General features: G+C 62.7%; 53 protein-coding genes (1 of these 53 cut by a window edge). 30 read left to right on the top strand and 23 right to left on the bottom strand.

The window, feature by feature from the left end; all coding sequences use genetic code 11:
* The 4 genes from gmd to B0G75_RS22010 form a co-directional block, all read left to right on the top strand.
* Positions 1 to 1,099, top strand: partial view of a GDP-mannose 4,6-dehydratase gene (gene gmd / locus B0G75_RS22025; protein ID WP_012431878.1) — the 3' portion only. 20 nt of this gene lie to the left of the window's left edge; the window shows 1,099 of its 1,119 coding nt (coding positions 21–1,119); the start codon falls outside the window, past its left edge; its stop codon occupies positions 1,097 to 1,099.
* A 5-nt stretch (positions 1,100 to 1,104) separates the two neighbouring features.
* Positions 1,105 to 2,064, top strand: a complete 960-nt coding sequence (locus B0G75_RS22020) for a GDP-L-fucose synthase (RefSeq protein WP_106310265.1) — start codon at positions 1,105 to 1,107, stop codon at positions 2,062 to 2,064.
* Positions 2,065 to 2,177: 113 nt separating this feature from the next.
* The gene (locus B0G75_RS22015; protein ID WP_106310262.1) at positions 2,178 to 3,320 is read left to right on the top strand and encodes a glycosyltransferase family 4 protein; all 1,143 of its coding nucleotides are present in this window, start codon (positions 2,178 to 2,180) and stop codon (positions 3,318 to 3,320) included.
* Positions 3,321 to 3,375: 55 nt separating this feature from the next.
* Complete coding sequence (locus tag B0G75_RS22010) at positions 3,376 to 4,710, top strand: glycosyltransferase WbuB (protein WP_106310259.1); 1,335 nt, start codon at positions 3,376 to 3,378, stop codon at positions 4,708 to 4,710.
* Positions 4,711 to 4,739: 29 nt separating this feature from the next.
* Here the strand turns inward: B0G75_RS22010 and B0G75_RS22005 are convergent, their stop codons facing one another.
* Positions 4,740 to 5,246 carry a hypothetical protein gene (locus B0G75_RS22005; RefSeq protein WP_106310256.1) on the bottom strand — a complete coding sequence of 169 codons (507 nt, stop codon included), beginning with the start codon at positions 5,244 to 5,246 and terminating at the stop codon, positions 4,740 to 4,742.
* Between the two features lie 185 nt (positions 5,247 to 5,431).
* Here B0G75_RS22005 and B0G75_RS22000 point away from each other — a divergent pair, with 185 nt between their 5' ends.
* Entirely contained in the window at positions 5,432 to 6,052 is a 621-nt protein-coding gene (locus B0G75_RS22000; protein ID WP_106310253.1) for a putative colanic acid biosynthesis acetyltransferase, read from the top strand.
* Between the two features lie 222 nt (positions 6,053 to 6,274).
* Positions 6,275 to 8,014, top strand: coding sequence for an FAD-dependent oxidoreductase (locus tag B0G75_RS21995; RefSeq protein ID WP_106310251.1), 1,740 nt, complete (start codon positions 6,275 to 6,277; stop codon positions 8,012 to 8,014).
* 97 nt (positions 8,015 to 8,111) lie between these two features.
* Here B0G75_RS21995 and B0G75_RS21990 read toward each other — a convergent pair whose 3' ends face one another.
* Together B0G75_RS21990 and B0G75_RS21985 are read right to left on the bottom strand one after the other, a co-directional pair.
* The gene (locus tag B0G75_RS21990; RefSeq protein WP_106310248.1) at positions 8,112 to 9,332 is read right to left on the bottom strand and encodes a glycosyltransferase; all 1,221 of its coding nucleotides are present in this window, start codon (positions 9,330 to 9,332) and stop codon (positions 8,112 to 8,114) included.
* Between the two features lie 14 nt (positions 9,333 to 9,346).
* A complete protein-coding gene (locus tag B0G75_RS21985; protein WP_106310245.1) occupies positions 9,347 to 10,822 on the bottom strand; it encodes a hypothetical protein in 1,476 nt (491 codons plus the stop codon).
* 385 nt (positions 10,823 to 11,207) lie between these two features.
* Between B0G75_RS21985 and B0G75_RS21980 the strand changes: the two genes are divergently transcribed.
* Positions 11,208 to 12,362, top strand: a complete 1,155-nt coding sequence (locus B0G75_RS21980; protein ID WP_106310242.1) for an acyltransferase — start codon at positions 11,208 to 11,210, stop codon at positions 12,360 to 12,362.
* A 119-nt stretch (positions 12,363 to 12,481) separates the two neighbouring features.
* Here B0G75_RS21980 and B0G75_RS21975 read toward each other — a convergent pair whose 3' ends face one another.
* Positions 12,482 to 13,672, bottom strand: coding sequence for a glycosyltransferase (locus tag B0G75_RS21975; protein WP_374956911.1), 1,191 nt, complete (start codon positions 13,670 to 13,672; stop codon positions 12,482 to 12,484).
* A gap of 345 nt (positions 13,673 to 14,017) precedes the next feature.
* On the opposite strand from B0G75_RS21975, the gene B0G75_RS21970 reads away from it, so the two are divergent.
* Together B0G75_RS21970 and B0G75_RS21965 are read left to right on the top strand one after the other, a co-directional pair.
* Complete coding sequence (locus tag B0G75_RS21970; protein ID WP_041758268.1) at positions 14,018 to 15,271, top strand: oligosaccharide flippase family protein; 1,254 nt, start codon at positions 14,018 to 14,020, stop codon at positions 15,269 to 15,271.
* On the top strand, positions 15,271 to 16,344 hold the full coding sequence (locus tag B0G75_RS21965) for a glycosyltransferase (RefSeq protein ID WP_106310798.1): 1,074 nt from the start codon (positions 15,271 to 15,273) through the stop codon (positions 16,342 to 16,344). The genes B0G75_RS21970 and B0G75_RS21965 overlap by 1 nt, the downstream gene beginning before the upstream one ends.
* A 59-nt stretch (positions 16,345 to 16,403) precedes the next feature.
* On the opposite strand, the gene B0G75_RS21960 is transcribed toward B0G75_RS21965, so the two are convergent.
* Positions 16,404 to 17,618, bottom strand: a complete 1,215-nt coding sequence (locus B0G75_RS21960; RefSeq protein ID WP_106310236.1) for a hypothetical protein — start codon at positions 17,616 to 17,618, stop codon at positions 16,404 to 16,406.
* A gap of 80 nt (positions 17,619 to 17,698) precedes the next feature.
* Positions 17,699 to 18,256 (bottom strand): hypothetical protein, encoded by a 558-nt coding sequence (locus B0G75_RS41400; protein ID WP_106310233.1) that lies wholly within the window; start codon positions 18,254 to 18,256, stop codon positions 17,699 to 17,701.
* Between the two features lie 300 nt (positions 18,257 to 18,556).
* Between B0G75_RS41400 and B0G75_RS21950 the strand changes: the two genes are divergently transcribed.
* Positions 18,557 to 18,952 (top strand): hypothetical protein, encoded by a 396-nt coding sequence (locus tag B0G75_RS21950; RefSeq protein ID WP_106310230.1) that lies wholly within the window; start codon positions 18,557 to 18,559, stop codon positions 18,950 to 18,952.
* 173 nt (positions 18,953 to 19,125) lie between these two features.
* Here B0G75_RS21950 and B0G75_RS21945 read toward each other — a convergent pair whose 3' ends face one another.
* The 7 genes from B0G75_RS21945 to B0G75_RS21915 form a co-directional block, all read right to left on the bottom strand.
* Positions 19,126 to 20,916: a chloride channel protein gene (locus B0G75_RS21945; protein ID WP_106310227.1), complete on the bottom strand. Its 1,791-nt coding sequence runs from the start codon at positions 20,914 to 20,916 to the stop codon at positions 19,126 to 19,128.
* A gap of 6 nt (positions 20,917 to 20,922) precedes the next feature.
* Positions 20,923 to 21,336, bottom strand: coding sequence for a MarR family winged helix-turn-helix transcriptional regulator (locus tag B0G75_RS21940; protein WP_106310224.1), 414 nt, complete (start codon positions 21,334 to 21,336; stop codon positions 20,923 to 20,925).
* Positions 21,337 to 21,425: 89 nt separating this feature from the next.
* Complete coding sequence (locus B0G75_RS21935; protein ID WP_181309326.1) at positions 21,426 to 22,592, bottom strand: HPP family protein; 1,167 nt, start codon at positions 22,590 to 22,592, stop codon at positions 21,426 to 21,428.
* Positions 22,593 to 22,786: 194 nt separating this feature from the next.
* Positions 22,787 to 24,247 carry an efflux transporter outer membrane subunit gene (locus B0G75_RS21930; protein ID WP_106310216.1) on the bottom strand — a complete coding sequence of 487 codons (1,461 nt, stop codon included), beginning with the start codon at positions 24,245 to 24,247 and terminating at the stop codon, positions 22,787 to 22,789.
* A gap of 12 nt (positions 24,248 to 24,259) precedes the next feature.
* The gene (locus B0G75_RS21925) at positions 24,260 to 25,402 is read right to left on the bottom strand and encodes an ABC transporter permease (protein WP_106310213.1); all 1,143 of its coding nucleotides are present in this window, start codon (positions 25,400 to 25,402) and stop codon (positions 24,260 to 24,262) included.
* Complete coding sequence (locus B0G75_RS21920; RefSeq protein ID WP_106310210.1) at positions 25,399 to 26,343, bottom strand: ABC transporter ATP-binding protein; 945 nt, start codon at positions 26,341 to 26,343, stop codon at positions 25,399 to 25,401. The genes B0G75_RS21925 and B0G75_RS21920 overlap by 4 nt, the downstream gene beginning before the upstream one ends.
* Positions 26,340 to 27,314 carry an HlyD family secretion protein gene (locus B0G75_RS21915; protein WP_258194620.1) on the bottom strand — a complete coding sequence of 325 codons (975 nt, stop codon included), beginning with the start codon at positions 27,312 to 27,314 and terminating at the stop codon, positions 26,340 to 26,342. Before B0G75_RS21915 ends, B0G75_RS21920 begins: the two co-directional genes overlap by 4 nt.
* Before the next feature lie 271 nt (positions 27,315 to 27,585).
* On the opposite strand from B0G75_RS21915, the gene B0G75_RS21910 reads away from it, so the two are divergent.
* The 5 genes from B0G75_RS21910 to B0G75_RS21890 all read left to right on the top strand — a co-directional run bounded on the left by B0G75_RS21910 (position 27,586) and on the right by B0G75_RS21890 (position 33,692).
* Positions 27,586 to 28,272 carry a TetR/AcrR family transcriptional regulator gene (locus tag B0G75_RS21910; RefSeq protein ID WP_106310203.1) on the top strand — a complete coding sequence of 229 codons (687 nt, stop codon included), beginning with the start codon at positions 27,586 to 27,588 and terminating at the stop codon, positions 28,270 to 28,272.
* A gap of 457 nt (positions 28,273 to 28,729) precedes the next feature.
* The gene (locus B0G75_RS21905) at positions 28,730 to 29,014 is read left to right on the top strand and encodes a YtcA family lipoprotein (RefSeq protein ID WP_106310199.1); all 285 of its coding nucleotides are present in this window, start codon (positions 28,730 to 28,732) and stop codon (positions 29,012 to 29,014) included.
* Positions 29,015 to 29,033: 19 nt separating this feature from the next.
* The gene (mdtN, locus tag B0G75_RS21900; RefSeq protein WP_106310196.1) at positions 29,034 to 30,092 is read left to right on the top strand and encodes a multidrug transporter subunit MdtN; all 1,059 of its coding nucleotides are present in this window, start codon (positions 29,034 to 29,036) and stop codon (positions 30,090 to 30,092) included.
* A 7-nt stretch (positions 30,093 to 30,099) separates the two neighbouring features.
* Positions 30,100 to 32,208 (top strand): FUSC family protein, encoded by a 2,109-nt coding sequence (locus B0G75_RS21895; RefSeq protein ID WP_106310193.1) that lies wholly within the window; start codon positions 30,100 to 30,102, stop codon positions 32,206 to 32,208.
* 68 nt (positions 32,209 to 32,276) lie between these two features.
* Positions 32,277 to 33,692 (top strand): MdtP family multidrug efflux transporter outer membrane subunit, encoded by a 1,416-nt coding sequence (locus B0G75_RS21890; protein ID WP_258194618.1) that lies wholly within the window; start codon positions 32,277 to 32,279, stop codon positions 33,690 to 33,692.
* Between the two features lie 18 nt (positions 33,693 to 33,710).
* On the opposite strand, the gene B0G75_RS21885 is transcribed toward B0G75_RS21890, so the two are convergent.
* Together B0G75_RS21885 and B0G75_RS21880 are read right to left on the bottom strand one after the other, a co-directional pair.
* Positions 33,711 to 34,160, bottom strand: a complete 450-nt coding sequence (locus tag B0G75_RS21885; protein WP_106310186.1) for a hypothetical protein — start codon at positions 34,158 to 34,160, stop codon at positions 33,711 to 33,713.
* Between the two features lie 143 nt (positions 34,161 to 34,303).
* A complete protein-coding gene (locus tag B0G75_RS21880; RefSeq protein WP_106310183.1) occupies positions 34,304 to 35,122 on the bottom strand; it encodes a class I SAM-dependent methyltransferase in 819 nt (272 codons plus the stop codon).
* A 278-nt stretch (positions 35,123 to 35,400) separates the two neighbouring features.
* On the opposite strand from B0G75_RS21880, the gene B0G75_RS21875 reads away from it, so the two are divergent.
* Together B0G75_RS21875 and B0G75_RS21870 are read left to right on the top strand one after the other, a co-directional pair.
* Positions 35,401 to 35,931, top strand: a complete 531-nt coding sequence (locus B0G75_RS21875; protein ID WP_106310794.1) for a helix-turn-helix domain-containing protein — start codon at positions 35,401 to 35,403, stop codon at positions 35,929 to 35,931.
* Positions 35,928 to 36,344 (top strand): VOC family protein, encoded by a 417-nt coding sequence (locus tag B0G75_RS21870; protein WP_106310180.1) that lies wholly within the window; start codon positions 35,928 to 35,930, stop codon positions 36,342 to 36,344. The genes B0G75_RS21875 and B0G75_RS21870 overlap by 4 nt, the downstream gene beginning before the upstream one ends.
* A 293-nt stretch (positions 36,345 to 36,637) precedes the next feature.
* Here B0G75_RS21870 and B0G75_RS21865 read toward each other — a convergent pair whose 3' ends face one another.
* From B0G75_RS21865 to B0G75_RS21845, 6 genes are all read right to left on the bottom strand, one after another.
* On the bottom strand, positions 36,638 to 37,042 hold the full coding sequence (locus B0G75_RS21865; protein WP_106310177.1) for a DUF2471 domain-containing protein: 405 nt from the start codon (positions 37,040 to 37,042) through the stop codon (positions 36,638 to 36,640).
* A 38-nt stretch (positions 37,043 to 37,080) separates the two neighbouring features.
* Positions 37,081 to 37,362, bottom strand: a complete 282-nt coding sequence (locus B0G75_RS21860; RefSeq protein ID WP_106310174.1) for a hypothetical protein — start codon at positions 37,360 to 37,362, stop codon at positions 37,081 to 37,083.
* 310 nt (positions 37,363 to 37,672) lie between these two features.
* Positions 37,673 to 38,389, bottom strand: a complete 717-nt coding sequence (locus B0G75_RS21855) for a transposase (RefSeq protein WP_106310171.1) — start codon at positions 38,387 to 38,389, stop codon at positions 37,673 to 37,675.
* Positions 38,390 to 38,504: 115 nt separating this feature from the next.
* Positions 38,505 to 38,747: a hypothetical protein gene (locus B0G75_RS40245; protein WP_146142531.1), complete on the bottom strand. Its 243-nt coding sequence runs from the start codon at positions 38,745 to 38,747 to the stop codon at positions 38,505 to 38,507.
* Positions 38,748 to 38,821: 74 nt separating this feature from the next.
* Positions 38,822 to 40,069 (bottom strand): ABC transporter substrate-binding protein, encoded by a 1,248-nt coding sequence (locus B0G75_RS21850; protein ID WP_106310168.1) that lies wholly within the window; start codon positions 40,067 to 40,069, stop codon positions 38,822 to 38,824.
* Between the two features lie 72 nt (positions 40,070 to 40,141).
* Positions 40,142 to 41,386, bottom strand: a complete 1,245-nt coding sequence (locus B0G75_RS21845; protein WP_106310165.1) for a DUF1479 domain-containing protein — start codon at positions 41,384 to 41,386, stop codon at positions 40,142 to 40,144.
* Positions 41,387 to 41,481: 95 nt separating this feature from the next.
* Between B0G75_RS21845 and B0G75_RS21840 the strand changes: the two genes are divergently transcribed.
* The 3 genes from B0G75_RS21840 (at position 41,482) to groL (ending at position 44,841) form a co-directional block, all read left to right on the top strand.
* On the top strand, positions 41,482 to 42,438 hold the full coding sequence (locus B0G75_RS21840; protein WP_106310162.1) for an AraC family transcriptional regulator: 957 nt from the start codon (positions 41,482 to 41,484) through the stop codon (positions 42,436 to 42,438).
* A 416-nt stretch (positions 42,439 to 42,854) separates the two neighbouring features.
* Positions 42,855 to 43,145 carry a co-chaperone GroES gene (groES, locus tag B0G75_RS21835; RefSeq protein WP_007178996.1) on the top strand — a complete coding sequence of 97 codons (291 nt, stop codon included), beginning with the start codon at positions 42,855 to 42,857 and terminating at the stop codon, positions 43,143 to 43,145.
* Between the two features lie 55 nt (positions 43,146 to 43,200).
* Positions 43,201 to 44,841: a chaperonin GroEL gene (gene groL / locus B0G75_RS21830; protein ID WP_106310160.1), complete on the top strand. Its 1,641-nt coding sequence runs from the start codon at positions 43,201 to 43,203 to the stop codon at positions 44,839 to 44,841.
* A gap of 167 nt (positions 44,842 to 45,008) precedes the next feature.
* Here the strand turns inward: groL and B0G75_RS21825 are convergent, their stop codons facing one another.
* Entirely contained in the window at positions 45,009 to 45,869 is an 861-nt protein-coding gene (locus B0G75_RS21825) for a hydroxymethylpyrimidine/phosphomethylpyrimidine kinase (RefSeq protein WP_106310157.1), read from the bottom strand.
* Positions 45,870 to 46,158: 289 nt separating this feature from the next.
* Here B0G75_RS21825 and B0G75_RS21820 point away from each other — a divergent pair, with 289 nt between their 5' ends.
* The 8 genes from B0G75_RS21820 (at position 46,159) to B0G75_RS21785 (ending at position 53,333) form a co-directional block, all read left to right on the top strand.
* Complete coding sequence (locus B0G75_RS21820) at positions 46,159 to 46,329, top strand: rubredoxin (RefSeq protein WP_006047743.1); 171 nt, start codon at positions 46,159 to 46,161, stop codon at positions 46,327 to 46,329.
* A 270-nt stretch (positions 46,330 to 46,599) separates the two neighbouring features.
* Complete coding sequence (locus tag B0G75_RS21815; RefSeq protein ID WP_106310154.1) at positions 46,600 to 48,012, top strand: hypothetical protein; 1,413 nt, start codon at positions 46,600 to 46,602, stop codon at positions 48,010 to 48,012.
* Positions 48,013 to 48,262: 250 nt separating this feature from the next.
* Positions 48,263 to 48,841 carry a YqgE/AlgH family protein gene (locus B0G75_RS21810; protein ID WP_007178990.1) on the top strand — a complete coding sequence of 193 codons (579 nt, stop codon included), beginning with the start codon at positions 48,263 to 48,265 and terminating at the stop codon, positions 48,839 to 48,841.
* Positions 48,838 to 49,278 (top strand): Holliday junction resolvase RuvX, encoded by a 441-nt coding sequence (gene ruvX / locus B0G75_RS21805; RefSeq protein ID WP_106286115.1) that lies wholly within the window; start codon positions 48,838 to 48,840, stop codon positions 49,276 to 49,278. Before B0G75_RS21810 ends, ruvX begins: the two co-directional genes overlap by 4 nt.
* Complete coding sequence (pyrR, locus tag B0G75_RS21800) at positions 49,265 to 49,804, top strand: bifunctional pyr operon transcriptional regulator/uracil phosphoribosyltransferase PyrR (protein ID WP_106310151.1); 540 nt, start codon at positions 49,265 to 49,267, stop codon at positions 49,802 to 49,804. Before ruvX ends, pyrR begins: the two co-directional genes overlap by 14 nt.
* A 196-nt stretch (positions 49,805 to 50,000) precedes the next feature.
* Entirely contained in the window at positions 50,001 to 51,026 is a 1,026-nt protein-coding gene (locus B0G75_RS21795) for an aspartate carbamoyltransferase catalytic subunit (RefSeq protein ID WP_106310148.1), read from the top strand.
* A gap of 106 nt (positions 51,027 to 51,132) precedes the next feature.
* Entirely contained in the window at positions 51,133 to 52,413 is a 1,281-nt protein-coding gene (locus B0G75_RS21790; RefSeq protein ID WP_106310145.1) for a dihydroorotase, read from the top strand.
* A gap of 74 nt (positions 52,414 to 52,487) precedes the next feature.
* Positions 52,488 to 53,333 (top strand): 1-acyl-sn-glycerol-3-phosphate acyltransferase, encoded by an 846-nt coding sequence (locus B0G75_RS21785; RefSeq protein ID WP_106310142.1) that lies wholly within the window; start codon positions 52,488 to 52,490, stop codon positions 53,331 to 53,333.
* 49 nt (positions 53,334 to 53,382) lie between these two features.
* Here the strand turns inward: B0G75_RS21785 and B0G75_RS21780 are convergent, their stop codons facing one another.
* Positions 53,383 to 54,261, bottom strand: a complete 879-nt coding sequence (locus B0G75_RS21780) for a symmetrical bis(5'-nucleosyl)-tetraphosphatase (RefSeq protein ID WP_106310139.1) — start codon at positions 54,259 to 54,261, stop codon at positions 53,383 to 53,385.
* Positions 54,262 to 54,454: 193 nt separating this feature from the next.
* Between B0G75_RS21780 and B0G75_RS21775 the strand changes: the two genes are divergently transcribed.
* Together B0G75_RS21775 and rfbB are read left to right on the top strand one after the other, a co-directional pair.
* Complete coding sequence (locus B0G75_RS21775) at positions 54,455 to 55,366, top strand: GDP-mannose 4,6-dehydratase (RefSeq protein WP_106310791.1); 912 nt, start codon at positions 54,455 to 54,457, stop codon at positions 55,364 to 55,366.
* A gap of 466 nt (positions 55,367 to 55,832) precedes the next feature.
* Positions 55,833 to 56,602, top strand: a 770-nt coding sequence (rfbB, locus tag B0G75_RS21770; RefSeq protein WP_106310136.1) for a dTDP-glucose 4,6-dehydratase, incomplete at its 3' end; no start/stop codon positions are given.

Here is a 56,602-nt window from a genome sequence, read left to right as displayed (position 1 = left end):
GATCACCGGCATCACTGGACAGGACGGGTCGTATCTGGCGGAACTGCTGCTTTCCAAGGATTACGACGTACACGGCATCAAACGCAGGTCATCCCTGTTCAACACAGACCGGATCGATCACCTCTACCGCGATCCCCACGATCCGGACCAGCGCCTCTTTCTGCACCACGCGGATCTGACCGACTCGACCAGCATTCTGCGCGTGATCCAGCGCGTCGAGCCGGACGAGATCTATAACCTCGCCGCGCAGAGCCATGTGGCGGTGTCGTTCGAAGAACCGGAATACACCGCCAACGCGGACGGCCTCGGCGCCTTGCGCATTCTCGAAGCGATCCGCATTCTCGGCTTGCAGGAGAAAACGCGCTTCTATCAGGCCTCGACCTCGGAACTGTACGGCCTCGTGCAACAGGTGCCGCAGTCGGAGACTACGCCGTTCTATCCGCGCAGCCCATATGCCGTCGCCAAGCTATTCGCGTACTGGACCACCGTCAATTATCGCGAGGCTTACGGTCTCTACGCCTGCAACGGGATTCTGTTCAATCACGAATCGCCGGTGCGCGGCGAGACATTCGTGACGCGCAAGATCACGCGCGCCGTCGCGCGCATCGCGGTGGGCATGCAGAAGACCTTGTATCTCGGCAATCTGTCTGCGCTGCGCGACTGGGGTCACGCGCGCGATTACGTGGAGATGCAGTGGCGCATGCTCCAACAGGAGCAGCCCGAGGATTACGTCATCGCCACCGGCGTGCAGTACAGCGTGCGCCAGTTCGTGCAGCACGCCGCCGCTGAACTGGGCGTCACCGTGCGTTTCGAAGGCACCGGCGTGGACGAAATCGGCATTGTCGAAAAGGTGGAAGGGCGCGAGATCAGGATGTCGCCGGGCGACGTGATCGTGCGCGTCGATCCGCGCTACTTCCGGCCCGCCGAGGTCGAAACGCTGCTCGGCGATCCGTCGAAGGCGCATGCGAAGCTCGGCTGGCAGCCGACCACCTCGTTCGCCTCGCTCGTCAAGGAAATGGTGCGCTCTGACTATCAGATCGCGCGACGTGACGCGCTCGTCACGCTGGCCGGATTCACGGCGCTGGAACATCACGAGTAACGGCGATGAACAAACAAGCACGCATCTTCGTCGCGGGCCACCGTGGCATGGTCGGCTCCGCGCTGGTCAGGCGTCTCGCCGCCGACGGGTATCAGAACGTGATCACCCGCTCGCGCAAGGAGCTCGATCTCACGGATCAGGCCGCCGTGAATCGCTTCTTTGAAAGCGAAAAGATCGACGTGGTGCTGCTCGCGGCCGCGCGCGTGGGCGGCATTCTCGCGAACGCGACGCAGCCGGGTGAGTTCATCTATGAAAACCTGGTGATCGAAACCAACGTGATCCATGCCGCGTATCGCGCCAAGGTCGAGCGGCTGGTGTTCTTCGGTTCGTCGTGCATCTATCCGAAGCAATGTCCGCAGCCGATCCGCGAGGAGTATCTGCTGACCTCGCCGCTGGAGCCGACCAACGACGCCTATGCGATCGCGAAAATCGCCGGCTTGAAGTTGTGCGAAGCGTACAACCGCGAGTACAACACGCAGTACGTCGCGTTGATGCCGACCAATCTGTACGGCCCGAACGACAACTACGATCTGAAGAGCAGCCACGTGTTGCCGGCGCTGCTGCGCAAGGCGCATGAAGCGAAGCTGAACGGCGATGCCACCTTGACGGTGTGGGGATCGGGCACGCCGCTCCGTGAGTTCCTGCATGTCGATGACCTTGCCGCGGCCACGCTGTTCGTGCTTGAGCACAACGTGACCGAAGGCCTTTTCAACGTCGGCGTGGGTGACGACCTGTCGATTCGCGAGCTGGCCGAATGCATCTGCAAGGTGGTCGGCTTCGAAGGCGAACTCGTGTTCGACGCCTCGAAACCCGACGGCACGCCGCGCAAGCTGCTCGACGTTTCGCGACTCGCGCAAATGGGCTGGCGGGCCACGATTGGGCTGACCGACGGCATTGCCTCAACCTATCGTGACTTCGTCGAATCACACGCTGGTTCGACGCCCGCCGCCGCCATCGAAGCGTAGGCGCATGGACTGCCGCTTCGGCGCGGCTTTTGGATTGACGGACCAAAGGGGACGCTGTGCATGCGCAGGACGCGCAATGTACGCAGGACGATATTTCTAGGAGTGGCATAAAAATGACAGCGTCAGTCACGATCTTCCACAACGTCGTGTGGTCGCGCCACAAGGGTGTCGTGTTTTCCGCCTTGCATAACATTTCGGCTTCCGGAGCGATTCGCTATTCGATGGTGCAGATCGCCGATACCGAGCACGACCGCGTCGGCTTTTCAGACGTCGATTATTCGTTTCACCGCTATCCGATGCAAAAGCTGTTCGATGGCTGCTACGAAGACGTGCCGACCATGAAGCTGATTGCACGGCTGACGTGGGAAGTATTGCGCACCAAGTCGGATCTGATCGTGCTGCCGGGCTACCACCGGCCGGAATACTGGGCGATGCTCGCGGCGTGCATCGTGACCGGCAAGCGGCGCGCGGTGTTTTGCGATTCGACCGCCCGCGACCGGCCCAAAAAGTTGCTGACGTCGATTCCGAAGCGCGTGTTTTTCTCGCTGTGCGACGGCTATTTCGGTTTCGGCGAGCGCAGCCGCGAGTATCTGCTGTCGCTCGGCGCGAAGCGCGACAAGATTTTCGTGCCGTGTCAGGCCGCGGCGATGCCCGGTTCGTTTTCGCCGGAACGTGCGCTGGTCGAGCGGGTCGCCGCACGCGCGGGTAATCCGCCGGTGTTTCTGTTCGTGGGACGTCTGTCCGAAGAGAAAGGCATCGGCACGCTGATCGACGCGTTCGCCGGATTGCGGCGGCGTATTCCGGCGGCGAAGCTGCGCATTGTCGGCACCGGCCCGATGAGCGACGCGTTGCATGCGAAGGTGGCCGAGCTCGAACTCGGCGACGCGGTGACGTTCGTCGGCAGTCTGCAGGACGAGCCGCTGACGCGGGAATATTACGGCGCCACCTGCATGGTGCTGCCGAGTTACAGCGAACCTTGGGGACTCGTGGTCAACGAGGCGCTCGCGCATGGCTGCCCGGCCGTGGTCAGCGAAAGTTGCGGCTGTGTGCCGGAACTGGTGATCGACGGGGTGAGCGGCTATGCGTTTACAGCGGGCGATGTCGCCGGCCTGCAGCGCACCATGCTCAAGGCCATGGAGGCGTTCGCCGATGCGGGCGGCGCCGCGCGCCGTTGCATGGATGTGATTCGCCGTTTCGATCCGCCTTCCGCGGCGGCCAATATCGCCCGCGGCTGTGCATTGATGTTGAGCGACTGAGCCGCTTCGCCCGGCCAGGTCGCGCACAACGCCCTCACTCGCTCCGGCAGCTACGATGAAGATACTGATCTACGGCATCAACTATGCGCCCGAGCTGACGGGAGTAGGCAAGTACACGGCGGAAATGGCCGTGCTGCTGGCGAGCCGCGGACATGACGTGCGCGTGGTGTGCGCTCCGCCGTATTACCCGGAGTGGCGTGTCGGCGAGGGCTACGCGTCGCGGCGCTATCAGCACGAAACGCGCGACGGCGTGGCGATCTGGCGCGCGCCGCTGTGGGTGCCCGCGCATCCGAGCGGCCTGAAGCGCATGCTGCATCTGGCGACCTTCGCGGCGACCTCGCTGCCGCTGCTTGTGCGACACGTGCTCTGGCGCCCGCACGCGGTCATGCTGATCGCACCGACCTTGATGTGCGCGCCCGGGTCGCTGATGCTTGCACGCGTCACGCGAGCGCGAGCGTGGCTGCATATTCAGGACTATGAGGTCGATGCGGCATTCGATCTGGGGCTGCTGAAAAGCTCGCTCGCGGCCCGCGTGGCACGCTGGGTGGAAAGCGCTTTGCTACGGCGCTTCGATGCGGTGTCCTCGATCACGCGGCAGATGAGCGAGCGCGCGACGGCCAAGGGCGTCGACGCGTCGAAGGTTGTCTGTCTGCCCAATTGGGTCGACGTGGCGACGATCTTTCCGCTCACGCGGCTGAGCGAATTCCGTCGCCTGCTGGGGATTCCTGACGACCAGAAAGTGGTTCTGTACTCCGGCAACATGGGCGCGAAGCAGGGCATTGAGACGCTCGCCGATGCGGCGGTCGCGCTCGCCGCGCGCACGGACCTCACTTTCGTGTTCTGCGGCAGCGGCGCCGCGAAAGAGGATCTGCGCGAACGCTGCTCGGGATTGAGGAATTGCGTGTTCCTGCCGCTGCAACCGTTGGACCGCCTGAACGAACTGCTCAACCTCGCCGATATCCACGTACTGCCGCAACGTGGCGACGCGGCCGATCTCGTCATGCCGTCCAAGCTCACCGGCATGTTCGCGAGCGGCCGCGCGACCGTGGCGATGGCGCGTCGCGGCACGGCGCTCTACGAAGCCGTGGCGCCGCGCGGCGTGGTCGTGCCGCCGGACAACCTGAAAGCGCTGACGGCGGCGATCACGGCGCTGGCGAACGACGCGGAACGACGCGCAGCACTTGGCAAAGCGGCGCGGGCTTATGCGGAGCGCACGCTATCGCCCGAGTCGACGATTCGCACCTTCGAGGAATGGCTCGCGATGTTGCTGCGTGAGGCGGGTGGCAAACGTAGCAAAGGCGGCACGCCGTCTTTCGGCGCGCGGCCTTCAGGTGCTGCGGCGCGGCGCCGGCGAAAACCGGCTACAGCGGAGGAAGCCGCGCCGGATTGATCCGGCACGCGGCTGTCATGAAGTCGATATCACCACGGAGAACGGTACACGCCCTGCTTGCTGGCGTAGGGATCGGTATAGGTGTTTCTTACGGCGCCTGCGGGCGCCGGACCGGCACCTGCATTCGGACGTCCCGGCTGGGCGGCCACACGCAGCTGGCCGTTGGCCGCAGCGGGTGCTTTGCCCTTGCCCTTGCCTTTGCCCACAGCGGGCTGCGCGGCCTGGTCGCCGCCCAGCACCGTCATGCGTTGCGTGTCGAGCAGCGCCGCGCGCTGGGCATCGTTCGTATCGCCTTGCGCGCCGTCGGTGCTGTAGGGGTTCGGGGAGCCGAGCAACGCCTTCTCGCTACTGCGATGCGCGGCGCGCCGGTTGGCGGGAAGCTGTGCATTGAGACCGTAGCCGTTGGCCGCCGTCGCGGCGGGCGGGAGGGCGGGAGCCGCGTTATTGGGCGCGGCGTTCTGCGCGAACGCCGGCACCGCGCAAGATGCGATCGCGAGAAGCGTCCAGCTAGCAGTGTGTCGAAGCGAGGTCATCATCTGATTCCCCAAGGAGATGCTGTCGGGATAAAGCTATCGTGCGCCAACCAGTACGCGTGTAGCCGCCAAAACGCTTGCCTGCACAGCCACCGTGTGAAGCCGGGCCGGGCGCCGCAACATAATGTGAGAGGTTTGCCTGGCATGCCTGCATATGTTTACCACTGTTCGTGGTTCGGAGAAAGCCGATGGGTAACGTAGCCGACGATCCTCACGTCGGGCGCATGCCGCAGGCCGAGGGCGCGCGCGCGAACGGCCGCGTGATCGATCTGTCGCAGGCCGGAAAAGGAAACTATCAGGCGAGGCGCGGCGCGCTGATCGAACTCATCTGGTTCGTGCTGGAAGCCTGTGTGATCAACAACAAATTGCTGCCGTTCTCAGGTGTGCGCGTTGCGTTGCTGCGTCTGTTCGGCGCGAAGATCGGTACAGGTTGCCGATTTGTGCATCCGCTGCGCGTGAAAGCGCCATGGAATCTCGAGGTGGGCGACAACTCCTGGTTCGGTGTGGACGTGTGGATCTACAACCAGACGCTGATTCGCATCGGCTCGAACGTGTGCATTTCTCAGGGCACGTTCCTCACCGCGGGATCGCACGACATGAGCACCACGATGGATCTGCACGTCGCGCCGATCATCATCGAGGACGGCGTCTGGATCACTTCGAAGTGCGTGGTGCAAATGGGCGTGACGATCGGCCGTTCGGCGGTCGTAACACCTTTGTCGGTCGTGCATCGTTCGCTGGAAGCGGAAGGCGTGTACGGCGGCAATCCTTGCCGTTTTATCAGGAAACGGTTCGACTCCGTGACCTGAACCACAGACTTAAAACCGCAGCGTTTGTACGCTGGGGTGGCCAAGGTCGTTTTGCCGGAATGCCGGCCGTCGCAAGGCAATTGCCGCGCTGCATGATGCGCGGCATTCGCCGGCGTCATCCATGCAAGTTCCGGCTGCGACGTCTGCGTAGCCCGGTTGCCAGCTCTGCCCGGCGAACCGCGCCGTGCTCAGGAAATGCGTGAAGCAGATGGGGAGTAGCGGATGTTCATCGATACACGTACTGTTGAACAGAACACCGTCGTCGAGACGACGGTCTGCATCATCGGCGGAGGCGTCGCGGGCATTACGCTCGCGCTCGAAATGTCGAGGGCGGGTATCGACGCCTGCATGCTCGAAAGCGGTGGTTTTGGACCTGACGACGCAACTCGCGACCTCTATCGCGGCGAGAACATCGGGCTTCCCTATACGTTCGCGGACGGCTCGCGCAGCCGCTATTTCGGCGGCAGCAGCAACTGCTGGGGCGGCTGGTGCCGCCCGCTCGATCCCTGGGACTTCGAAAAGCGCGACTGGATTCCGCACAGCGGCTGGCCGTTCGGCCTCGATGAACTGGCGCCTTACTATGCGCGCACGCATGAACTGTTGAAGCTAGGCCCGCAGAATTTCGACCCCGCTTACTGGGAGCGCGAGATCGGACGTCAGGACGTGCGCCGTCTGCCGCTCGCCACCGGCGACATGCGCGATACCGTTGCGCAGTTCAGTCCGCCGGTTCGCTTCGGCAAGGCGTATCGCGAAGAACTGTCGCATTCGACGCGGGTCCGCGTGTTCCTTCATGCGAACGTGCTCAGTATCGACGCCGACGCGCAGGGCACGACGATTTCGAAACTGAAGGTGGGCACCATCAGCGGCCGCGCGATAACGGTGACCGCGAGAATTTTCGTGTTGGCCACGGGCGGTATCGAAAACGCGCGCCTGCTGCTGGCATCGAACAACGTGCAGGCCGCCGGACTCGGCAATGCCAATGATCTGGTCGGCCGCTATTTCATGGATCATCCGCGCATGATGTCGGGCAAGGTGCGCTTCCGTCCGGGCATCGCGCGCAACAAGCTATACGACATCAAGTACCACTACCAGAATGTGGCTGTCTCGGCGCACGGCACGAAGATCTCGTCCCAGTTCGCGCCGAAGCAGGAGTGGATGGAACGTGAGAAGCTGCTCAATTCACGCGTGTGGCTCTACTCGAAATGGTATGGCGAGGGCAGCGCGGGTTCCGAGGCGTTGATCCGTTTCAAGGAAGCGCTGATGGGCAAGGATCAGCCCGGCCGCAGCGTGAAGCGCGACATCGAGACCATGATCGCGCACCCGCTGGACACCGTCGGTTTCGGTTTGACTCGGCTGTTGCAATGGCCCGCGTTGATCACCGACGTGACGCTGCAGGCCATCGTCGAAGCGGAGCCCAATCCGGATAGCCGGGTGACCCTGTCGGCCGACAAGCGCGACCATTTCGGCATGCCGCGCGTGCGGGTGGAGTGGCGCCTCGGCGACCAGGTGCAGCGCACTTTCGACAAGACGTTCCAGTTGCTTGCGCAAGAATTGCAGATGGCGAACGTCGCGGACGTCACGCTCGATGAGCCGCTCGAAGGCCGGACGTGGCCGGCGAAGCTCGAAGGCACCTGGCACCACATGGGCACCACGCGCATGCACGATTCGCCGCGCGAGGGCGTGGTCGATCGCGACTGCAAGGTGCACGGGATCAGCAATCTGTACATTGGCGGAAGCTCGGTGTTTCCGACCGTCGGCGCCAATTTCCCGACCATCACGATTGCCGCGCTGTCGTTGCGTCTCGCTGGCCATCTGATGCGGCAACTCAATGTGCCGGACGCCGTCGGCAGTACGCGAGGCGAAGCGGCCAACAGCGCCAACATGTCGCTTCAGACGCCGCCGCAGGTCGACACGTTGCCGATCGCGGCTTCGACCTTGACGCCGTTGATGAAAGAGCAGTGAGCGTGTGATCAGGACAAGCGAAGATGGCGCGCACAAGGCGCGCCATCTTCGCTTAGGTTGCTGGTTCGAGAGCTTTCCTGGTGACAGGCGGTGCGTGTCAGTGGGTTGGCTGGGTCGTTTCGCGCAGCGCGGTGAGCGTATTGTCGTTGTTACGCGCGTCGTCGTGGCCGCCCTTGGTTTCGAGCAGAGCGGTCAGCGCGTTGACCATGGTCTCGACACGGAAGCGCGTGTTGAACGTCTCGGCCGCCCGCGCGCGCATCGCCGCGCGAGCCGCGTCATTCATTTCGAGCCAGCGCAGCAGATTCTTTTCCGTACCGTCGACGGTATCCGCGGCCACTATACCCGCGCCGTCCGCTTCGATTTCGCGCCACACGTTGACCTTATCGGAGATCAGCGCCGGCAATCCGCAGCCGAGCGCCTCGGCCACCGCCACGCCGAAATTCTCCTGATGCGACGGCAGAACGAACACGTCGCTCGCATGAAAAGCGCCCCACTTGAGTTCGCCCTGGAGCATGCCCGGCAGACTCACGCGATGCGCGATGCCGGCGGCCTGCGCCTGGGTGCGCAGTGTCGAGGCCCAGCCGGTTTCATCCGGACCCGCGATCACGAGATGCAGCGCCGGATCGCGGCTGGCAACGCGCGCGAAAGCGTCGATCAGCAGATCGCAGCCTTTCTTCGCGTGGACGCGGCCGAGAAACAGCACGATGCGTTTGCCGCGCAGGCTCGGTATGGCTTGCAGGAACGCTTCGCGCAGCGGCGCCGATTTCAATTGCGGCACCGTCGTGCCGAACGGCACGATCCGTTCATGCGCGCGATACAGCCAGAACGACTGGCGTGCGCGCGTGCGTTCTTCCTCGGTTGTGAAGATGACGGCGCGCGCGTCGCGCAGCACGCGATATTCGGCCCACGGCCAATACAGCCATTTCTTCAGATGCTTGAGCGGGTAAGCCTCCTTGAACCACGGGTCGAGCATGCCGTGCACATACACGTAGTACGGCACTTCGCTCTTGTGCAGCGCTTTCCATGCCGCGAAGCCGTGGTATTGCCACAGGCCGTGCACGATCACCGCGTCGAAGCGCTTCGCGTTGGCGGCGAGCCACGGCGCGAGGCGTTCGCTGAAGCTGTAGCGGCTTTTGGTCGGGCCGAAGACGTGGATCGGAAAGGGGAAGGACGCAAGGTAGGCGTCGCGGGGCGCATCGCAGGTCGCTACTTCGATCTCGTGGCCGGCTTCGCGCATCGCCAGCCCGCTGCGGCGAACGCCTTCAACGGGACCGCCGGCGCGTGGGTCGACGCTTGCTAGCAGGTGGAGAATTTTCATCGGGCGGTATTCGGTCAGTTGGAGCGATGCCTGGGCGGCGAGCGCGGGACGAGGGCGCCGAACTGGCCGGCTTCGGATGCGGAACTGGTGGTGTGCGACATGCCGAGCGTGGACGAGAGGTCGGCGCGGCCCATGCCCGGCCGGATCCGTCCGGGCAATTCCGGCATCGCTTCCGGGCGCACGGACGGCGGGCTACGGAAGCGCCGTACGCGTGCCGGCAGCGCGCGTTGCAAACGCGCGTGCGTGGCGATCATCAAGCCGAGCGCGACGCCGAAAATCAGCCCGGAAAAACGTGGCCCGAGTGGATTGCCGCCGATCGACGTGGCCGGCAACGCGGCAAACAGCATGATGGCGCGCCCGAGTACCGGCAGCATGGGCGCGTCGGGCACCACGGAGCGCCAGTAGCGATACGAGAAGAAGCAGATCGCCAGCGCGGCGAGCGTGGCCAACGGCATGCCGATGCCGAACAGCAGGCCGCCCGCGAAGAGCTGGTAGACCCAGAAGTTGTGACCCGCGGCCCATTCGCTGATCGCGTAGAAGTCCTTCTCGCTGATCTGGCCGGCGAGGTCCGGCAGGTAGACCGGCGAGTAGCGGTAGTAGTGGCCGTAGCCTTCGCCGAACAACAAGGTCGTCGGCTCCGCGGTCACCTGATCGTACTGGTCGCGCATTTCCGCGAGACGCGTGATCGTGGTCGGATCCTTGCCGGAGCGGGTTTCCTCGGAGACGAAAATGCGCTGCGCCCAATGCTCGGCGACGGTCGGGAAAGTCAGGGCAGCAATGCCGGCCGCGCCGGCGAGCACGGCGCCGATGATCACGGTGCGGCTCATCGCGCGCCAGATATGCCGGATCGACGGCGCGCTCAGCCCCATTGCGATCAGGAACAGCAGCACCGTGCCGACCATCGCGCTGCGGGTCACGCTCAGCAACTCGATGATCACGCTCAGGGCGAAAATCGATACGGTGAAAAGCGAGTAACGCTTTGCCACGATGAATTCGTGCAGCAAGACGCCTTGCAAACCCAGCAACGTCACGGAGAGGATACGGAAGCGCACGTCGTCGAGACCGCCGCCCGTCGCCATGCCGTAGACCAGGGTGAACAGAAGGCTGATGACGTTGGCGACAAACAGGGCTTTTTCGAACTGGGCGATGCGAAACTCGCTCCACGGGCGGCACGCCACGAGATAGCCCAGCATGAAGAGAATGAACGGCAGCAGCACGCGCAGATAGTTGCCGGTGTCGTTATCCTGAACGAGTTGCGCGACGATGCTGCCGAACACGCACAGGATCATGCTCCACGTGACGATCGAGCGCAGCCGCGAGCGCTCGTGAAAGCGCGGCGCGATGAGAAGGAGGGCAATCCCTGCGGCGATCGCCGGCAGCACGAAAATGAATTGCGCGAAGTGACCCGTATTCGCGTCGGTCGCCTTGTAGTCGAACGCGAGCGGCAGCAGAAAAAACCATATCCAGGGCGTTGCATACTGATGGCGCATTAACGATTCCTCCCCGTCGCCGTAGATTCGCCGCGGTCTATAGCGGACGGCCTCGTATCGGGTTATTTTGAAGGAATCGCTACGCCTGTTAGTGGGCTGGGCCGCATTCGTCGAACATTGCCTGGGTTTAGGCGTCAGCGGAAAGCGTAAGCTCTGCAAAAGGCGCGCACACTTGCGCAGGTTGTCGGTCAATGCCTTGAAGTTGGCGCGCACGCACGCTTGGCGACACCGAATATGCAAAAAGGGCAGCGTGCTTTGCAAGAGAGACAACCGCGATATTGCATGGGATCGGAGTGTGCGCTAAAGCGCCAACTTGGGTCGACAGCTTTGCATGGGACCCAAGTAAGCGCTAAAGCGCTAACTTGGGTCGACAGAGGGGAACAGCATGAAGTTATTCGGCGGGGCGGGACCCGCAAAAGCCGGACGAGCGATCGAGCTCGACTTCGTCCGCGGCATCGCGATCATCATGGTGATGGGCTTTCACTTTCATGCTGTTCATACCGGCAATTACCTCATCCAGATTATTGAGTACCCGCTGAAGAGTTTCGGCCGCGAAGGCGTGAACCTGTTCTTCACATTGAGCGGCTTCCTGGTGGGCGGCCTGCTGCTTCGACAGTATGCCGAAACCGGTCATGTCGATGCCCGGCGCTTCATCATCCGGCGGATTTTCCGCATCTGGCCCGCGTATTACGTGCTGATCGCTTTCCATGTGCTGGCCGGACGCCACCCGTGGAATACCTTCCTCGTCCAGAACCTGACACACTTGCAGAACTACCTGGGCACGTCGATTACGCAGACGTGGAGCCTGGCGGTCGAAGAACACTTTTATCTGGTGCTGCCGGCGCTTCTGTTGATGTTCTCGCGCTGGCGTCTCGGCGCGTGGACGATCGTCAGCGTGCTCACCGGCATCTGCGCGGTGGTGCTCACGGCGCGCTGCTTCGCGGTGGCAGGCGGCAATCTCGACGGCGCCTTTGCTTACACGCAGTACCGCATCGACAGCCTGCTGGTGGGCGTGATTCTTTCCGCGATCTACTGGATGAAACCCGGCGTCTATCATCAACTCGCAAAGCGCAAGTGGCTGCTGATCTTCAGCGTCGTCCTGCTCTGTGCATGGCTCGCATTCGCCACCAGGAACCTCGCGCTGGACGAAAGCATCGGCTACACGATCCAGGCGCTTGGGTTCGCCGCGCTGATTGTGCTGGTGCTCGAATATTCGGGATCGTTGCGTACGTCGTGGATCTATCGCGGCGTAGCCTGGATCGGACTTTATTCGTACGGTATTTACTTGTGGCATTCGCTCGCGCTCGCACCCGGCGACATGCTGATCCGGAAAGCGACCGCGCTGGGTCTTGCGCCGAGCCTTATCTGGTTCGTTGCGCTCGCGGCGCAGTTCGCGATCGCGATTGCAATCGGCTATGTGACCACGCGCGCCATCGAGTATCCGTTCCTGCTGATGCGCAATGCGCTGTTCCCCGAAAAGCGCAGCAGTTCGGTGCGCGAGGAAGTACCCGCCGCTGCCGCCGGTGGGCAGTTATCCTGAGCATGCAAGAGCATGCGGCCGCTTACTTGCGTATGCGGCCATAAACCGATGCCCCATGCGACGTGGCGTCCATCGCACTGATGGACGCCTCGTTTCTTTTTGAAGAACCTGCTGCGGAATCAGGCCATCTGTTGCAGCAAGGTTTGCTTGAATTGGCCGAGCGTATGCCGTGACAGCAGGTCTTCACGCGCGGACGGCATGGCCTCAGGCGCATGCGGCCATGAGGTCATGGTCTCGGTGATCGCACGGCCGATCGACGCGGAACTCAGGTCGCTCAAAATCGGCCCCAGCTCGCAACGCCGGCTGAACCAGCCGATCAAACCGTCTTCAGTGGCAATCACAGGCTTGCCAAAACGGTACGCCTGCACCAGCACGCCACTCATGCCGTAGTGCCCCTTATAGCCGAGCCACACCGCGTCGCACGCGGAGAACAGATCGCGCTCCATATCGTTGGAAATGAAGGCGTCGAGCACCAGCGGCGCGGGAGTGAGACTGCGCACATGGTTGCGCATGAAATGGCGCGTGCCCGCATCCTGCTCGCCGGCGACGATCAGCGTGGGCGCATGTTCGAGACGCGTCAGCGCATGCACCAGTTCGTAGATGCCCTTGCGTTCCGTGATCGCGCCGTACACCAGCAGATAGCGCTGCTCGGGATCGAGCCCCAGACGCTCGCGGGCCAGCACGGGATTTTCCGCGTGTTCATCGGGAAACGGGTCGGCCACGTAGGCGATCGCCGCGCTGTGCTTCGACGCGCTGCGGGCCGACCATTCCGGCAAGGTCGGATCGATGGTCAGTAGCGTGCGCAGGCCGGTGGTGCGGATCGCGCGCTTGAAGAGCAGCGCCTTGATTGCATTGACGACCGGACGATCGGGGGCCTTGATGCCAACCTTGTGGTGATGGAAGGTCGAGCGCATCGTGATGCCGATCCATGGCGTCTTGCCGAAAGGCGAGCCGAGAAACGGCAGCGAATAGAAAAAGTAATCGACGTAGGGCACGACCACGAGTCGGATCGACTGCATGCGGGTGATGATCGAGTGCACGCGCTTGAAGTAGCGGTGGAAGCGCCAGTATTCGTTGGGGTCGGGCAGGCGGTTGCGGGTTTGCTCCTCCGGATCGACGAAAGCGATCTGCTGGTCCGGGCGGTTGGCGGCGGTGATCTGTCTTGCCAGCCGGTGGTCTTCGTTGGCGCACTCGGTCACGAGCATGCACGGATAGCCGGCTTCCGCGCAGGCCTGCATGATCCACTCGGCGTATCGCCAGCGGTGGCCGGTGAGATTCGGTTCCACGATCAGGACGTAGTTTTGTTCCATTGCCTCGGTAACCATTTGCGTTGCGTAAATAAGTACCCGAGCGCCGCTTCCCGCATGGCGCTGGCTGAACAACGTTAGCATCGCCGGAATCCGTGTAACTACTAATTTGTCCGGCTTTGTGGTTCAGCGTACTAGGGGGCGTCGCCTTAGGCCGAACCGGCCTAGCTGATGGCGGTTGTAGGCGATTCTCTCGCGGTATGTTCGTGCATGAAGTTCGATGAAAAAACTCGCCGGCTTGCTGGCGCGACCTAACAAACTATGCGCTGGCGGCGTTCGCAGGGCGATCCACGAAATCGCTCTGCGCGCGGCCGATTCAACGGCGCTCCGATTCGACGGAGAAACAGCTTGCGGGCGATCAGGCTTCCGGCGTTCTCGGTGGCGGGCAGCTTCGGCGCGAGTGCGGCGACGTGGGTCCTGCTACAGCAGTTCGCCGTGCGTGGACTTGTAGCGATCAAATTTCTTGCGATTGGCCGGATGCTCGGGCCGGCGGCAATCGGTAGCGTGAGCGTGGCCCTGCTCGCGGTGGCGATTGCCGAAGCGCTGTCCGATACCGGCCTCGCGCAAGCGGTCATTCAAGGCGAACATCCGCCTTCGCGCTCGCAACTCGGCGCGGTGTGGACCACATTGACGGCGCGAGGCGTGCTCATCTCGCTGCTGCTGGTCGCGCTCGCCCCATTGCTGAGCAGCCAGTTCCATCTCGACGGCTCGCTGATCCTGATCCAGCTCGCCGCGCTGCTGCCGTTGCTGCGCGGTCTGGCGTCGCCGGCTTATTACGTGGTGCAGCGCGAGCGGCGCTTCCAGCACATCGCGGGCGTGGAAGTGGCGGCGTCGTTCGTCGATTGCGCGGTCGGACTCGCACTTGCGTATTTCGGCGCCGGTGCATCCTCGGTGCTGATCGGCCTCGTGGCCGGCGAAAGCCTGAAAAGCACGCTGACCTGGGCGACCATGAAACCGCGTCCGCCGATCCGCGCCGTGTGGTCGGGCATCGGCCACTATGTCGGGTTCAGCCGCTGGATCTGGGCCAGCAGCGTGATCAATCTGCTGCTCAATCAGTTCGACAAGGTCGTGGTCGGCAAGCTGCTCGGACCGGCGCAGCTTGGCAGCTATCAGATGTCGTCGCGGCTCGCGCAGATGCTGCTCGCCGACGCCGCGATCGCCATGTCGCAATACCTCTTTCCGACCTTCGCGGCGCATCATCGCCGCAGTCCGCAGTCGGCGGCGCGCATCATCAAGATCTATCTGCTGGCGATCGCACTCGGGCTCGCGGCTTTCGTCGCGCTGCTGAGGCTGATTGCCGAGCCGCTCTTCTCGCTGATTCTCGGCGCCGCATGGCTGCCGGCGGTGCCGCTCTTCAGGATCCTCGTGATCAACATGGCGATCGGCGCGTTGATCGCCGTGCTCGTGGCCTATCTGCGCGCGGTGGGCGACGCGAAGGCGACCGTGCATGCGTCGGCCATTCAGGTCGTGGTGCTGCTGTTGAGCGCGCCGCCCGCCGTGCACTATTGGGGCGTGACAGGCATTGCGTGGTCCATGACGCTCGGCCTTGGCTGCGCGGCGGCATGGATGCTATTCCGGACGTTGACGGCAAGGACGCCGTGATGCGCGTCTTTCACCTGGTTCTTGCGCCGCGTCTGTCGGGAGCCGAGGTTCTGGCCAAGGACCTTGCACTCGATCAGTGTGCCGAGGGCATGGCGGTGTGCGTGGCATCGCTGTTGCCGGCGCACGCCGATTTCGCGCCTTTGCGGAACGAGTTGGAAAGCCACGGCGTGCAGTGCTTCTTTCCCGAGCGGCGTCATCGTTCGTTCATCAAGCTGTGCCATCTGTTCGGCGCGGTGCGGCGTTTTCGTCCGGATGTGATCTTTGCGCACGCGACCATTCCGTCGTTTTACGCGCGCGCGTTGCCGCTGCGCGTGCCGGTGGTTTACGTCATGCATTCGGCGACCAACGACTTCGAGCGTCCGCTGTTCAGGCGCATCGAACATGTGCTGTCGGGACGCGCCCGAATGGTGATCGGCGTGTCGGAGCAAGGCGTGACGGACTACGTGCAGGCCATCGGGGCGCATCCTTCGATGACCGTGGTGCCTAACGGCGTGGATCTCGCACGCTTCGCGTTCACCGACGGCGTGGAGCGCGACGGCCGCGCGCCGCAGGTGGTGCAGATCGGCCGGTACGCGGCAGTGAAAAATCAACTGCTGACCGTGCGCGCGTTCAGTGAAGTACTCAAGCACGAGAAAGACGCGCGGCTCGTGTTGTACGGCGTGATCGAAGCCCCCGACTACTGGCGCGACGTCATCGCGCTGGCGAAGACGCTGGGCATCGCGGAGCGTGTCGCGGTGGCGGGCCCGCGCACCGATGTCGCCACCGTGCTGTCGGAATCGAACGTGTTCGTCATGCCGTCGCAATCGGAGGCGCACAGCGTGGCGTTTCTCGAGGCGCTGGCTTCCGGCGTGCCGATCGTCGCGAGCAACATCCCGGCTTTCGCTTTCGCGAGCGGATTTCCGGGCGTTCAATTGGTCGATACCGGCAATGTGCAGTGCTATGCCGAGGCGGTGATCGTTGCGCTAGGGCAGGCGCGGGCGCAACGCTCGCTGGCCGGCTTGACGCTCAGGGATACCGCTGACCGCTATCGCGCGATCGCGCGTCAGGTGAGTCTGGCCGTGTCGGCCCGCTAGGGCGTGCGTGGCGCGCCTCGTCCTGTTCTTGTTCAAGCGCGGTCCGCTGGGCGGTGGGATCAGTGATGGCTGCTCACGTCACGCATATCCGGCGCCGGTTCGGGCGCGGGCTCCGCGGGCGGCGGAATCTGCAGTTCCGTTTCGCGTTGCGCGAGTGTTACGAGACGCTGCGCCTCCTTGCTGCTCGAATCGATCTGCAGCGCGGTGCCGGCGTTGTGCGAGACGCAGGTCCATCGCGCGATATATCCGCAGCCTCGCGCGAGGCTCAGTAGCGCGTCGCGCTGCTGTTCGCGTGTGCTCAGCGTGGAGCGCATGTTCAACGCGTCGCGATTGTTCGGTTGCGCGGCGATGATCGCCGCTAGGCGCGCTCTGGTCGCCGACAGATTGTTCTGCTGCAGATTGGCCCGTGCGGCTTTGAGATGCCGCGACATATCGGCGCGTGGTTGCTCCGGCGGGTTGCCTGACTGTCCGCCCGGATTGCGCTTCGCCTCGGGTCCAACGGGTGCGACACGGCGCGAAAGCGGCGGTGCAGCGTCCGGTGGCGGAATTGGCGGCGCATGCAGGGGTGCGGGCCGCACGGCGGCGATGGGCGTGGCGGTCGTGGCGCGCTGCGTGGCGGCGGTGACCGCGGGCTTTTGTGCGGCCGCAGACGGCGCAGTAGCGGGCTTCTGGGCGACGACGGTGGCCGGTTTCTGGGCGACGGCAGGGGCGGGTTTCTGGACGGCGGCGGCGCCAGGCTTCTGGACGGCGACAATCGCGGGCTTTTGCGGGGTGGCAGGCGCGGGCCGCTGCGCGACGGTGGCCGCCTGCTTCTGCGGAATGACGACGAGCGGCGCGACATTTTGCGTCTGCACCTTGCCGGACACAGCGATTGGCGTGCCGACATTCGAGTCGTTGCTATGGATGAAACCCAGGTACACCGCCGAGGTCACCACCAGCGCCGACGCGCCCAGCACGAGGGGCTGGCGCAGTCGGTGATAGGCGGACACGGCGACCTCGGGCTCCTCGACGAACTCGTAGGGATTGACGAGCGCGCGCGAGGACGGATTCCAGATCTTGCGTGCCGGCAGACGGCTGTCGACGAGCGGCTGCGAGTCGTCCAATGGACTCTTCAGCGGGACTTTGAGCGAGGCAGGCGGCGCCGGACGCGCGCCGAACGAATCGGCCGGACGCCGATGGCACGAAGGACAGGGCGTGAAGCGATTGGCTAGCGGGACACCGCAGTGCCCGCATCGGAAGGGATCGTGCTGATCGGAAGTAAAGTCGCTAAGCATCGCCGTGTCGCAAAGGGGCGTCGAATGCCGGCGCCACAATCAGAAAAAACAAGGCACCGTAACGAGGCTTGCAAGCAGGGTTACTGTGCGACTACGTAACCCCGCGCTTGCATGCACGCGCCATACGCGGCCCAGTACTGTGTCATTGGCGGCTCGGGCGCCGGCAGGGGCGGCAGCTTCACGCTGGATGCCGCAGCCGTCTGCGCCGCGCTCGCAGCCGCCGTTTCCGAGGCGCTGCGGTCCGCAGTCGTCGCCGAAGCCGCGCTCGCCGTCATGGGCGCCGAAGCACCCTTCGCCGTGGCCGCCGTGGTCGCTACGGGCGCACTCGCGCCCGGCTCGGCGGCGGCCGGCATGCTCGCGCCGAACGGCGCGGACGCGAAGGTGCTGGGCGGCAACGGCGGCCGCGACGGCGCGCCGGTCGACGAACTCTTGGTGGCAGCCGGCTTGCGCGGTGGGATCTGCGACTCGCGAACGATGTTGACCTTGGTCTGTTTGTTCGCAGCCGCGTAGCACAGCGCGGTATCGACGCTGCGCTGATAGGGGCTTTGACTTCGGATTGGATAAGTGAGCGGCTGCCATGCGAAAGCAGCACTGCTAAACACCAATAGCGTCAGTACGGTATATGTTTTGATTTGCATCGCAGTCTCTCCCGCAGCGATGTTTCGCCTTTCGTAGGCAATGGCGCTTCGCGATGTGTTCTATGCCTGCTGATTTTGCCGCTGGACGGCGGCCCACTACCGCGAAGGCTGCTTTACTGAGCGTAACACCGTGGATTGTCAACGCAATACACTGGCATAGCGCGCGAAACCGCCATCCTGCAGTCGAAACAAGACAGATCGGCGTGAAATGGCGGAAAACGTAGGGAGTATCCCCAGGCATTGCGGCCGTGCCGGGAGCGATTGGACAGCCGCGCCGCCGTCGATGATGAGGAGTCGGACATGAGGCAACGGCAGTACTGCTATCGAATGCTGTTGGCGGTGACATCCGTATTGTTGTTATCGGTGGCGTGGCCGCCATCCGGCGTGGCGGACGAGGAGACCGCGAACGACAATGCGCAAACCGCGGGTCAGCGGGCTTATTTCGCGCAGACATACTGCGGGATCTCGCCCGCGCGCGTCGGCGCGTATAAGGAGCGCTTGCGCAAGGTGCTGCACGACGCAAGCAACTTCGACCTGCAATGGCAGACCGGCTGGCGCCGCGGCGAAAAGGACGGCATTCAGATGGACGCCCTGCGGTTGAACGATCCGCAGGAGTTCGCGTCGCGAGTCAAGGCTGACTGCGAGAGGCTCAAATGGATGGCGCAGAACGCCGTGCGGGTTCGTCCGCAGAAGTGAAACGGTTAACCGTCGCGTCCGGAATGCCGAGACATTGCGCGGCATCGTGACCTGGAGAGTGCACGGATAAGGATAGCGGACGGTCTGCCGTGCCACATGAATCCGCCATCGGTTGGGGAAAACAGATGTGCCCTTGGGAAGGCGCATGGAGAATCGCTTGCGGATCGGACGGCTTACGGAACCGGCGGGAAGTGCCGCTTGCCGGTGTGCATCCGCAAGCGCCGGAAGCGCTCTTTCTTGTGCTCTTCGTCGAAGTGCGCAAGAGACGGTTTGATCAGATCGCTGCGCGACACGATGCCGATCAGTTGCAACGTGGTGGAATTCGCAACCACGGGCAAACGTTCGAGACCGTGCACCGCAAGCCGCGTGGCGACGAGGCGGCAGGTTTCACCGGGCAACGCGAAAGTGGGCGAACGGTGCTGCAATATATCGGCGAGTCGCGAGTCGAGCGCATTGTGCGTCTCGTCATCGCGGATTGTCTCCAGTACCGCGCGATCGACGACGCCCACCAGCGCGCCTCGACGCACAACCGGATAGGCGCGATGTGTCTGCGTCGCGCCGAAGCACGTTGCCAGCGCTTCTGCCACGGACATGTCGCCATCGATCGTCTTGACCGCGCGCGACATCACCTCTTCGACATGGTGCCGCTCGAGTGGATCGACACCGTATTCCCGATAAATGTGATAGCCGCGCCGGGCAATTTTCTCGGTCATGATCGAACGCTTCATGACGACCGTTGCGAACCCGTGCGCGATCAGTGTCGCGGCCAGCAGCGGCAGCAGTGCGTTACTGTCGTGCGTCAGACCGAAGGCGAACACGATGGCGGTCAACGGCGCGCCCAACGTGGCGCCGAGCGTGGCCGCCATGCAGACGAGCGGCCACAGCGCAGGTTCGCCGCCCGGCAGCACGTGCCCGAGCAGGACGCCGAGTCCCGCGCCCAACATGAGCAACGGAGCCAGCACGCCACCCGAGGTGCCCGAGCCGAGCGCGACGACCCAGATGACAGCCTTCACCATGAGGATCGCCAGCGCGATCTGGATGGCAATGTGCTGATGCAACAGATCGCCGATTACGTCGTAACCGACGCCCAGCGCACGCGGTTCAAGAAAGCCGCCAATGCCGACGACAACTCCGCCGAGCGCGGGCCACCACATCCAGTGAATAGGCAGCTTGCCGAACAGGTCCTCGACTTTATAAAGTGCGGCCGACAAGCCCGAGGCGAGCGCGCCGGACAGCAAGCCGGCGATGACGCAGGACAGCAGCGACAGCGCGCCGGGCGGCGCGGTTTCGAGCGGAAACAGCGGGCCCGTGCCGAAGAACGCCGCGCGCGCAAAACCCGCGACCGCGCACGCCAGCGCGACCGGCAGAAAACTGCGCGGGCGCCATTCGAACAGCAGCAGTTCGACCGCCAGCAGCACGGCCGCCACGGGCGTGCCGAAGACGGCCGTCATGCCCGCCGCCGCGCCGGCCACCAGCAGCGTCTTGCGTTCCGCGGCGGTGACCTTCACGCACTGCGCGATCAGCGAGCCCAGCGCGCCGCCTGTCATGATGATCGGGCCTTCCGCGCCGAACGGGCCGCCGCTGCCGATCACGATGCCGGACGACAACGGTTTGAGAATCGCCACCTTCGGCGACATGCGGCTCTTGCCGAACAGGATGGCTTCAATCGCTTCGGGAATGCCGTGGCCGCGAATCTTCTCCGAACCGTAGCGCGCCATCAGACCGACGACCAGGCCGCCGATCACAGGGATGACCACCACCCAGATACCCAACGTATTGACGGCGGGTGAGCGGTCCGCAAACGAAAACTGCTGGAAGAAAAACAGATTGGTGAAAAGATGAATCAGGCTCAGCAGCACGAACGCCGCGAGCGTGCTGAGCGCGCCGATTCCGGCGGCGAGTGCGGAAATGCCGGGAAGCCGCGCGTTGATGGAAAAATCGCGCTTATGGGTATCGAGACTCATGGGGACTCAAATATCGATCTGGGGGACGGTAAACGCGCCTTTGAGCGACTTCAACTCAGCACGATGCATCTCGGCGAGACGGGCGAGCACCTGCTCGCCGGCTTTCAGCAAATGAACCTCGACCTGGCGGCGATCCGTCTCGCTGACTTTCCTGCGGACCAGATCGAGCGCCTCGCAGCGGGACACCAGCGCAACCACGCCGTGATGCTGCGCCTGCAGCCGTTCCGCAAGCTCGCCGACAGTCGCCCAGTCGCGCTCCGGATAACCCTTGATATGCAGAAGCAGTAGATACTGCAACGGCGTGATGCCTTCGCCCTGAGCGGCCTGCTCGGAAAAACGCTCGAAGCGCCGCATCTGATAGCGAAACTCGGACAGTTGCTCGAAGTTCGCCTTGGTCAAGCCGCGCGCGAGTGTTTTCATCGGAGTGCCGTGGAGGAAGAGGTAAAGCGCGAATTATATCATGACGTGATATGTATGTCCGTGCTCGATCCCGGTGTGAATGACGATGGCTATGCCGCGGTTCGCTGCCTGGCGTAAGCCTGGCGATACAGTCCCGCGATGAGATCGGCCTGCGTGATCATGCCGGCAAGCCGCTGTTGCGAGTCCAGAACCGGGATATGGTGGTGCCCGTAGTTCGCAAACACCGGCACCAGTTCAACGATCGGAGTCGTTCCTTCGACTGTCTGAACGTCCACGTTCATGAGTGCGCCAACGAGCGGCGCCGGAGTGACACTACGCCTGAACCAGCGTTGCATGAGAGACGATTGGCCGGGCGCTTTGGCGAACGCCCGTTTGTCCACAAGGTCGGCGCGGGTCACGATGCCGATCACGTGCTGCTTCTCGTCGGTGACCGGCAGTGCCTTGATATGGCGCTGTTTCAGCAGACTCCATGCGGCGGAAGCACGCGTGGTTGCCGACACGGCGACGAGCGAGCGCGACATGATATCCGCGCAGGTCAGTTCATTGAACGTGCGGGCATAGGCCTGCAACTGCACGTCGCGCAGCAGGGATTCCAGATCGTCCGTGTCGATATCGAGCAATTCGCCGCGCCGGCTCAGCACCGCTTCGAGGTCCGCGCGCGTGAAACCTTCGCTCGACGCCGAGGCCGATGCTCCCGCGCCTTTGAGTGAACTCGCCTGGGCGACGTGGGGATATCGATGCCCGGTAGCGGCGTGGTAGACGATGGCGGCGCATAGCAGCGTGACCGACTGGATAGCAATCGGCTCGGCCACGAAGCGATAGCCCAGCGCGTGCACCGCCGGACCGCCAAGGACCGCGGTCAACGCAACCGCGCCCGACGGCGGGTGGACACAACGCAGCGCAAACATCGCGCAGATCGCCAGCGCGACGGCCAAAGCGGCGGCGCCCACCGGATCGCCGATCCAGCTTGCACAGGCCACGCCGACCGTAGCGGAGACGATGTTGCCGCCGATAATCGACCACGGTTGCGCGAGCGGACTGGCCGGAACCGCGAACAGCAGCACGGCCGAAGCGCCCATTGGTGCGACGAGCAAAGGAATATTTGCCGCCGGTCCGAGAAGGACGTGCATGGTCCCGCCGGTGAACGCAATCCCAAGCAATGCGCCCAGACATGACCTCAGGCGCTCTGGCCACCGGACAGCCATGGGATGGGGGGCGAAGCTGGCGAGCCAGCGGATGAGAGCGTAGCGGGACAAGGTTCGAATAGAAGAATGAAAGGCACTACTACATTAGAAGAGGCCACACATTAAGGCAAAATCCTCGGGAAACGAAAGAACGCATTCGTCATGATTATATTTCATTGTGATATAAAACTGCGTTCCGGGTTGCCGCAGCGCAGCAGAAGCGGGGGCGGCCAAGGGTCCGGCCTGGTCCGCGGGATCTTCCGCGGTTACGGCGCGCTTCCTAGCGTCAAGTCGGCTTCGCTGCTGCCCAGCGACTGGAATAGCGCGGCGGTATCGCTCAATCGGGCTGCCTGCGCGTGCGTCTGATCGAGAGCGGTCTGCAGCGCCTGACGTTGCGTGTCGAGCAGGCTGAACTGGCTGACGCCACCCGCCGAATACTGAGCACGCGCGATGTCGAGGTTCGCTTGAGCCTGCCGGGCGGCGTCGTCGCGAGCATGCAGTTCGTGCGCGTCGTTATGCAACGCCGTCAGCGCGTCCGCAACCTGTTGCAACGCCTGAAGCACCGTTTGCCGATAGCTCGCGAACGCAGCGTCATAGGCCGCCTGGGCAGCGCGCTTCTTCGCGTGTAGCTCCCCGCCGTGAAAAATGGGCTGGGTCAGATTCAGGCCGATATTCCAGATGTTCAGGCCATTCACAATGTCCTGAATACTCGTGCGTTCAGAGCCGATTCCCGCCGATAGCGAAAACTGTGGATACAGGTTCGCTGTCGCGACGCCCACGTTTGCGCTGGCCTGGTGCAGCAGCGCTTCGGCGGCGCGAATGTCAGGGCGTTGCCGTGCAAGTGACGATGGCAGCGTGACGGGTATCTCGGTCGGCAGATGAAGCGAGTCCAGCGTGAGTCGATCGAACTCCGCTTTGGACGGCACATCGCCCACCAGGATCGCAAGCTGGTGATCCGCCTGCGCAAGCTGCGTGGCGAGCGGCGGCAGCGACGCGCGCGTCTGTGCGAGCAGCGTGCGCTGGCTGTTCACGTCGAGTTGCGATACGCCTCCGGCAGCGAGTCGCGCCTCCATGATGCTGAGCTGTTGCGCCTGCGCGTCGGCGAGACGTTGCGTCAGCAAGACCTGCTGCTGCAACGAAGCGCGTTGCACCGCCGTCGATACGACATTGCCTGCAATGGACAGGCGCGCTGCGTCCAGTTGGAACGCCGCGTAGTCGACCTGCGCCAACGTGGCTTCGAGCGCCCGGCGATTACCGCCGAAAACGTCGAATGTATACGCCACTGTCACCGATGCATTGAATAGCGAAAAGGGACCTGGGTTCTCGACATGCGGGATGCCGAAAGCCGCGAGATCGACCTGTTGACGCGTTCCGGAAATCTTCGCGTCGACGCCTGGGAACCGTGTCGCGCCCGACTGCGCATTGTAGTTTTCGCGTGCCTCGATCAGCTTTGCGCGGGCTTGCGCCAGCGAGGGGCTTCGGCTCAACGCCTGATCGACTAGACCGTCTAGATCCGCCGAGTGAAATTGGCGCCACCACATAGGCAGTGGCGCATCAGCGGTCGTGAAGGTTTGAGCGGAACTCTCGGTGCCGTCGGCCAGTACTGTGCGAGCCGGCTCGGCCTTGTGCGTGTAGGTTTGCGTGTCCGGTGCCGCAGGCGCGTGAAAGTCAGGTCCCACTGCGCAGCCGCACAGCACGAGTGAACACAGGAAAGCGAGTTGCTTCATGATCGTGTCTTCCTAGTCGAGCGTGCGCCGGTAGAAGCGCAATGCAATAGCCATGACGATCGCAGTGAACAGCGCCATCGGCCAAACCGAGGGCCACAGGTCGGCCCAGCCATTGCCCTTGAGCAGGATGCCGCGAATCAGCCGGTTGAAATAGGTCAGCGGCAAGAGGTTGCCGATAAACCGCGCCCATGCCGGCATGCCCGCGAATGGGAACATGAAGCCCGAGAGCAGAATATTGGGCAAGAAATAGAAGACGGTAAGCTGCATCGCCTGCAACTGGTTTTGCGCGAGCGAGGAAAGCGTGATGCCCACCGTCAGATTCGCCGCAATGAAAAGCAACGCCGAGAGATAGATGGCCAGCGCGCTGCCGACAAACGGAACATGGAAAACGTAGCGTGTCGCGGCAAGAATGATCGACGCCTGAATGAGCCCGATGACGACATAGGGCACGATCTTGCCGGTCATCACTTCGATTGGCAGAACGGGAGTGGCGAGCAGATTTTCCATCGTGCCGCGCTCGCGTTCGCGGGTCACGGCGAGGCCGGTCATCATGACGAGCGTCATGGTGAGGATCACGCCCATCAACCCGGGCACCACGTTGTATTGCGTCACGCCTTCCGGGTTGTAGAGGTTGTGAACCTGCACGTCGAAGGCGTTTTGCGTGCCGTTCAGGTGTGCGAGCGGACCCGTGAGATCTTTATTCGCGACCGGTTGAACGAGTTTCGGCAGCGCGCCGACGGCGGTGTTCGTTGCGGTGGGATCGGTCGCGTCGGCTTCGACCAGCAGCGACGGACGCTCGCCACGCAGCAGTTTGCGCGAGAAGTCCACGGGCACATTGAGGACGAACTGCACCTTACCCTGGGCAAGCGCGCGGCGCCCGGCCTCTTCGTCAGGCAAGATTTCGACGATGTCGAAATAGGCCGAGTTCGTCATCGCCGCAACGAAGCTGCGGGAAAACTCACTCTGATCGTGGATGATGACGGCCGTCGGCAAATGCTTGGGATCGGTATTGATCGCGAAGCCGAACAGTGCAAGCTGGATGATCGGCAGCCCGACGATCATGCCGAACGTGACGCGGTCACGCCTTAACTGAAGAAACTCCTTGAGGACGATGCTCCACCAGCGTGTCAAAGAAAATACGGTGCGATTCTTCATGACGGCGCTCCGAAGTTATCCTTCGAATGGCTCATCAGATAGATGAACACGTCCTCGAGTCCCGTGCCGATCGGTTCGATGCGCAGCGAGGTTCCGGCAACCGCTTGCCGCACCGCGTTTTCGAGTGCTTGATGATCGCGCCCGCTGACGTGCAGCGCGGAACCGAACACGACGGTCTGGTCGACGCCGGGCGTGGTACGAAGCTGCTCGGACAGCTTGCTCAGCTGTTCGCCGTGGATAGCCCACGTCGACAGACCTTGTGATTCGATTACCTCGCTCGCGGTGCCGCGCGCGAGCATCTTCCCGTAAGCGATGTAGGCGAGCTTGTGACAGCGTTCCGCTTCATCCATGTAGTGGGTACTGACGAGCACGGAAATGCCGGTGGCCGCGAGGCGATGCAGTTCTTCCCAAAAGTCGCGCCGCGCAGTGGGGTCCACGCCGGCGGTGGGCTCATCAAGCAGCAGCAGTCTTGGCTCGTGCAACATGCAGGCGGCCAGCGCGAGCCGCTGCTTCCATCCGCCCGATAGCGAACCGGTCAACTGGTTCGCGCGCGTTTGCAGGCCGAGCGATTCCAGCGAGCGATCCACCGCTTCTCGCCGGTTGCGCATCTGGTAGATGCGTGCGACAAAGTCGAGATTCTCGCGGATGGTCAAGTCTTCCCAGTAAGAGAAGCGCTGGGTCATGTACCCGACATTGCGTTTGATCTGCTCGCTCTCACGCAGGATGTCGTAGCCAAGGCAGGTGCCGCTGCCCGAATCCGGCGTGAGCAATCCGCACATGAGGCGGATGGAGGTCGTCTTGCCGCTGCCGTTCGGTCCGAGAAAGCCGAAGATTTCGCCACGGCCGACCTGCAGCGAGACATTCTTGACAACGTGTTTGTTGCCGAAGCGCTTGTTCAGGTCATGCACGTTGATCACATACTGTTGGGTGTCGTCGTTCATTGCAGCACCACCGATACAGGTTGGCCCGGATGAAGCTTCGGTGCATCCGCAGCCGAGGGGTGGGCTTCAACCATGAACACGAGCTTGGCGCGGCTCTCGTTGCTATAGATGACCGGCGGCGTGTATTCGGCCTGACTCGACACATAAGTGATCTTCGCGGGCACGTCGGCCGCGCAGCCGTCGCAATGCAGCGTCACGCCGCGATTGAGCGCCAGTTGCCCGACAATCGTCTCCGGAACGAAGAAACGCACCTTGACGTTCTGCGGCGGCAGCATCTGGACGACCGGACTGCCGGCGGCCACCCATTCACCCTGGCGATAGAGCGTGTCATAGACCAGGCCTTCTGATGGGGCGGCGACGCGTTTCTGATCGAGTTTCCATTGGGCCTGCGCGACTACGGCATTGGCGGCGGCTACTTGCGCTTCCTGTCCGACGATCTGTTGTGAACGGGCCGGCAGGCGAGCCACGTCGACCTGATGCGTGAGCTTCCGAACCTGCGCGGCGGTCGAGTCGGCATTGGCGCGCGAATCGTCCAGTTGAGCTTTCGCGATGCCGCCTGCGCGGTATTGGGCTTCGTCGCGCGTCAGTTGCAGCGCCGCCTTGCGAGCGTTGGCGACGGCCTCGGCCAGTTGCGCACGGTTGACGTCGACCTCGGGCGCGCGCTTGCCGGTCCGGATGTCCGCGAGTTGAGCGCGGGCCGCCGCGAGTTGCTGCTGTGCCGCTTCGAGGGCGTGGGCTTCGTCGTCGGATTCGAGGGAAAATAGCGAGGCGTTCGCCTTGACCGTTTGGCCGCGAGAGACTGATAGCGCCGTGAGCTTGCCGGCCTGCGAAGAGCCGAGGTAGACGAACTCGCCTTCGACGTAGCCCTGATAGGTTGCGGCTTCGTGCCGCGAACAGGCCGATAACAGCGCGACAAGCAGCAGGGAAAGTACGGCCCATGCAATTCGTTGCGCTCGCTTGGAGTTAGACAAAACTTCCACTAAGAGGCGTTTATTTAGTAAGTAATACATAATTAACATCCTGTGGAACCACGATCGGCACACCAGGCGGATCGGCTCAGCACGAGGGGAAGCACGCGGCGAGCGCAATCCGCAGTCTCCGCGAGGGCAATCCGGCCGCCTTGGTGACTCGGCCTTCCATGCCGGCGCGTCCGTTCGCGGACCGGACGCAGACGAAGTAGAATGAATGCTATGAGAATTTGAATTCAAATTCAAACTATTTCTGGAATGAAAGCCTCCGACCATGCCGACGAGTCCGAAAAAAACAACCGCGACGCAGCCTAAGCGGGCCTCGCGCCCAGACGGCGCGGCGACTCGCCAGCATTTGCTCGAGACTGCGGGCCGGGTGTTCGCCGAACGTGGTTTTGCGGATGCCACCAGCAAGGAAATTTGCGAGCGTGCCGGCACACCGATGGCGTCGGTGAACTATCACTTTGGCAGCAGGGAGGCGCTCTACGAAGCGGCGCTGGTCGAGGCGCACCGGCAAGTCGTGGGTCTTGACGAGCTAGCGGCGCTTGCCGCGAGCCTCGACGATCCCAAGGATCGGTTGCGTGCCATCCTTTCGCGTTTCCTCGGTCTTTCAACGAGCACAGGCACGCCTTGGGGCTTCATGCTGATGTTGCGTGAAGTGCTGTCGCCGTCGAAAGCTATCCCGGCGCTCATCGAGAAGGCGGTGCGTCCGAAAGCCGCATTGCTGCTCAAGGTGATCGGTGAAGTGCTGGGGCTGGACCCGACCACGCCCGTGGTTCAACGGGCTCTGATGTTTACGGTGTTGCCCTGCATCGCCATGATGATCGCGCCGAAGCAGGTGCAGTCAGCGCTATTGCCCGCTGTCGCAAAGGACAAGGATGCGCTTGCGGAGGATTTCGTGCGATTCGTGCTGGCAGGGCTCGATGCGATCGCAGTCGCTCATCGTTCAGAAGCAAGGTGAATCCGGCATTTTAGAAAGCTTCCTCCACGGGAGTGACGTGCCGGATTCTCGAGCCAACGTTCGACCCTCGCTAGATGATAGTCAGTGGATTTGCCTGCCGCTACTATATGAATGTGGAGCGCATCCGGGTTTGCCCAGGAAGACGAACGATTGCGGACACTACATATTCATGTAATGTGGGATGCTTTTTTCAGCGTTATTGTGTCGACTTGGTGGACCTGCCATCTGTCGAGCGACCCAAAGGCTACAACCTTGAAAACGCGCTATCGGGTTCTTCAGAAGGTCTTTGAATGAGGGCACATTATTGAATATGTAAGGCTGGCGTCAGCTCTCTAATGCGCCCGAAGCTGTTTCCCTTGCTGCCCAAAACTTAAACCCGCGTCCGAGGCGAGACACATCGGCGTATCTGCAAGGTGTGACATTGAATTCAACTACAGAGTCGACTCTGCAACGACACATGCCAGTAGCCAGAGGCAGACATTCAAAGCGTGGAATCGGCGCGGCCGCGATTTCCGCGATTCCGATCTCGGGGTGTACAAATTCACCGTCCATCGGCGTGCTCGGTGCGTACTTTCCCGACTGGCTATTCTGCATCGTCGCGGGCGTCGTGCTCACGATCGTCATTTATCTGATCCTCAAGCGCTTACAGGCCGACCATCTGATGGGACCATCCGCCGTCGTGTATCCAGCGCTTGTTGCTTTGCTGGCGCTCGCTGTCTGGTTGGTCTTCTTCCAACATTGAATCTTTGTCGGGTGGATGAATGGCGACCCCAGCCAGCAAGACATCGAAGAGAAAATGGCCAGCCATCGTGATCGTCGTGCTGACGCTGTTGCTGCTCGTCTACGTGATCCGTGTGTGGGACCGCACGCCTCGCACCGACGACGCCTATGTCTACGCGGAGACGATCGACGTCGTGCCCGAGGTCAACGGCCGCATCGTCGAACTGGCCGTGCGCGACAATCAGGCCGTGAAGCAGGGCGATCTGCTGTTCCGTATCGATCCGCGCCCATACGAGGATGCGCTCGCGCGCGGCAAGGCGTCGCTCGTCGCGCTCGACCGCCAGATCGAGTTGACGCAGCGCACGGTCAACGCGCAGCAGTACAACGCGCAGTCGGTGCGTGCGGCCGTCGAGCGCGCGCGAGCCGCAGCCGGGCAGGCGTCCGATACGCTGCACCGCATGGAACCGCTGTTGTCACACGGTTATGTGTCGGCGGAAGATGTCGACCGTGCGCGCACCGCGCAACGTACCACCCAGGCCGAACTCAGCGCCGCGCAACTGCAGGCGCAGCAGGCGGCAGCGGCTGTAAGCGGTGTCGATGCGCTGGTTGCGCAACGTGCCGTCGTCATGGCGGAGATCGCGACTGCCGAACTGAACCTGGAATATGCGACCGTGCGTGCACCGTTCGACGGACGCATCGTGTCATTGAAGACATCGACCGGCCAGTTTGCCACGGCGCTCAAACCTGTCTTCACCTTGATCGACACGCGCCACTGGTACGTGGTCGCGAACTTTCGCGAAACCGAACTCAAGGGCGTCAGGGCGGGCACACCCGCCGCTGTCTATCTGATGAGCGATACGGGCCAGCGTTTCAAGGGCAGCGTCGATTCGATCAGCTATGGCATCGCGCCCGATGAAGCCGGCCTTGCCTTGCCTGGCGGATTGCCACGCATTCAACGCACGCTCAACTGGGTGCATGTATCGCAGCGCTTCCCGGTGAAGATCCTCATCGACAAACCGAACCCGGAACTGTTTCGCGTCGGTACGTCGGCGGTGGCCGTGCTGGAACCCGGACGCAACAACGACGGCGAGCGCCATTGAGGAGCCCATGACCGCCGCCGACTATCTGCCCGTCTCGCTGCGTGATGCAGGTGCTTTCCTGAAGCGCGAGCTTGCGCCTTTCCCCGGGCGTTTGAACGTGATGCTGCGCTGCGTGTTGACGAGCGCCATCGTGATCGTCGTGTCGAATACGCTCGAGGTGCCGGAGCTCGCTCTATCGCTGCTGGTGGTGTTTTACGTCACGCAGTCGAACGTGGTGGTCACACGGCTGGTCGGCGTGATGTTCATGGTCGGATCGACGCTCGCCATCGGCCTGTCGATCCTGCTGCTGAAATTTACGTTCGACTATCCGTTGCTGCGCATCGTCATCGCGAGTTTGATGTTCCTGGGCAGCGTGTACCTGCTGCGGGTGCTCAAGATTGGCATCATGTTCTTCATCGTCGCGATCGTCGTGATCTACGTGCAGAGTTTCGTGGACCGGACCGATCAGGCCGACCTGCTGATCCGAGCGGCGTTATGGGTGTGGGTCGCCGTCAACTATCCGATCGCGCTGACGCTCGTGGTCAACACGCTGCTGCTGCCTGCCGAACCGCAATTGCAACTCAAGGCGGAAATCCATCGGCAGCTCGCGGCGCTGGACGCGCGCCTGACGCAGTTGATCGACGGCAGCACGAGCGAAGCGCCCATCACGCTGGCGGCCGTTCAGCAAGGGGCGCTCACGTTGCAGAAGTTGCTGCGCTTCACGACAATGCGTGATGCGCACTATCGCGAACACCAGGCCTCGCAGCTTGCATGCATTGCGACCGTGTCGCGGCTTTATCACGGAGCGAGTGAACTGCCGCTCAGTTGGCCGCGCGCGTCGGCAGCGCAACTGGCGATGTTGCGTGAGTTGCGTGCGAACTGCCACGCGCTCGACCAGGCGGTCATGGCCGGCGAACCCTATCGCTACGTGAGCACGGCGACACCTGACGAGCGCAACGCCGCTGACACGATCCCTGCCGCTGCCGAATCGCAGCGGGCGTTGCGCGCATTCGCCGACCTGGCCGCGAGCGACTCGGCATCCGGCAAGCCGCCCGCGAGCGAGCCGATGATCGCGCCGGACGCATGGACCAATCCCGCGTACATGCGCTTTTCCCTGAAAACCTTGCTCGCCGTTCTGGTCTGCTACGTGTTCTACAACGCCGTGGACTGGCAGGGCATCCACACGATCATGCTGACCTGCCTGATCGTCGCGCTGCCGAGCCTTGGCGCATCGACGCAGCGGGCGTTGTTGCGGCTCTGCGGGGCTGCCGTCGGTAGTGCGCTGGCGCTGTTCATGGTCGTGTTCGTGGTTCCGCATCTCGACGACATTGTCGGCCTGCTGTTGATGGCGTTGCCTGTCGTCGCGTTAGGGGCGTGGGTATCGGCGGGCTCGGAAAGAATCGGCTATGCCGGTATTCAGATGGCGTTCACCTTCTCGCTGGCACTACTCGATCAGTTCGGCCCAAGCACCAATCTGACTGAGATCCGCGACCGGATGGTCGGCATTTTCCTGGGTGTGTGCGTGGCGACCTTCGTGCAGATGTCGTTCTGGCGCGAGGGCGAGGGCGACGTGCTGCGGCAGAAGCTCGCCACCCTGCTGCGCGCGATTGCCGCACAGGTGCGCCCGTCGCGGGTCGGCGAAGAGAAAGTGGATGAGTTGCCCTATGCACAGCGGCAGTTGCAGGCGTGGGCCGTGCTGGCCGATTGCGAGACGACGCTCTCGCGTGTCGCGCTCGAACCCGGCTGGCAGGAAAGCGAGCAGTCGGAATTGACAAGGCGCGCGCAAACAGTCCTTGCGCAGGGGCGCGAGATCATGCTGGCGGGCGGCGCGTTGCGCAACACGTTGGTGGCGCAAGCGAACTTGGCGAGCCCACACACGATCGACGTAGTGCGCGCAGTCCAGGAACAGGCCAGCGCCGAACTGAACCGCTACGCGGATGAGCTCGCGGTCGACCCACCCGATGCGCGCGCACCGCGACGCATCGAGATCGCTGCGCAAGCGGGCGAACCGGCTCAGCCGGCCGATCAGTCGCTCATCGCCGCGGCGGACGAACTGTCGCGGCAGATCGCAGGCTTGCCGGACTGGCGCGTCGAGGCACCGGTCGCGGCGCCCGCATCACCGGCGGTACGAGCATGAACGCGCGATCGGTCTTGAGCGATTGGCGATGGCGTCGAGGCTTTGTATGCCTCGCGTGGATATCGTCCATGTTGTCGGGTTGCGCGCTGATCCACCACAATGGCACGCCGCGTTCCGAGATCGCGCCCGAGCAGATCAATCTCGCGGACGACATCCATCTCGCACGCGACGGCTGGCCCGCCGCGCGCTGGTGGACGCGCTATCACGACGCGCAGCTCGACGCCCTGATCGATCAGGCGCTCGCGGATGCGCCGACAATGGTGATCGCGCGCACGCGCGTCGCGCAGGCGAAGTCGGATGTGGAACTGACCAAAGCAGGATCCAACCTTCAGGTGGCCGCGCTGGCGTCGCTGGATCGCGAGCATATTTCCGCGAACGGTTTCCTCGGCCCGTTCGCGAAGAACGAGCCGGCTGCGGGGCTGACGGGGCCGTGGTACACCGAGGGCGTCGTCGGGCTTGGTGCAAGTCTCGACATCGACATCTGGGGCAAGCAGCGCGCGGAGGTCGCCGCGTCGCTCGGCGTGAGCAATGCGCGGCTCGCGGAGACATCGGCTGTCGAACTCGAAATCTCGGCGGATGTCGCGCAGCTTTACTACGGTATTCAAACCACTTATCAGCTGATTGATCTGCTGAACGAATCGGATGAGATCGCGGCGTTCGCGGTGCAGGCACACGAAGCGCGTGCGGGGCGCGGCCTCGAAGCTCGCACCCAGCTCGAAGAAGCACGCGCGCAGCAGTTGGCCATCGAACAGCAGATCGTGTCGGCGCAAGGGCAGATCAAGCAGCTTCGCGAATCGATGCGGGCGCTGGTCGGCGCCGGACCCGCCGGCCTGCCCGCGATCGAACCGGTCGCGCTGCCACGCTCGCAGGCGGCCTTGCCGGCGACGCTCTCGTACGAACTGCTGGCCCGACGCCCCGATCTGCAGGCAATGCGATGGTATGTCGAGGCGTCGTTCGACAAGATCGATGCGGCGAAGGCAGCGTTCTACCCGAGCTTCGACATCAAGGCATTTTTCGGCTTCAACGCTTTGCACCTCGCCGATCTCTTCACGCATGCGAGCCAGCAGATCAACCTGATTCCGGGCCTGTATCTGCCGATCTTCGACGGCGGCCGGCTCAATGCGAACCTGAGCGGCGCGCGCGAGGGGAGCAACCTGTTGATCGAGCAGTACAACCAGGCCGTTCTCAATGCCGTACGCGATGTCGCGCAGACGGGCAGCCGTCTGCAGTCTCTCGATGCGCAGACTGCGTTACAGAAGCAACGGATCGAGTCGGTCGCATTCACGAGGGACAGTGTGGAAGCCTCCTATCAACGCGGACTGACGAGCAGGCTCGCGGCGCTCCAGGCGCGCCAGCCGGTGATCTCGGAACAGGTTGCTCTGCTCACGCTCAAGGGACAAGTGCTCACCCAGGAAATTGCATTGGCGAAGGCGCTCGGCGGCGGATATCTCGCCGATCCGCCTGTCGAATTGAAGCCGCGTTGAACGGCGCAGGTAGTCTGGTTAGAGCTGCTGTGAGCGGAGCGATTCGAATTCCGCGCGGCACACGTCGCCGAACTTGCCGAGAATGTCGATCGAGCCATCGGCGAGCATCTCCCGAATCTCGACGAAGGACTTGTCCGGCGCGAGATAGGTGTCCACGATCGTGCGTCCGATCACGTCGGCTTCGTCCGCGACTTCGCGCGACGACTGGATGCGCATGCGGCCGATCTTCGCGTAGAGGTTGCCCAGGCTGGTGAGATCGGGTTCGTTGTGTTGCAGCGCGTGGACGTAGCAGTTCGTCGCTTCCTCGATGAACGCTTTGTACAGCTCCTGCCGCCAGGTGAGGTCATGCGCCAACCACTCCGCGCGAACCTGGGTGCGTTGGGTCAGCCACGAGGCAAGAACCGAAGTCATGCCGCCGATGGCGGCGCCCACAAGTGCAGCCAGGGCAGAGATAACCGATGCGTTCATGGACTATTCTCACGTTGTCATTCAGCTATCCATAATAACGCCGTGGTGTGTAATTTTGGAGTCGCCAGTCCGGAAAAGGAGCGCGATGACGACCGTGTGGAGGTGATGCGCAAGGCCGCGCCAGCGAGCGTTCGTATCAACGGTCAGCTTTGGACCATGACCACGTGCGCCTGGATCTTACCGTCGACCGGCCCCGTCCCGAAGCGCTCGGCAATCGCAGTGGCGCACGCTGACGTCGCGTCATCCAGCGCGCCGCCGGAGCGCGCCTCGATCTCATTGCGCAACGGCGTTCCCTGACAAAGGCCGACGGCCGGCACAAGCGCCGATGTCGCACGGCTACGCGCCGCAATGGTCTCGAAGCGTGGAGCCGTGCTGAAGCCCGCATTGACGAGGTCGCGTGAAATGACTGCCGGGTCGAAATAACCGTACGGCGTGCGCACTAAGAAAAGTGGAGGATCCGCCGGGAAGAGACCCGCGAGCGTCGCCGTGACGGTATTGGCAAACTCGTTTTCTTCGATGCGGTCCCATACGTTGAACAACAGCGCGCCGTCGCGCCTAAGTACGCGCCGAGCTTCGGAAAACGCATGCGCCTTGTCCGGAAAGAACATGACCCCGAACTGGCAGACGACGACGTCGAAACTCGCGTCGTCGAACGGCAGGTGGGTCGCGTCTGCCTGTTGCCACCTTACCGGCCTCGAAGTGCCGATTGCCGCGGCGCGATCGAGCATCGGCTGATTCAGGTCGGTCGCCACCAGCTCGACTTGGACGGGTAATGCATGCGCCATCGCGCGGGTCAGTACGCCCGTGCCGGCTGCAGTCTCGAGCACGCGTGACGGATGACGCCCGGCGACCCTGTTCGCCAGATCCGCAGCGTAGGGTTCAAAGAGCATCGGAACAAGGTGGCTCTCATAGAGTTCGGCGATGGAGCCGGTGAAGCGAGTATCGGTACCGAAGATGTTCATACGCCTCCCTGCTGCTTTTCAGGCAATGTTAGGCGCAGCGGGGCGAATTGAATAGTCGTCTCACGGCGTCTTCTTTGGTGCCCGTTTCGACGCACCCTTCGAGCGCCCATTTGGTCGCGCCACGGGGCGGTTACCGGGCATCCAGCGCGTTAGAATTGAACGGGATGAAGGCAGTGTGCGGCCTCCCAACGTCGAAACTCACCAGCGATGCCGACGTTTCCGGAATCAGTCTTCGACACACTACGCTCGCAGCCAACGATGGCGAACCATTGACGATCATGGCCGAATCCAATCCACCACTCACCTCGTCTCTGCCGCTGGCCGGCGCCGATCCGTTGCAGGATCCGGCGCTGCTGCGTCGCTTGCTGCGCGCCAAAGACCGAATGGACGCCGCTTCGCACGAGGCGTGGCCCGTCGAACGACTGGCTGCGGTCAGTGGCGTTTCCGAGGCTCATTTCGCGCGCTCCTTCAAGCGGGCCTTCGGCATCCCGCCACATCGATATCTGCTGACGCGGCGCATCGAGCAAGCCAATACGCTGCTGCGCGACACTGCGCTCAGCATCACGGAAATTGCCTTCGCCACCGGCTGGGAGAGCCTGGGTACCTTTGGCCGCGTCTTCCGCGACATTAACGGTCGGAGCCCCAGCGCCATGCGCCGGGAGGCGCAGGCCGTCATGCAGCAACTCGACCGCGTACCCGCCTGCGTTCTGAAGGCCGCTCAGCGTCCCGATCTGACCATCGCAGTTTTGGAGAAGCGCCGTCGCGCGGCCAAAGGTACATTGCGGCCATCAACCAAGGAGGTCTCATGAACCAGGGTATCAGTGTGGTGGGCCTGTACGTCGACGATCAGGACGAAGCGCTCAAGTTCTATGTCGACAAACTCGGATTCCGCGTCCATACGGACGTGGTCAACGGTGCCTACCGGTGGCTGACAGTCCAGCATCCAGACCAGCCGTCGTTCCAGCTCGGGCTGTTCAGACCCGGTCCGCCCATCCATGACGACGCCACCGCGCAGACCCTGCGCGCGATGGTCGCGAAGGGCGCCATGCCGCCTCTCGTCCTTCTGGTGTCCGATTGCCGCGCGAGCTATGCCCGGCTAAAGGCGAGTGGCGTGGAATTCACCCAGGAGCCGGTGGACCGCTTCGGCAGCGTCGACGCTGGTTTTCGCGACCCCGCCGGCAACGGCTGGAAGATGATTCAGGAGCCGCGGAGCACGACGTGAGAAATTATTCAGACATCGTTGCGACTCGGATAGAGCTCTTTCACTTCATTAGTCGACCGCACTTGTTTCCCATTGACACGTTGGAGTGATGGCGCGTTCCGCCTCGGTATTTTCGAGGGCTTTTGCCGTGTGAACACGGGGTTGTAGAGGGCGACGCAGCGTGTGGATAGCTGGTCGCCCACGGGCGTGTCAGCCGCTGGCTCCTTTGGCGGACTCGCGAACGACATCAGGGCTCGCCTCGCGACTTCCGGAGTGCATCCAACACTATGACGACAACGGCTGACGCCCGCGTACTAATCCTGAGTGACCATATCAGTAGCGTCGGCCTGTACCAGTGCGCGCACGAGCAGGTAAACGGCTGGCAAGTTGTCGTCGTCACGTCGCCAGTCGACGGGTTCGTCGAGATCCATCCCGGACAGACGACTGTCCTCAAACCGCACAAACGTTGAACGTACTGTCTCGTTGTGCCTAGCCAGGAAGCCCCGATTCTCAAAGACCTGTTCGTCGATTGTCAGCAGCGTGCGCCAGGTCGGCAATCGCGCGCTATTCGAGTGACGGCGACGACCCGTGTCGAGGTGACGACCAGCGACCGTGGCAATGATCTGCTGCAGGTCCAGCGACGCGCTGCGGAGCGCGCGTTCGAGCGCCGCAGGGTTGATCTCGTGGACATCCGTATCAAGAGAAGCGTTGCTAAGCATATTGTTATCTTCCTGAGGATTCGCAGTAACTCGCAGCATCAAAACTGATGCTTCAGCAATGCCCGGTTTCGCTGTGCCAGCAATTCGCGGATCTGGGCCAGATGGTTGTCGCCGACCGTGCAGTCTTCAACAGGCCGGCTATGTTGATGAGGCATTGGCGGACGTACGCCGAGATAGCGGCACACGGCGGATACGTACGGCTTGCCGTTGCCTCCCAGATGTCGCGCCGCGGCAGCGACGCGCACGTCTCCAACATGCTTGCGCAACCACGCAAGCGTTTCGCGGTCACCGTCGTTCAAGATGCGGATGAGTTGGTTCATGGCCGATCCTGTATATAAAAACAGTACTGTAAATTTATACAGTATTTGACCGGGATGCAAGTCAATTCGCAGGGCGGCGGATTCGGCGGGAAGAGAAGAGGGCGATCAAGCTCGATGCGCGGTCGGTCGTCGACCACGTGGAGGCGGCCCGACGACGTACGTGTGCTCGATCTTCCGGCGTTTGGGATGAGAGTCTGGAAGGTGCGGCCGGCGGGAGTAAGAGGCGCAACTTGGGATATCGCACTAGCAGCTGTGGGCGTGCAAGAATGCCCACACTGCCATGAACTTTTCTACCCCGACGATCTTTTGATTAGCCCGCGTGTTCGAGCGCGCGCGTGGCCTGAACTTTGCGCGGCCGGTCGCGCAGCAGCAGGGGCATCAAACGTCGGTTGGCTGTCTGCGCCGCCCACTCGCAATACGCGGCGCTGCCGAGCACCCAGCCCTTGAGCGTCGACTGCAACAGATTATCGACATCGCGTTCGTCGAGGGCCTGTGCGCCCAGATCGCGGTAAGCCTGGTGGCGCTCGGACGGCGTATTGCCGAGCGCCCGGTAGAGTGGATGATCCTTGATAAAGCTATCGACGCGCAGCCCGACGTGGTGCGTGTAGCTCGACCACGGGTAGTGTCCCGGCTCGACCACAAGGCGGTTGCGCACCGGCGCGTGATCGATGGCCTGGCTCGCGAGCAGGAAATAACGGTCGGGCTCGATCACTGTCGCCCGGTACTCGCCACGCCACATTGTTCCGCGGCGTCCATGGCGGCGGTTGAAGGTTTCGACATAGCGACGGCAGACCGCCTGCATCGCCATGGCCACGCTCGACTCGTACGAAGGCGTGACAAGGAACTGTACCGCGTCGGGCATGAGTACCCACGCGTGGACTGCGAGATCGGCGACACGCGCTGCGTCGGCCAGGCAGGCGAGGAAGTACCGGTAGTCTCCTTCGTCCAGGAATGCGGGCCCTGTGAGCCCCTGCAGGATAACGTGCTGCGGTTGGTCTGGGACGTAGTGCCGTGCAAGCCGTGTCATGCTGAATTAACCGGGAAATCCGATGTGAGAAAACGATCCGACAGGTATCGGGCGCGTGACGTTGCGTAACGTGCATATCGGAAGAAATTCTATCGGTCATGTGCTTGCGCTTGCGTTACGAACAGGGCTTTTTTCTGGCCTCTTTTCGATGATTTGCCGGCCGCAACCAGCATTTTTTTACGCCACCGCTGAATAGCAGTACCGCGCGATGCATCTCCAGCGCCTTGCCTGTGTCATCCGGCACCAATACGTATAGGCTGCACAACAGTTCGGCGGTCGAGAGGATCTCCAACAAAAAGAAAGCCCGCGCGAACGGCGGGCTAAATCCACATCCTGGAGACATGGAGGAGACGTTCATAAAGGTCACCTCTTACCCCTCGAATGACCTTGCATAACCGCTTGATTTTCGCGAGGCGGCTGCGAAACTCGTACCTATTTGATCTTCGCTGCGGCGGCGACCTTGCGCATTGCCTCTTGCGGGTCTTCATTCGAGTTCATGAAGCCGGTCACGACATCGGTAATCGCGCCTTCAGTGGCTGACGACTGAACATCGCCGAACGCGAACGACGGAAAGAACGTGTTGGATTTAATAGTGGTTTGCTCATCTGCGTATGACTTCTTGGCGCAGGCGTCGAATTTTTCCATTGAAACATCCTGCCTCACCGGAATCGAACCTTTGTAAAGACTGAATTGCTCCTGAAATGCGGGCGACATGATTGTCTTTGCCAACGCAAGCTGTCCGGGCGTCGCTTCTTTTTTGCCGTTCTGCTGGAAAAACACGAACGAGTCTACTGTGTAGGTGAAGGTGTTCGACGTACCAGGCGCAGCCGCGCAGATATAGTCGATGTCGGCTTTCTTGTTCGCGTTCGCGAATTCACCTTTCGCCCAGTCCCCCATGAATTGCATCCCACCCGATCCGTTGATGATCATCGCTGTCGCGAGATTCCAGTCGCGACCGGTCGAACCTTTGTCGAAGTAACCCTGAATCTTCCGGACAGTCTGGAACACCTGCAACATCTGAGGCGAAGTGAGTGTTTTCTGATCGAGATCGATCATGGCTTTGCGATAAAAATCCGCGCCCTGAGAAAGCACCACCGTCTCCCAGATGGTCATGTCTTGCCAAGGCTGGCCACCACGCGCGACGGGCGTAATGCCCGCAGCCCGGAACTTGTCGGCTAGCGCGAAGAACTCGGGCCATGTGGTCGGCGGCTTACCGCCCACTTTATCGAGGGCGGCTTTGTTGATCCATAGCCAGTTGATTCGGTGCACCGAAAATGGCGCGGCCACGTAGTGGCCTTTTGACATCATGGTCTTGTTGATCTGCGCCGGAAGTTGGGCTTTCCAGTCGGTGGCGGACTTGTCTATATCGACCAACACGCCTTGGTCAGCCCAGTCCTGTATCAACGGCCCCTTGATCTGCGCAGCCGACGGTGCGTTGCCGGACATGACCTGGGTCTTCAACGCCGTCATGGCAGCCGCACCCGCTCCTCCGGCTACGGCGAAGTCTTTCCACTCGTAACCCTGTTTATTCATGTCGTCCTTAAGCACTCTGATCGCCTTCGATTCACCGCCCGAGGTCCACCAGTGCAATACTGAAAGTGACTCGGCAGCGCTTGCGGCCTGTGCGCCCGTGGCGGCCGCCGCTGCGACAATTGCAGCCGACATGAGTGTTCTTTTCATTGCTGTCTCCGTTAATTTTCTTTATGAATCACCAGGCAGGCGCACGCCACGATGGCGTGCGTTCACGTAGCCTTACAGATCGAAACCGAGCTGGGCTTTACCGAGGGGCGTCAGATCTTCGGCGGTTGCCCGTCCCACGAAGTCGACTTCGAAATGGTCGGCCGGGAAGTCGGGTGGGCTCTTGCCTTCAAGGAAGCTAGGCAACTGGCGCTTGAGGTACTCGTCGTTCTTGGCACACGAGGGCGCCGACGCGATATACATCACGTTGCTGTAGCCGGTACCGCGATGCGCGTCTTCGACCGCGTGGATCACGTCGCTGTGCCAGAACACGGTATCGCCCGCCTGCATGTGGGGAATCGATGAAAGCGCGTCGAAAAGCGGCGCATGATATTCCGGCTTGATGGAGAGCGCGCGGCCTGGCATCGCGCCGCACAGGTCGTCGTCGGCGACGTCGTCCTGAAGGGCGCGCAACAGGATATAAGCCATCGAATTCGCAATGGGCACGAGTTGCAACGTGCCGTCGCCGGGACCTTGCGGCGTCAGTGCGGTCCAGCCCTGAAACGTGCGGAACATCGAACATACGGCGGGCGACGCAATCTCCTCTACGTCGGGCCGGAACGCGGCATCGAACGGATCATATCGACGCCAGTTGCCGTCGAACACATGCCGGTAAACCTTGCGGAAATTCGCCTCGATCCACCGCTCGACCGAGCCGCCGTCGCAATGCGCGGACAAGCCCAATGACTCGGAACCAGGCGGCCGCCGACGCATCCGGTCGGCGTAAACCGGCACTCGCTCTGGATCGAAATGGACCCGGCCTTCGCTCTCATTGCGCCACAGCCGGTTCAGGAAGACACGGGCCGCAGTCAGCGACGGCGCCTGGCGCGCGAGGACCTGCGGCTTTGACCAGTACACGCCGTATATCTGTGGCTTGCTCGACGCGAGCTGGCCGAAGTATTTGTCCTCGGCGCGGTTCTGCAGACGCGTATCCAGGTCGTTGCGTTCGACGTAGTCCGCGATGTTGCGGTCCCACCCTTCCACCAGCGCGCGGTCGAACACATTGCGGATCACACACGCACCACGCGTTTTGACGAGTTCGATCTGCTCGTCGCTCACGCGCTGCTCCGCGATGTCGGAGAACCGGATTTCCGGGATCACGTTTTCGCCGCGATTGCGTTGCGCGGCGATTCTGCTGGCTTCGGCGCGAATCGCCTCATCCACCTCGGCGAAAACATCACGATAGTTCGGAAGTCGTGCGCGAAGCTCCTGCTTGGCCTGCCGGATCGCTGCCGGCAAATCGTCGATGATGAGTGCCATGGTCGTCTCCTTGTGGGTTCTGGTGTATCCGCAGGATAGGCTGACCACACTCGTAAAAGTGATACCATCCAGACAATTTCTTTGCGCGTTCTGCCATGAAACCAGCATACGAACATGTCGAATTTGGCGACGACTGCTCGGTCCGGGTTTACCATCGGCGCCTGCCGCGCATTCCATTTGAATGGCACCATCATCCCGAGTACGAGCTGACCCTGACGCTGAACAGTCAAGGCAAGCGTTACATCGGAGATTCGATCGCGGACTATGTAGAGGAAGATCTGGTTCTCGTGCCGCCGAATCTTCCTCACACGTGGGCGTCGAACCGCTCGATCGATGTGGCGTCCCCTCAGGTTGCCATCGTGATCTGGTTCGGCGGCGACTGGGCGCGGCGACTGGCGGATGTCTGCCCGGAATATGCGCCGTTGCGTAACCTGCTACGGCGGGCGGCGTGCGGGCTGGCATTTAGTCCGGAGGTCGCCGCCGCGATGCACGGCCAGCTCGACACTCTGCTGTCCAACGCGCCGCGAGAACGCCTTGCGGTCGTGCTAAATGTTTTGTGCGCGCTAGCGGAAGCACCCGGTGAGCCGCTCGCTTCGCCCGCGGCGTTTAGCGACCGGACAGAGGGTCCTTCAGGCCACGAACCGGAGCGTATCAACCGCGTGCTTTCGATGATCGATTTGCGCTTCGCTGAGCCGCTGCGTTTATCCGAACTTTGCGAGGCAGCGAACGTATCGGAGCGTTCTCTGGCGCGCTACTTCGAGCAGCATATTGGAGAGAGCGTCGGGCGATATATCGCGCGGGTCAGGATTGGACATGCCTGCCGGATGCTCGCGCACACCTCCACGCCTGTTTCCGTGGTTGCAGCCCGGTCTGGATTTCCGAACGTCGCCAACTTCAACCGACAGTTCAAGGCGTTGAAAGAACTCACGCCTGCCGCTTATCGTAAACAGTTCGCGGCCGGCGATATTGCCGAGACTGACGCCGGCCCGCGGATCAACGAACGCTCGTTTTCGTTGCAACGGAACCCGCGACTACCGAAATCGATTGCGTAACGCAGGCGGGCGGCCGGGCGCCGAAATATTCGCCAGAGAATTGCGCTACGGGATTCCCCTGGGTCGCGGCGGTAGGCTCTCACGCAACGCTGAGGAGCCATGAGCCCGCGATGTGCCTGCTACGGGCGGAAGATCAGCCTGCGGCGGAAACTCACTCTAACCTATTGTTTTTTTATAACAATCGGCTGAGGTCCAGCGATTCCCGGCGACGTAGAGAGTGCGAGCTGCAGCGACCAAAGTTCAAAGCTAAGCGAATCTCGACAATTCTCTACAACAGCAGCATCCCTTCTTGAATTTGTCACCACCCGTCCATATAATTAGCACTCGCTGCACGAGAGTGCTAACAACATCGCCGGTTGGCTTAGCCAGCCGGGTTTTCTCAGCGTTCTTCAGTCTCAATCAAGAGAGGAGTATGTATGAACCTTCGTCCTTTGCATGATCGCGTGATCGTCAAACGTCTGGATCAAGAAACCAAGACCGCGTCGGGCATCGTGATCCCCGAAGCCGCAGCAGAAAAGCCGGATCAAGGCGAAATTCTGGCAGTCGGCCCGGGCAAGCGCGACGACAAGGGCGCTCAAATCGCGCTCGACGTGAAGGTTGGTGACCGCGTCCTGTTCGGCAAGTACGCAGGCCAGACCGTTAAGGTCGACGGCAACGAACTGCTCGTGATGCGCGAAGAAGACATCATGGCCGTGGTGCAGAAGTAAGCGGCAAGCCGCTACTTTTCCCGGTCATATCTTAAAGAATTCAAGGAGTTAGAAGATGGCAGCTAAAGACGTCGTATTCGGTGATTCCGCCCGTGCCAAGATGGTTGAAGGCGTGAACATCCTCGCGAACGCTGTGAAGGTCACGCTGGGCCCGAAGGGTCGCAACGTTGTCCTGGAACGCAGCTTCGGCGGCCCGACGGTCACGAAAGATGGTGTCTCGGTCGCGAAAGAGATCGAACTGAAAGACAAGCTCCAGAACATGGGCGCGCAAATGGTCAAGGAAGTGGCTTCCAAGACCAGCGACAACGCAGGTGACGGCACCACGACCGCAACGGTCCTGGCTCAGTCGATCGTCCGCGAAGGTATGAAGTACGTTGCATCGGGCATGAACCCGATGGACCTGAAGCGCGGTATCGACAAGGCTGTGACGGCCGCAATCGAAGAACTGCGCAAGATCAGCAAGCCGTGCACGACCAACAAGGAAATCGCTCAAGTCGGCGCGATTTCGGCGAACAGCGATTCGTCGATCGGCGACCGTATCGCTGAAGCGATGGACAAGGTCGGCAAGGAAGGCGTCATCACGGTTGAAGACGGCAAGTCGCTGCAAGACGAGCTGGACGTGGTCGAAGGTATGCAATTCGATCGCGGCTACCTGTCGCCGTACTTCATCAACAACCCGGACAAGCAAGTTGCCGTGTTGGACAACCCGTTCGTGCTGCTGCACGACAAGAAGGTGTCGAACATCCGCGATCTGCTGCCGGTACTGGAGCAAGTCGCCAAGGCTGGCCGTCCGCTGCTGATCATCGCAGAAGACGTCGAAGGCGAAGCGCTGGCTACGCTGGTTGTGAACAACATCCGCGGCATTCTGAAGACGGTTGCTGTCAAGGCTCCGGGCTTCGGCGATCGTCGTAAGGCCATGCTGGAAGACATCGCGATCCTGACCGGCGGTCAAGTCATCGCTGAAGAAACCGGCCTGACGCTCGAAAAGGCAACGCTGGCTGAACTGGGTCAAGCGAAGCGCATCGAAGTGGGCAAGGAAAACACGACGATCATCGACGGCGCTGGCGAAGCTGCCAACATCGAAGCACGTGTGAAGCAGGTTCGCACGCAAATCGAAGAAGCTACGTCGGACTACGACCGTGAAAAGCTGCAAGAACGCGTTGCCAAGCTGGCAGGCGGCGTTGCAGTGATCAAGGTCGGCGCTGCGACCGAAGTCGAAATGAAGGAAAAGAAGGCACGTGTCGAAGACGCACTGCACGCAACGCGCGCAGCTGTGGAAGAAGGCATCGTGGCAGGCGGCGGCGTCGCGCTGATCCGCGCACGTACGGCAATCGCCGGCCTGAAGGGCGCTAACGCCGATCAGGACGCAGGTATCAAGATCGTGCTGCGCGCGATGGAAGAGCCGCTGCGCCAGATCGTCACGAACGGTGGCGAAGAAGCCAGCGTCGTGGTGGCGGCTGTTGCTGCTGGTCAAGGCAACTACGGCTACAACGCAGCAACCGGCGAGTACGTCGACCTGGTCGACGCCGGTGTTGTCGACCCGACGAAGGTGACGCGCACGGCGCTGCAAAACGCAGCTTCGGTCGCAGGTCTCCTGCTGACGACCGACGCAGCTGTTTGCGAACTGCCGAAGGAAGATGCACCGATGCCTGGCGGTATGCCCGGCGGCATGGGCGGCATGGGCATGGACATGTAATTTCGGTTGGGCCTCGTCTGGAGGCTCAGTTGGAAGCACATGGGGAAGCGCGCCGCGAGGCGTGCTTCCCAAACGAAAAAACCCGCAGAAATGCGGGTTTTTTTATGGGCGCTCGCCGCAGGCAGAAGCGCCCGGATCAGAGGGCAGGCGGCGCTCCGCGCCGTCTTTCAGTGCCGCGCTTCGCCCGGCGCCGCGTCCTTGCCGGCTGCCGGCGGCGTTTCGTCGTCGGCGCTGCGCGCCCAGAAGAACCGATCCGGCATATACGCACCCATGCCCGGCCGGAACGCATTGCGCACGGCCTGGTACAAATACTCCTGCGCCTCGCGCACCGCTTCGGCGGGATCCTGGCCGTTGGCGAGCAAAGCGGCTATCGCCGCGCCCAGCGTATCCGTCAAGCCCATGATGCGATGGTTGCCACGGTCCCACATGTCCTGACGCAACTGGCCGTCTTCGCTGAACAGCGTATTGACGTGCCGGTGCGTGCCGGTTTCCGTCGACAGAATGTATTCGCAGCCTTGCGATAGCAGATGCGAGATGGCGGCGTCGAGGCTGGGCGCTTCGGCGTCGCCGTCCGGTTGGGCGAGCGCGAGCAGCGTGGCTGAATCGGCAACCAGCAACGTGGTTTGCGGCGCGAGCAGGTCGGCGATCGCTTCGCGCAGTTCGTCGGCGGACAGCACGTGCTCGTCGTCGAGCGTGAAGTCGGGGGCGAGAATCAATGGAATGTCGTCGTAATCGGCGACGACTTCGGCAATCGCGCTCACCACTTCCGCGCGGGTGCAGGCGCCGACCTTGAACGCGGAGATCGGCATGTCTTCGAGCAGCATCCGCGCCTGGGTCGCGACCACTTCAGGGTCGAGCCCGTTGACTTCGTCACAGCTCGCCGAGTCGCGCACGGTGTAGCCCGTGAGCACGGAGACGCCATGGCAGCCCATGCTGGCAAGGGTCATGAGGTCGGCTTGCAGGCCGGACCCGCCGGTGGGATCGGAAAGGCCGAAGGTGAGGACGATCGGAGGCGTGTCGCTGGGCATGAAGATTTGCGGAAAGGAGCTGAATTTAGGCGCAGAGAGTGCGCAATCGACTCAATTATGCGGCCTAAACCGTCCCGAGGGCGTTTTTTCGCATCTCGCGATGTGTCGCAGCAAGCAAGCGCGGGCCGGCGCGCGGCACGACGCCGCGATCACTGTGCCGGCCGACGCGAACTGCATAGCCAAAGGCCGTCGCACACTACGATTGCGCGTTTCGATTGCTAGGCATTGGGGCGGCAACACGGTACCATCATGGCTCCCGTTTCCACGGACTCTACGACGCGACACAAGAATGGAATATCAAAGCTGGATGTGCCTGATTTGCGGCTGGATTTACGACGAAGAAGCCGGTTTGCCGGACGAAGGCATTGCGCCGGGCACTCGCTGGGAAGACGTCCCGATTAACTGGACCTGCCCGGAGTGCGGCGCGCGTAAGGAAGACTTCGAGATGGTCCAGATCTGAAGTCGGGAGCAGCCGGCGGGCCGGCTGCGGGCCGTGGCGCAAGCGCCGCGGCGCTGCATTGGCAAGGTGTTTCGCAGCCGCCGGCGTGACGCGCCGGATCGAACGCACCGGTGCGCTCTGAAGTTTGCCCCAACGCGTCGACGTGGAACGTCTTCGGTCGCGCCATGTCGCAACGTTAGTCTGTCATTGTCCTGTCGCCGGTTCGCGCGTTAGCCGATCAGTCTGCGTGCGGTGCGAAGCGACGGCCCGTCAGCTTCGTGTCGCCTGCCCATGACTCCTCAATCCGCTGCACCCGTTTCCTTCGATGCCTTGCCGAATCCGCGCGGCGGCGCTGTGCGTCCCGCCGAACTCGCCTTGGCTGAGGCGCTGCTGGCATTCGAACAGCACAGCGAGAGCACGTCGGCGTTGCTGCGGGCGTCACACGCATTGCGCGGAGCCGGCTGGCTGAGCGCACAGCGCTTCGCCGACGCGCTGGTGCGGCTGTCGCCGCTCGCGGAGGGCGACCCGGCCGACGCGGTCAACGCCCGGCCCGTGTTCGGCGCGGCCTTGCGCGATTTCCGCGCCGCGCTCGAGCGTCACAATCTGCGCGAACTGTCCTGTTCGCCCGTGCTGTTCAATCATTACCGGGCGCTTTGCGCGCATCTGTCGGAGCACACGCCCGGTTCCACCGTTGCCTTCGAAGATCTCGCGCTGACCGCGCGGCCGGTGCCGCCGGTCTCGCTGCACGCGCAGTCCGCCGATCAGCTGGCGCATCTGCGGGCGCGCTATGAGCGCGCGCTGCTGCCGGTGCTGCGCTCGCAGGCCGATACCGGCAGTGCGGCGGCGCTGGCCGTTACCAACGCGGCCCTCGACGAACTGGACGCCGTGTTCGGCGAACTCGCCGGCCCGGACCCCTATGATTTCTGGCGACTCGCCAAAGCTTGCGCCAAGGCGTTGCGGGTCAGTGGCCGCGCTGCGGGGGAAACCGACGCGCGGCGTTTTTACGCCCGTTGCAACCTTGCGCTCGCCGACCACGCGCGCGGCATCGAGCTTGCGCCGCGCTCGCTCGTGCGCGCAACGCTTGCGCTACTGTGGCGCGATTACGCGTTGTTCGGCGCCGCCGCCGAAGACGCCGATCAGGTGGAAGTCCTGCACGACTACGGCTTGACCGTCGACTGGCACGTCGCGGGCACCCAGGCGTCCGAAATGCTTTGGGAAGCGGGCGCCGTGCAGGCCCAGGCGATCAGCGCCACGCGTAGCGCGTTGACGCGCGAGCTGGGGGTGCTGGCCGTCAATGTGAACGCGTACGAAGATTTTCTGCAAACGGCGGATGCATCGATCTCCGCGTTGACCGAGCATGCCCGTGCAGCCGAGCAGCCGGAGAAAGCCGATCCGAGCGAAGCGCTGCAAGCGGGCGATGCCGCTTATCGGCTCGGCTCCGCCGCATGCGCGCTGGGCCTCGGCCACGTGGCGCTGCTGGCCGACGCGCTGGGGCTCGCGTGGCGCCGTCGCGCGCATGCCGGCGTATCGACGCCTGCGGTGCGTGCGCACGTGATCGTCGGCGCCCCAGCGGCGAGCACGCTCGAGCAGGCCGCCGAAGCCTTGCGCGCCACGCTGCACAAAGTCGCCGCGGGCGTTGCGCCTCCCGGCGGCAACACCGCGCTGGCTGCCCTGACGCGCTCGATCGAGCAGGGCGGCGCGTGAGCGAGATGCGTGACAGAGCCGGTAAGCGTTACCCTGCGCCGGCCGGCAGCAGGCCGCAATGAGACAACCCGGCGGCACGCAACACGCGTGCCGCGAAGCCTCGCGAACCTGCACCGTGGCGAGCGCCCGCGTGCGTGATAGAGTGCAACTTGATTCGCCGTCGATGGCTCGCGGCACGCTTCATGGCACACATCGCGGTTCCACGCTCAAAGCCCCGCCATCCTGCATCGTCTTTGCTAAAATCCGAACTATGTCCAAGAGTACCGATCGCATCAATCTGACCAACCAGTTCCTGATCGCCATGCCGAACATGGCGGATCCGACGTTTTCAGGAACGGTGGTCTACCTTTGCGATCACAGCGAGCGCGGTGCGCTCGGCCTCGTGATCAACCGGCCGACCGATATCGACCTGCAAGCGCTCTTCAGTCGCATCGATCTCAAGCTCGAGATCGAACCCCTTCTCCATGTGCCCGTCTATTTCGGCGGCCCGGTGCAAACCGAGCGCGGCTTCGTGCTGCACGATCCGAAAGACGGCAACGCGTACACGTCGTCCATGTCGGTGCCCGGCGGTCTCGAGATGACCACGTCGAAAGACGTGCTCGAAGCCGTGGCGAGCGGCACGGGCCCCGAGCGTTTTCTCCTCACGCTCGGCCATGCCGGCTGGGGCGCGGGCCAGCTGGAAGAAGAGATTTCGAAGAACGGTTGGCTGACGGTCGAAGCCGACCCGAAAATCGTCTTCGACGTGCCTGCCGAAGAACGTCTCGAAGCCGCGCTGGCCTTGCTCGGCATCAACCTGTCCATGCTGTCGGGTGAGGCGGGCCACGCATGAGTCTGCCGGCCGGACGTGAGGCGACGCTGCTTGCGTTCGACTACGGTGAAAAGCGCATCGGCGTGGCGGTCGGCAATTCGCTGACACGTCGCGCGCGGCCGCTCGTGATCGTGCAGAACCGCAGCCGCGAATATCGCTTCGAGGCAGTCGGCAAACTGATTGCCGAGTGGAAGCCGAACGCGCTCGTGGTCGGTCTGCCATTGCATCCGGACGGCACGCCGCATGAAATGACCCAGCTTGCGAAGCGCTTCGGCAACCAGCTGAATGGCCGCTTCAATCTGCCGGTCACGTGGGTCGACGAACGCTATTCGTCGGTCGAGGCGAAGGCGGAAATCCGCGCCGGCAACGGCCGCGCCGACATGCTCGACGCCGAAGCCGCCAGCATCATCCTCCAGCAATATCTAGACGGACTATCCGACGATCATGAGTTCCATTGACGCCGAAGCGCTTTATCGCGCGTTGCTCGACCAGATTCGCGCGGTGTATGGCGACCAGCTCGGCGCCGGGCAAGACGGCGCCGAGGGCGCGGTGCTGGCCGGCATATACAGCGGCGGCGCGTGGCTCGCCGAACGGCTGGCGCGCGACCTGAACCTGCCGAGCTTCGGTGTGGTGAACGTCGCGCTGCATCGCGACGATTACGCGAAAAAAGGCCTGCACTCACAGGCGAGCCCGACCTCGCTGCCGTTTTCGGTCGACGGCCGCCGTATCGTGCTGGTCGACGACGTTCTCTACACCGGCCGCACGATCCGCGCGGCGCTCAACGAGCTGTACGACTACGGCCGCCCTGCATCGGTCGAACTTGCGGTTCTCGCCGATCGCGGTGGACGCGAATTGCCGGTGGCGGCGCGCTTTATCGGCGGTGTGGTGAACATTCCCGCCGACGCCACGCTCGTCCTGGCCCGTTCGGACGGCGCGCAGGACCAGCCGCGTTTCACTTTTCACACTGAAGCACGCGTCGATTGAAGACGGCGCGAAACTGCGCGAGTGTGCATCGAACCCGTCGCATTCCGCGCTTCGCTTTGAACCATCACGCGCCACGCAAAAGAGAATTTTCGAGCCTTTCGTTGCAGCTCAACGCGCGAAGCACAGCTTGGCATCGTCACACGCAGTCCGCATCGACACCGATCACGTTGAAGCCCGTATTTGAAGCAGGTACACCATGAACACCGCCAGCCAGGCTCCCAAGGATTCCGCCGATAGCGCCACCGAGCGCTTCCGTTACGGCTTCCTCAAGGGCAACCCACAGCTCACGAAAAACGGCGAGCTCAAACATCTGTTGTCGATCGAGGGCTTGCCGAAGGCGATCGTCAATCACATTCTCGACACCGCCGACCAGTTCGTCAGCGTGACCGATCGCGAAGTGAAGAAGGTGCCGCTGTTGCGCGGCAAGTCGGTGTTCAACCTGTTCTTCGAGAACTCGACGCGCACCCGCACCACCTTCGAGATCGCCGCGACGCGTCTGTCGGCGGACGTGCTGAATCTGAACATCAACGCGTCGTCGACCAGCAAGGGCGAGTCGCTGCTCGACACGATCAACAACCTCTCGGCGATGCATGCCGATATGTTCGTCGTGCGCCATGCATCGAGCGGCGCGCCGTATCTGATCGCCCAGCATTGCGCGCCGCACGTGCACGTGATCAATGCCGGCGACGGCCGTCATGCGCACCCCACGCAGGGGCTGCTCGACATGTACACGATCCGTCACTACAAGAAGGACTTCACGAAGCTGCGCGTGGCGATCGTCGGCGACATTCTGCACTCGCGGGTCGCGCGCTCGGACATTCATGCGCTGACCACGCTCGGCGTGCCGGAAGTGCGCGCAATCGGTCCGCGCACGTTGCTGCCGGGCGGCCTGGAGCAGATGGGCGTTCGCGTGTTTCACAACCTCGACGAAGGCCTGAAGGACGTCGACGTGATCATCATGCTGCGTCTGCAGAACGAACGGATGAGCGGCGCGTTGTTGCCCTCGGCGCAGGAGTATTTCAAGAGTTGGGGTTTGACGCCGGAGCGTCTCGCGCTCGCCGCGCCCGACGCGATCGTGATGCACCCCGGCCCGATGAATCGCGGCGTCGAAATCGATTCGCAAGTGGCCGACGGTCCGCAATCGGTGATTCTGAATCAGGTGACTTTTGGTATCGCGGTGCGCATGGCGGTGATGGGGATCGTCGCGGGCAATCACGATTGATCTTGCAGATGCAGATGCATGCAGAGCGCCGCGTCACTCACGCACAGTACGAACCCGCGACACGTAACGCGGAACTAGCTGAACTCAGCTGAACATAAGGCAGCGCATGAAGATTCATATTCAAGGCGGCACGCTGATCGATCCGGCAGCGGGCACCGAACAGCAGCAGGACATTTTTATCGAAGCGGGCAAGATCGCCGCGATCGGAAACGCGCCTGCGGATTTCCACCCGGAGAAGACAATCGACGCCCAAGGCCTCTGTGTCATGCCGGGTCTGGTCGATTTGTCCGCGCGTCTGCGCGAACCGGGCTACGAACACAAGGCGACGCTCGAATCCGAAATGGCCGCCGCGCTCGCGGGCGGCGTGACGAGCCTCGTCTGCCCGCCGGACACCGATCCGACGCTCGACGAACCGGGCCTCGTCGAGATGCTCAAATTCCGCGCGCGCAATCTGGATCAGGCGCATGTTTATCCGCTCGGCGCGCTGACGGTCGGACTCAAGGGGCAGGTCATCACCGAGATGGTCGAGTTGACCGAAGCGGGCTGCATCGGTTTTTCGCAGGCCGACGTGCCGGTGGTGGATACCCAGGTGCTGATGCGCGCGCTGCAATACGCGAACACCTACGGCTATACCGTGTGGCTGCGTCCCGTGGACGCCTATCTCGGCAAGGGCGGCGTGGCCGCGAGCGGCGCGCTGGCGTCGCGGCTGGGGCTCTCGGGCGTGCCGGTGTCGGCGGAAACCATCGCGCTGCACACCATCTTCGAACTGGTGCGCGTGACGGGAGCGCGGGTGCATTTGTCGCACGTGTCGTCGGCGGCGGGCATTGCGTTAATGCGCGCGGCGAAGGCTGAGGGCTTGCCGGTGTCGTGCGACGTCACCGTGAATCATGTGCATCTGATCGACCTCGACATCGGCTATTTCGACGCGCAGTTCCGGCTCGATCCGCCGCTGCGTCAGCAGCGCGATCGCGAAGCGATCCGCGCGGGTCTGGTCGACGGCACGATCGACGCGATCTGTTCCGACCACACGCCGGTCGACGACGACGAAAAGCTCCTGCCGTTCGCCGAGGCTACACCGGGCGCGACCGGGCTGGAGCTGTTCCTGTCGCTGACGGTGAAGTGGGCCGATGAGGCACGCGTGCCGCTCGCGAAGGCGCTGAACCGCGTCACCACGGCGCCGGCCGATGTGCTCAAACTGGAAGCGGCAGGCCGTATCGCCGTGGGCGGCGTGGCCGATCTTTGCGTGTTCGACCGCAATGCGCATTGGCGCGTCGAGCCGCGCGCGCTGAAAAGCCAAGGGCATAACACGCCGTTCCTCGGCTACGAACTGCCGGCGCGCGTGCGGGCGACCATCGTGTCCGGGCACGTCGCATTCGAACAGCGCTGATCGCCGCGGTGTTGCTACGCTCATTGTCCCGCTTATAGGCCAGCTCACTGGCCCAATTCAGGAACGCTCCGACCATGAAGCTCGCGTTACGCAAGGCCCGTCTCGTCGTTCATCTGCTGCACGGCATGTGGATCGTGGCGACGCGCTTTCCCAAAGCCAGCGCCGAGGTGCGTCACACGCTCAATCGGGAATGGTCGCTGAAGATGTTGCGCCTATGCGGCATGCGGCTCGTCGTGCATAACGACAGCGCGCGGCTCGATCGCGGCGCGCTGGTGGTTGCCAACCACATTTCGTGGATCGACATCTATGTGATCAACGCATGGCGGCCCACGCCGTTTGTCTCGAAGGCCGAGATCCGGCAATGGCCGGTGGTCGGCTGGCTCGCGCAGCAACTGGACACGGTGTTCATTCAGCGCGAAAAGCGCAGCGACGCGAAGCGAATCATGCACGAACTGTCGGACCGCCTGGGCGCGGGCGAGTTGATGTGCGTGTTTCCCGAAGGCACCACGTCCAATGGACTCGCGGTGCTGCCGTTTCACGCGAATATGTTTCAGGCGGCCGTGTCGGCCTCCGTGCCGGTGCAGCCGCTGTGCATGATGTATGAGGACGCGCAGGGCCGGCAATCCACCGCGCCTGCCTATATCGACGATCTGTCGCTCGCCGATTCGCTGAATCTGCTGCTGCGAGGTGGACCGCTGACCGCGCATATCTATGTCTGCGCACCGCTCGCGTCAGGCGCGGACCGGCGCACATTGGCGGCGGAAGCGGAAGGCGTGATCGCGGCCGCATTGCGGCAGATGCAGAGCGGCGCCGCGATGACTGGCGCGGTGAAGGCGGAGCGGGCCGCTACATCCGCCGTCGTGGCAACGCTGATCGAAGAACCGGTCGATCAGGTCGATCGGTCAGGGCATTCGGCCTGAAATTCGTCCTACGGTCGATCCCAACGTGTGACTGGGCCGACGCAACTGCTTAGTTGCCACCGGCCGCCGCGCGGCAGTTCTCGCACTCTACCTGCGTCAGCGTGCGCTCCGCAGGTTTTTGCGCAAGACGCACGGCGGACAGTTGTTCGCCCCACACGCAGCCTGAGTCGAGACCGATCAGGTTGTCACGCAGAATCAGGCCCAGCGCAGCCCAATGACCGAACACCACAGTCACATCGGCGGTCTTGCGCGATGGGACATCGAACCACGGCATGCAACCCGGCGGCGCCGCATTCAGGCCGCCGCTGCTGCTGAAATCCATGGTGCCTTCGGCGTTGCAGAAGCGGATGCGTGTCAACGCGCTGCACGTCAAACGCAGCCGCTCGATGCCTTTGAGTCCCGGTTTCCAGCGGTTCGGCTCGTTGCCGTACAAACCGGCGAGCGTCTCCTTCCAGTTCGGCGCGCGCAGGGCGCGCTGCAATTCGTCGGCGAGTTCGAGCGTCAGATCCACGTCCCACTGCGGCAGCACGCCCGCATGAACCATCAACATGCCATTGTCGAAGTACGCGATCGGACGGTGGCGGATCCATTCGAGCAGGTCGGCGGCATCCGGCGCGGCAAGAATCTCGTCGATCGTGTCGCCTTTCTTCGACTTGCGAATCCCCGCCGACACCGACAGCAGATGCAGATCGTGATTGCCCAGCACCGGCACCGCCTGCTCGCCGAGCGCGATGATGTCGCGCAACGTAGCCAGCGACTCCGTGCCGCGGTTGATCAGGTCGCCCGCGAACCACAGCGGCGTGCCGGCCGGCGGCGCGGCCTTGGCCAGCAGTCGCTGGAACGGCGTGCGGCAGCCTTGCAGATCGCCGAAGGCGAGCGGGTGTAGGGACGGATCGGAACGAGCGGAAGACGTAGTGGCGGGTGTCATCAAGGAAGTGGGTGCGGTTTGATACACGCTGTTACGCACGAGGCGTGCCGCGTTGGGCAATGCAACATATTAGCGTGACATAATAGCCCGTTTGAAGGCTCGATATCGGGTGAGGCGCCGCTGGCAAGCGGCTCGGCGCAGGGCGCTCACGATATTGCGACACAACAGGATGACTTTCATGAACGGAGAAAGCATGTCGTCTTTTCATGCAGAGCAACCTATTCGTACGCTCGTCACCGGGGCGAGCGGCTTCACGGGCCGCTATCTGGTCGACAACCTGCTCGGCCGCGGTCACACGGTGATCGAAACGGTCGCCGGGCGTGACGAGCCGGAAACGCCGACGCGCCTGCGGCTCGACATCACGTCGCCGGATGCCTGCCGGCGCGTGATCGAGATCGCGCGGCCCGACTACATTGTCCACCTCGCTGCGATCAGCTTCGTAGGCCATAACGATCCGCTCGACTTTTACCGCGTCAACGTGATCGGCACGCTGAATCTGCTGGAGGCGTGCGCCGCCGCCGGTCATACGCCGCGCAAGCTGCTGATCGCGAGCAGCGCGAACGTTTACGGCAACGTGACGAGCGCCGCGATCGACGAGAGCTTCCCGGTCACGCCGGTCAATCACTACGCGGCCAGCAAGGCGGCGATGGAAACGATGGTGCGGACCTGGTTCGACCGCCTGCCGATTCTGATCGTGCGGCCGTTCAACTATACCGGCCGAGGCCAGGCGTCTAACTTCCTCGTGCCGAAGATCGTCGAGCACTTCGCGCGCCGCGAACCGTCGATCGAACTCGGCAATATCGACGTCGCGCGCGATTTCTCCGACGTGCGCTACGTGGCGAGCGCTTATGAAGCGTTGCTCGACTCCGAGGCCGCCTCGGAAACCGTCAATGTCTGCACGGGCACGCCCTTCACATTGCGCGAAATCCTCTCGGCGGCGAGTGATCTGACGGGGCATGAACTCGAGATTCAGATCAATCCCGCCTTCGTGCGGCAAACCGATGTGAAGATGCTAGCCGGCTCGCCCGCCAAGCTGCGCACGCTCGTGCCGAAAGTCGAGGCCATTCCGTTCATGGATACTCTGCGCTGGATGCTGGCGGCATAATCAGCCGCATGTGCGCGGCGATCCGCCATCTTTTTGGGTCGTGGTGACGCGCGGCTTTCAGTCGCGTATAACAATCGTAAGGTGCCGCGTTGCAGGCTGATTTGATCAGACGTGTGCGGCGTTTGCTCCCGTTTTTCCCAATGCATTACGCTGAATCAGACCGCTAGCCGCTCCATCGGCGCGGTGCTCCATCACGCTTTCGGCCGTTCACAGCGGCATGCGTCATGAAAGTGACGGCCGAATTAGCTGATGGAAACCAAACTTGTCAAGCTGTTTCAAGTTGTTAGGGTTCTAGTTTTTGCCTTTGGCGGCTTTATAATCGGGGCTTCATAAGATTGGCGTTTGAGCGCCCGCCCGCAGTGCCCCAGGGCGGCGGCGGGCGTCCACAAGATTCCGACACCACAACGCGTGGTTGCAGGTCAGTCAAACCATTTCGATCTGCCACCAACATCTAGAAGGGAATTTCATGATTCTGGTAACGGGCGGCGCCGGTTTTATCGGCGCCAATTTCGTGCTCGACTGGCTCAATGCGTCGGACGAAGCGGTACTGAACGTGGACAAGCTGACGTACGCCGGCAATCTGGGTACGCTCAAGTCGCAACAAAACAATCCGAAGCACATCTTCGTGCGCGCGGATATCTGCGATCGCGCCGCGCTCGACGCGCTCTTTGCCGAGCACAAGCCGCGTGCCGTGCTGCATTTCGCCGCCGAGAGCCATGTGGATCGTTCGATCCATGGCCCGGCTGATTTCGTGCAAACGAACGTGGTCGGCACCTTCACGCTGCTCGAGGCGGCCCGTCAGTACTGGACTGCGCTCGGCGAGGCCGACAAGGCCGCGTTCCGTTTCCTGCACGTGTCGACCGACGAAGTGTTCGGCTCGCTCTCCGCTACCGATCCGCAATTCTCCGAGACCACGCCGTACGCGCCGAACAGTCCTTACTCGGCCACCAAGGCGGGTTCCGACCATCTGGTGCGCGCCTACCATCATACGTACGGCCTGCCGGTGCTCACCACGAACTGCTCGAACAACTACGGTCCGTACCAGTTCCCCGAGAAACTGATTCCGCTGATGATCGCCAACGCGCTCGGCGGCAAGGCTCTGCCGGTATATGGCGATGGTCAGAACGTGCGCGACTGGCTATACGTCGGCGACCACTGCAGCGCGATCCGCGAAGTGCTCGCGCGCGGCACGCCGGGCGAGACGTACAACATCGGCGGCTGGAACGAGAAGAAGAA

Origin of the sequence: Paraburkholderia sp. BL18I3N2 (genome assembly GCF_003001875.1) — a bacterium.
GTDB classification, from domain to species: Bacteria; Pseudomonadota; Gammaproteobacteria; order Burkholderiales; family Burkholderiaceae; genus Paraburkholderia; species Paraburkholderia phytofirmans.
This window is presented reverse-complemented; position numbering and strand designations above follow the sequence as displayed.

Coding starts and splice junctions, on each gene's coding strand:
- B0G75_RS21825 (WP_106310157.1), bottom strand. CDS start 45,869: ATGCCCAGCGACACGCCTCCGATCGTCCTCACCTTCGGCCTTTCCGAT.
- B0G75_RS21775 (WP_106310791.1), top strand. CDS start 54,455: ATGTCGTCTTTTCATGCAGAGCAACCTATTCGTACGCTCGTCACCGGG.
- B0G75_RS21905 (WP_106310199.1), top strand. CDS start 28,730: ATGCCAGTAGCCAGAGGCAGACATTCAAAGCGTGGAATCGGCGCGGCC.
- B0G75_RS21780 (WP_106310139.1), bottom strand. CDS start 54,261: ATGACACCCGCCACTACGTCTTCCGCTCGTTCCGATCCGTCCCTACAC.
- B0G75_RS21795 (WP_106310148.1), top strand. CDS start 50,001: ATGAACACCGCCAGCCAGGCTCCCAAGGATTCCGCCGATAGCGCCACC.
- B0G75_RS21920 (WP_106310210.1), bottom strand. CDS start 26,343: ATGAACGACGACACCCAACAGTATGTGATCAACGTGCATGACCTGAAC.
- B0G75_RS22005 (WP_106310256.1), bottom strand. CDS start 5,246: ATGATGACCTCGCTTCGACACACTGCTAGCTGGACGCTTCTCGCGATC.
- B0G75_RS21980 (WP_106310242.1), top strand. CDS start 11,208: ATGAAGTTATTCGGCGGGGCGGGACCCGCAAAAGCCGGACGAGCGATC.
- B0G75_RS21865 (WP_106310177.1), bottom strand. CDS start 37,042: ATGCTTAGCAACGCTTCTCTTGATACGGATGTCCACGAGATCAACCCT.
- B0G75_RS21855 (WP_106310171.1), bottom strand. CDS start 38,389: ATGACACGGCTTGCACGGCACTACGTCCCAGACCAACCGCAGCACGTT.
- B0G75_RS21945 (WP_106310227.1), bottom strand. CDS start 20,916: ATGAGTCTCGATACCCATAAGCGCGATTTTTCCATCAACGCGCGGCTT.
- B0G75_RS21785 (WP_106310142.1), top strand. CDS start 52,488: ATGAAGCTCGCGTTACGCAAGGCCCGTCTCGTCGTTCATCTGCTGCAC.
- B0G75_RS21820 (WP_006047743.1), top strand. CDS start 46,159: ATGGAATATCAAAGCTGGATGTGCCTGATTTGCGGCTGGATTTACGAC.
- B0G75_RS21815 (WP_106310154.1), top strand. CDS start 46,600: ATGACTCCTCAATCCGCTGCACCCGTTTCCTTCGATGCCTTGCCGAAT.
- mdtN (WP_106310196.1), top strand. CDS start 29,034: ATGGCGACCCCAGCCAGCAAGACATCGAAGAGAAAATGGCCAGCCATC.
- B0G75_RS21990 (WP_106310248.1), bottom strand. CDS start 9,332: ATGAAAATTCTCCACCTGCTAGCAAGCGTCGACCCACGCGCCGGCGGT.
- B0G75_RS21810 (WP_007178990.1), top strand. CDS start 48,263: ATGTCCAAGAGTACCGATCGCATCAATCTGACCAACCAGTTCCTGATC.
- B0G75_RS21925 (WP_106310213.1), bottom strand. CDS start 25,402: ATGAAGAATCGCACCGTATTTTCTTTGACACGCTGGTGGAGCATCGTC.
- B0G75_RS21960 (WP_106310236.1), bottom strand. CDS start 17,618: ATGCTTAGCGACTTTACTTCCGATCAGCACGATCCCTTCCGATGCGGG.
- B0G75_RS21850 (WP_106310168.1), bottom strand. CDS start 40,069: ATGAAAAGAACACTCATGTCGGCTGCAATTGTCGCAGCGGCGGCCGCC.
- B0G75_RS21930 (WP_106310216.1), bottom strand. CDS start 24,247: ATGAAGCAACTCGCTTTCCTGTGTTCACTCGTGCTGTGCGGCTGCGCA.
- ruvX (WP_106286115.1), top strand. CDS start 48,838: ATGAGTCTGCCGGCCGGACGTGAGGCGACGCTGCTTGCGTTCGACTAC.
- B0G75_RS21950 (WP_106310230.1), top strand. CDS start 18,557: ATGAGGCAACGGCAGTACTGCTATCGAATGCTGTTGGCGGTGACATCC.
- B0G75_RS21985 (WP_106310245.1), bottom strand. CDS start 10,822: ATGCGCCATCAGTATGCAACGCCCTGGATATGGTTTTTTCTGCTGCCG.
- B0G75_RS21870 (WP_106310180.1), top strand. CDS start 35,928: ATGAACCAGGGTATCAGTGTGGTGGGCCTGTACGTCGACGATCAGGAC.
- B0G75_RS21875 (WP_106310794.1), top strand. CDS start 35,401: ATGGCCGAATCCAATCCACCACTCACCTCGTCTCTGCCGCTGGCCGGC.
- B0G75_RS21995 (WP_106310251.1), top strand. CDS start 6,275: ATGTTCATCGATACACGTACTGTTGAACAGAACACCGTCGTCGAGACG.
- B0G75_RS21895 (WP_106310193.1), top strand. CDS start 30,100: ATGACCGCCGCCGACTATCTGCCCGTCTCGCTGCGTGATGCAGGTGCT.
- B0G75_RS22010 (WP_106310259.1), top strand. CDS start 3,376: ATGAAGATACTGATCTACGGCATCAACTATGCGCCCGAGCTGACGGGA.
- groES (WP_007178996.1), top strand. CDS start 42,855: ATGAACCTTCGTCCTTTGCATGATCGCGTGATCGTCAAACGTCTGGAT.
- B0G75_RS21880 (WP_106310183.1), bottom strand. CDS start 35,122: ATGAACATCTTCGGTACCGATACTCGCTTCACCGGCTCCATCGCCGAA.
- B0G75_RS41400 (WP_106310233.1), bottom strand. CDS start 18,256: ATGCAAATCAAAACATATACCGTACTGACGCTATTGGTGTTTAGCAGT.
- B0G75_RS21910 (WP_106310203.1), top strand. CDS start 27,586: ATGCCGACGAGTCCGAAAAAAACAACCGCGACGCAGCCTAAGCGGGCC.
- B0G75_RS22000 (WP_106310253.1), top strand. CDS start 5,432: ATGGGTAACGTAGCCGACGATCCTCACGTCGGGCGCATGCCGCAGGCC.
- B0G75_RS22015 (WP_106310262.1), top strand. CDS start 2,178: ATGACAGCGTCAGTCACGATCTTCCACAACGTCGTGTGGTCGCGCCAC.
- pyrR (WP_106310151.1), top strand. CDS start 49,265: ATGAGTTCCATTGACGCCGAAGCGCTTTATCGCGCGTTGCTCGACCAG.
- B0G75_RS22020 (WP_106310265.1), top strand. CDS start 1,105: ATGAACAAACAAGCACGCATCTTCGTCGCGGGCCACCGTGGCATGGTC.
- B0G75_RS21965 (WP_106310798.1), top strand. CDS start 15,271: ATGCGCGTCTTTCACCTGGTTCTTGCGCCGCGTCTGTCGGGAGCCGAG.
- groL (WP_106310160.1), top strand. CDS start 43,201: ATGGCAGCTAAAGACGTCGTATTCGGTGATTCCGCCCGTGCCAAGATG.
- B0G75_RS21845 (WP_106310165.1), bottom strand. CDS start 41,386: ATGGCACTCATCATCGACGATTTGCCGGCAGCGATCCGGCAGGCCAAG.
- B0G75_RS21885 (WP_106310186.1), bottom strand. CDS start 34,160: ATGAACGCATCGGTTATCTCTGCCCTGGCTGCACTTGTGGGCGCCGCC.
- B0G75_RS21790 (WP_106310145.1), top strand. CDS start 51,133: ATGAAGATTCATATTCAAGGCGGCACGCTGATCGATCCGGCAGCGGGC.
- B0G75_RS21860 (WP_106310174.1), bottom strand. CDS start 37,362: ATGAACCAACTCATCCGCATCTTGAACGACGGTGACCGCGAAACGCTT.
- B0G75_RS21975 (WP_374956911.1), bottom strand. CDS start 13,672: ATGGAACAAAACTACGTCCTGATCGTGGAACCGAATCTCACCGGCCAC.
- B0G75_RS40245 (WP_146142531.1), bottom strand. CDS start 38,747: ATGAACGTCTCCTCCATGTCTCCAGGATGTGGATTTAGCCCGCCGTTC.
- B0G75_RS21890 (WP_258194618.1), top strand. CDS start 32,277: ATGTTGTCGGGTTGCGCGCTGATCCACCACAATGGCACGCCGCGTTCC.
- B0G75_RS21940 (WP_106310224.1), bottom strand. CDS start 21,336: ATGAAAACACTCGCGCGCGGCTTGACCAAGGCGAACTTCGAGCAACTG.
- B0G75_RS21840 (WP_106310162.1), top strand. CDS start 41,482: ATGAAACCAGCATACGAACATGTCGAATTTGGCGACGACTGCTCGGTC.